Here is a 57,671-nt window from a genome sequence, read left to right on the forward strand (position 1 = left end):
CCAACTACTTCAGAGCCGCTGGATACGAACCGGAGTAAGCTGAAACCGCTCTAACCTTCAGAGCTCCTTCGGCCGAGGTAGCCACGTCCGCGACGGAATACGTGTACGTCAAAGAGCAGCATTGACGTCGCGCGTTACGAAAGCGTTGTTTTAGAGCCGTCAAGTAAGTAGCTTGACGGCTGCTATTCGCTGCGCGCTATCGCCCTGGCCGGCCTAGCCGGGGCACGATGTGAAAGACGACAGAGAAGCTTGGCAGCACGTAATCGGGGTCACCCGGCCGGCGCTCCTACTCGCCTCACCTCACTTCCTCGACGAGATCGCTGACCGGTTCCGTGAGGTAGGCATCCAGGATGCAGTGTCTCGACGCGACTCGGCCTTGATCTTTGACTGGCTGATGAGCCTTATCGCGCTGCAGGGCATCTCGGACGCGGCGGCGTTCAGCTATGACGCCGAGCACGGCGGCATCAGTCTCGCTGAGATCGAGACGGCGCTTGCCGGTCGGCCCTCGTGCCCGAAGCTAGCCTGCCACTGGGCTTTTGCCGATTGCGGCTATCGAAAAGGCTCAGGTCTATGTGCCGAGCCTAGACATCGCGGCCGCTGCCCGCTGCCCCGCCATCCGCTTCGAAAGGGCGGGCTCAACGTCGCGGCTTACAGCCTGTACCTCTTCATCCGAGACGTGTGCGGCGGCGACGTCGTTGGCTGGATCGACGGACGGCTTGAAGCTGCTGATTCCGGTGCCGGCGAGGCGGGTCGTGCGGCTCGGATGAGGGCGGCGCTGATCGGCCCGCTGGTCAACGTCGCCGGCACCGGCCCGAAGCTCTGGAACATGATGCTCGCCGAGTTGCTGCTCGTTGGCGACCCGAACCGGGAACGCTGGGTGACGACCGGCGCGAGCATGATCGCGGTAGACTCGCTCGTGCATGCCTTCCTGCACCGAACCGGCATCCTGCGTCGGCTTGGTGCCGAGCACCCCTACGGTGAGGGCTGTTACCGGCCCGGCGGTTGCGCCGAGGTGATCGAGAACCTTGCCCGTCGGATCGACGCGCGCGAGTTCAATCCTACCTTTCCGGCCACCTTCGAGCGGTTCGTTCAGCACGCGATTTGGATGTTCTGCGCGGGCTGGGGCCGCGACATCTGCAACGGCAACCGCGTTGATGACGGACAGGGCTGCACTCAGCGGTTTTGCCCAGCTTCCACCACCTGTGATCGTGTCCCTCTTAGGGCGCCGAGCCCGAACGGGTCCTTCGAAATGTGACCCTCTTCCCGCGCAGGTTCGGCTCAGCCTCGAAGCCGGCGTCCTGCCAAGCCCTGCATTGTGCGTGCACGGTCGTCCGAACGTCTTCGTCGTTGGACCACCAGAACTCGTACCGCTTTGCCGACGCGGGGAGCTTAATCATGGCATCCAGGTCGCCGAACGTGAGTGTCACGGCGTTGCCCGTTTGCGTGCGAAGGTACTCTCGAAGCGGATCGTACTTGGTCACCGGAGATCTCTCGTGTGGACAGGTGCTCCTGCCCACCGTGCCACGGTGAGAGTCATTCGACGAACAGTGGTGCGGCCAAGCCCGGCATCGTCTCGTCGCGCCGGCTCTCAACGGCCTCTGACCGGCTCATGGTCAGTGCCGTCCGACATGGCTCTCCCAACCCGCCGGCTTGACAAACTAGACATTTAGTCCTATATATCAGTGTCAAGTTGCCGGTTCGGCGGCAACTCGGAGAGGCTTGTGACCGCGCCAGGGCTCAGCCAATTGCAGGCAAGCACGAAGGCCAAGCTGGGCGAACCAGCGCCTCTCCAGAACCCGAACACGACACGAAGGGGGCCGCTTGGCCCCCTTCGGCATTCTGGAGTCCCTTGATGCAAACCCAACCCGTCACGCTCGATCCCGTCACGTCCCCCGTTGTCGTCTTCGGCCGCGACGACAAGGGCAAACCGCACGCTTCACGCTTCGAGGCGGCCGAAGCGCCCTTGGCCGAGCGGGCAGCGGGCCTGATGGGCATGCAGGTGCTGCGCATCGCCTCTGAGGACGCGGTGGAGCTCGCCGCCGCACTGCCATCGGGCAGGATTTTCGCCAGCGGCAAGGGCTTCGTGCCGTTCGTTAGGGCGGACCTGTTTGCGAAGCTCGTTGCGGCCCCCGGCGCATTCGCGCCCCCTCGACTTGCTGCCGAAACCGACGCCCCGGCCCCAGGCAGGCCCAAGGGCGGCCTTCGCACCGTTTCGGGCGGCAACCATGCTGGCGAGCCGCCCGCAGCCGCTGATGGCCCTGGCTCGCCGCCGGCCGATTGGGCCGGCCTGAAGGTCGGCAGCCTTGCCCTGGCAGCCGAGGAGGGCAAGCCGGCCATATGGTACGCGGCGACAATCGTCGCCGACCGCGGTGACGATCTGTTCGAGCTTCGTTGGCTCGATGATGGCGACGGGGAGCTGCCCCTGATCGTGCGCCGTCGCGAGCACCTCGGGCTGTTCCCGCCGGCCCTTGCCGGGGCGCTCGCGTGATCGCCAGCGACCCACATGCGACCGGGCCAGCGCCCGGTTGCACCGCGCTGGTCTGCGACCTGAACGACCGGCTTCGGCGAACAGGGCGCGGTGGCCGAGTAATGATGACGGCGGGTGTCGCTGCACTCTCCAAAGCCGAGCGCGCCGAGGTTGTAGCCTCCATTCGCGCCTTCGACGCCTTCACACCGGAGAATGATCCGCATCGCGAGCATGACTTCGGTGCAGTCGAGGTCGGAGGGGTGCGCTGCTTCTGGAAGATCGACGCCTACGACCGCGATCTGCGGTTCGGCTCACCTGATCCGACCGACCCGGCCGCTACTGTCCGCGTGCTGACCATCATGCTGGCCGAGGAGTACTGAGGTGGCCGGCCGAGTGGTCACGACCGGCGACAGGCCGTCACCCGGCTCCTGGCTGGTGCGGGGCGAGGCCGGTGAGGGTGCAGCCCCTGCGACGGTGATGCTCGGCGTCGAGCCTGCGACCGAGAACCGGCCGGGCGGCTGGCCGTATCCCAAACGGCAGGATCGAACCGTCGACGTTGGCGGCTCCCTCCTGCACCTCGCAACCGGCATCCGGCGGCTCGCCGACGCGACAATCATGGCAGCCGCGCCCGACTTGGCGGAGGCGCTGTTCCGGCTGCTATCTTGCCCGCACTCCTCGTTGGCCACCTGGTTTGCTGATCATAAACGATGGCTCAAGGCCTTTTGATCCTGCGTCGTTGCCCTAAGGCTAATCGTGTGGGAGACCGCCGGGCCACTTAAGCGCCTGAAGAAGGGCGGCGCCTGAGTACGCCGTCGAGGCTCCGGTTAGCCGTGCCGACCGGAGTGGCACTGGGCGAGGTCGTGGCAGCCGCCGGTCGGTCCCAAACATCGCAGCGATCACTGGATGGCCGGAGCCCGGCGTCGCGCCTAGACGTTTAATCCAGGGGTTTGATGGTGCAGTCTTCTCACGCGAGTGGACGGATGCGCTCTGCGACAGGTTCACCACGCGGCCTCACTCGCACGTGACTTCAAAAGCCGTCCCGTTAGACCTGGATGCAGCCGCGAGGAGGGAGGCCAGCAGGCCGGCCGGGTGTTCGAGCTTCACCTCGCAGAGGGACACGGTCTGCGATCCGACGAGATAGGGCCGCATGGCCGCGGTCGATCGCTCGTATTGGGCCGACCCCTCCCAAGCCTGGATCTCGGCCTGGCTGGACCAGAGCGTGACCGTGATGATGCTTTCAGGATCGTTCGTGTCCTGGGTAACCCAGCGCGCCACCCGGCCAGGGACCTCCACCTTGCTCAGCTCTACGTACCGGTCCTGGACCGATTGCCAGGATCCCGGCTCTATCCGGCTCCAGTATAGACGAAGGAACATCACCGTCTCCGCGTTCGCCGATGCGAGCAATCCGACCGCCAACCTATCCCATCATCCCGCGCTCGAGGCGGGTCACCGCCTCTCGCATGCGGGAAAATCGGACGACCTGCTGGCCGACCGTCTCGAGCTGGAAGCGAGACGATAGGTCCGTGCAGGCGCCCTCGTCGTCGAAGATCTTGGTCGAGGTGTTGAGTGCCGCCCCCATGGGTGTCGGCCAGCCCCGAAGGGCGTGAGCGATCGACCTCAGGGCCGCAAGCGTCTGTCCCGTCGCCTGCCAGCCGGCCGCGCAGGCGATAAGCCCGACCGCGAGTCCGTCGAAATAGACCCTGTCCGCTGTGCGGAGTTCCTCGGCGTAGTCGAGCGCGTTCTTGACGAGCCCCGACAGCGAGCCGTGATAGGCCGGCGAGGCGATCACGATGCCGTCGCAGCGCCGGTAGAGATCGACGAGGCGGGCGGCCTCCGGCGTCTCCGGCATCTGGCCGGGATTGTACATCGGCAGCATGAGGTTCGGACCGCTGATCATCGCTGTATCCGCCCCCGCCGCGGACGCGGCCGCGAGGCAGACGGCGAGCGCCCGCTCCGTGGTCGAGCCCGCTCGAGGCGTGCCGCCGACGCCGAGGATCAGAGGCCTCTTGCCGTCGCTCATCCCCTGCTCCCGTCGAAACGCCCGTTCCCGAGCGGCCAAGCCAGCGTCGCGCTTCCGCCCGCCACGTCACGATCGCCGACCCGGGCGACGAGGTCGCAATCGACCTCCGTCGTGGTCGCGGTGGTGCGCCGGGCCGTGACCCCGATCGTCACCGCGATCGCGTCACCCGGTCGAACGAGCGAGGTGAAGCGCGCGGCGATCCGGACCACCCGCCCGGACGGTCCCATGCGGTCCGTAAGGGCCCGGCCCATGAACGCCATCGTCAGCATGCCGTGCGCGACCACTCCGCCGAGCTTCGCCTCGACGGCATAAAAGTGGTTGTAGTGGATCGGGTTGTAGTCGCCCGAGGCGCCCGCGTAGCGGACGAGTTGAGCGGGCGTGACCGGACCGTAGACGGCATCGACGCGCTGGCCGGGCTCGGCCGACGCCAGTTCGGTATCTGGACTCATGCGAGGCTCTGCTCCGCAGGCCGGTAGACCGTCGTGCGGCCCGCCACGAAGACGATCTGGCCCTGATCGTCCCGGCCTTCCAGGTGCTGGTGGATCAACTGCATGACACCCTTGCGGCCCGCCTTGTCCTCGATGCCCGCGAGCCGCATCCGGCAGGTCAGCACCGTGCCGGCCGTGATGGGACGCCGGGTCTCGAACGACATCTCGCCGGCCACGATCCGGCGGCGGTCTAGGCCGGAGATCCAGACCGGGTCGCCGGGGAGCCGAAAGGAGGTCGGGAAGGTCGGGGGCGCGACGATGTCGGCATAGCCGTGCGATCGAGCCACGGCAGGGTCCCGGAACAGCGGATTGTCGTCGCCGATCGCCTCGGAGAAGCGCCGGATCGCGCCGCGCTCGACCTCTACCGTGAAGGGCGGCGTCTCCGTTCCGACGAGACTGCGGTCGACCTCGCTCACGAGAGTGCCTCGATGATCGTGGCCGTCCCGAGCCCGCCGCCGCAGCACATCGATTGCAGCCCGTAACGGCCGCCACGCCGCTCCAATTCGTCGATCAGGATCGTCATCAGGCGCGCGCCGGACGAGCCGAGTGGGTGACCGATCGCGATCGAGCCGCCATTCACGTTGACCCGGTCGAGATCCGGCTGGATCTCCTGCAGCCAGGAGCCGAGGATCGACGCGAAGGCCTCGTTGATCTCGAAGAGATCGATGTCCGATAGGGCGATCCCGGACCGCTGCAGGATGCCGCGCGTGGCCGGGATCGGACCCGTCAGCATGATCTCGGGATCTACCCCGACGACGAACTGGGCCGCGAGACGGGCCCGCGGCCGGAGGCCGAACTCGCGGGCGGCCCGGGCGCTCATGACCAGGATGGCGGCCGCCCCGTCCGACACCTGGCTCGCGTTTCCGGCCGTGATGCGGCCGTTCTCGCGGAACGGCGTCTTCAGCCCGGCGAGCTTCTCGGCCGACGCGTCCGGCCGGATGCCCTCGTCCCGCGTGACCGGCTGCCCGTCCGCGCCCTGGACCGGGACGATGTGCCGCTCGAAGCGTCCCGCCTCCGTCGCGGCGGAGGCGAGGGCGTGGCTGCGGACGGAGAGGTCGTCGAGATATGACCGCTCGAGCGTCCAGCGTTCGGCGATGCGCTCCGCCGCCTCCCCCATCGTTGGCAGCGAGAAGCGCTGGACAAGGGCTTCGGGATGGCGGCGGCCGAACTTGGTGTCGTCGTTGCCCCCCTGCGTCTTCGACATCATCTCGACCCCGCAGGCGATGACGATCTCGGCCGTGCCGCTGCGGATCATGTTGTCAGCGATATGGACCGCCTGCTGGGAGGAGCCGCAAGCCCGCTGCACGCTCATGCCGGGCACGGTCACCGGGAACCCCGCCATCAGGAGAGCGGTGCGGCCGACATTGCCGGCCTGCTCGCCGACCTGCGTCGAGCAGCCCGCGATCACGTCGTCGACGCGGTCGGCCGGCACGCTTGCACGGTCCAGGACCGTCGTCAGCGTCTCGGCCAGAAGGGCTGCCGCGTGCCACTCCCTGAGCGCGCCACCGCGGCGGCCGACGGCCGTCCGCACGGCCTCGACGATGACCGGCTCGCGATCGTCCAGGTGTCGCATCTGGGTCATCGGATCCTCCTCGGGTGCGTCACGCGGCGATCTCGCCCGCGAGCCCGGTGTGAACGGCTCCCTGCCGGAAGCCGGCGTGCCGAAGGGCCTTGAGGCAGAACGAGATGTTCGTCCTGACGCCTTCGATCTCGATAGCGGCGAGCGCGTCGGCGAGCCGGTCGAGCGCCTCGGCGCGGGTCGGCGCGTGGGCGATCACCTTCGCCAGCATGGGGTCGTAGAACGGCGTGACCTCACCGCCCTCGGCATAGCCGGTCTCGACCCGGATGCCCTGCACCGGCTCGCACAGCCTGAAACGTCGGAGCGGACCCGGAGACGGCATGAAGGTGTCCGGATCCTCGGCGTAGATGCGAGCCTCGACGGCGTGACCGTCGAGCCGGATTTCGGCCGGCAGGATGTCGGCCAGCACCTCGCCGGCGGCGGACCGGATCTGACCTTTCACGAGGTCGAGTCCCGTCACCATCTCGGTCACGGCATGCTCGACCTGCAGGCGCGTGTTCATTTCCAGGAACGCGAACCCGCCCTCCTCGGCCCGCAGCATCTCGACCGTGCCGATATTGTCGTAGCCGATCGCGGCCAGGACCCGCGTGACGGTCTCGGCCATGCCGTCGAGTTCCGTGCGGGTCAGGCCCGGTGCGGGAGCCTCCTCGACGACCTTCTGGTGCCGGCGCTGCAGCGAGCAATCCCGCTCGAAGAGGTGGCGGACCGCGCCGTGGCGGTCTCCCAAAACCTGGAACTCGATGTGGCGCGGCCTGTCGAGATAGCGCTCGAGGTAGAGGTGCCCGTTGCCGAAGCTGCGGGTCGCCATGGAGCGGGCGCGCGCGACGGCCTTGCCGAGGCCGGCCTCGTCACGGGCGACGATCATGCCGATCCCGCCCCCCCCGGCCGCCGGCTTCACGAGAACGGGAAATCCGATCGCGCGCGCCGCCGCCTCGACGTCCGTGGAGGGATCGAGGAGGCCGGACCCGGCGGCGACCGGGAGCCCGTGCCGGCCCATCAGCGCCCGGGCCTCGGTCTTCTCGCCCATCGCCTCGATCCAGCGTGGCGAGGGGCCGATGAAGACGAGGCCCGCCGCCTCGACGCCACGGGCGAAGGCGGCGTTCTCCGACAGGAAGCCGTAGCCAGGATGGATCGCCCCGGCACCCGTCGCTGCGGCGACGGCCAGGATGCGGGCCTGGTCGAGATAGCTCTCGCGGGCCGGCGGAGGGCCGACGCAATGGGCTTCGCTCGCCGCTGCGAGATACGGCGCACCGGAATCGGCTTCTGAATAGATGGCGACCGACGCGATCCCGAGTTCGTTCAGCGCCCGGATGACGCGCGCGGCCGCGGCGCCGCGATTGGCGACCAGCACCTTGTCGAAGCCGCCCCGGTTCATGCGGACGCCCCGGCTCGAAGCCCCGTCAACTTTCCGGCGACATTGGCACCGCGGGCGGCCTCCATCGCGGCCTCCGGGTCCAGCGATCCCGCCGTCCGGAGCAAGGCCTTCAAGGCCGCGACGAGGTGAGGCGGCACGGCCGCGACCTCGCTCGCGAAGCCCATCGCCTCACGGGCGACGAACTCCGCCGGGACAGCCTTGACGAGCTCCCATTCCGCAGCGCGCGCGACCGCGATCTCCCGACCGGTCGCCAGGATCTCGAATGCCCTCGCGTGACCGACACGGGCCAGGATGGAGGGCGCGACGAGCGCCGGAACCATGCCGTGTCGCACCTCGGGGAAGGCGAGCCGGGCATCCTCCGCGCAGAACACCGCATCGCAGGCCAGGGCGAGGCCGAGCCCGGCGCCGAGCGCGAACCCTTGGACTTCCGCGACGACGGGCCTGGAGCATCTCCAGGGCGCGAGCAGCAGGCGGGACATCAGCTCGGCATGCGCCGCGATCGCGGCCTCGTCCCGCAGGTTCTTGGCTTCCTTCAGGTCGGCCCCGGCCGAGAACCCCTTTCCGGTTCCGGCCAGGATGACGGCGTGCACGCCCGCGTCCCGCTCGATCTCGGCGAATAGGTCGAGCATCCGCTCGATCGTCGCGTGACCCAGCGCGTTGCGCTGCTCCGGACGGTTCAGGACGAGCCGACGGACCGCACCATGCGTCTCGACCAGGACGGATGGCTCAGTCACGCCATGCCTCCAGGGACGCGGCCTCGCGGCCGGCGATCCTGCCGCCGACCATGCATTCCGCAAGATTGCCGCCGCTGAGATAGAGGTGGCCGAAAACCGAACCGAGTTCACCGGCCGCGTAGAGACGCGGGATGACGTCTCCGAAAGGGTCCTGGATCTCCTGACGGACGTTCCGGACCGGCCCGCCCTGGGTGTTGATCACCATCGGCCAGACCTGCCCGACATAGAAAGGCGGCTCGCGAAGCGCCGTCATCGTCTCGGGCCGCCGCCCGTAGGCGTCGTCGTGGCCGAGGTCGCAGGCCGCGTTCCAAGAGTCGATTTGGCTCGTTAGGGTGTCGGGCTCGACGCCGATCCCGCGCGCGAGCGCCTCCCAGCTCTCGTAGCGCCGGAAGAAGCCGAGCTCGACCTCCCTCGCATTGTCCTGGCTCCACTCGTACCAGCCGTCGCGGCCGTTCGTGGCGCAGCGCCCGAGCGGGTACATCCGCCGCCCCGCCTCGTCGAAGACGATATGGGCCGGGATGCGGGGAAAGCTCTGGGTCTTCGAATCATAGAGGTCGAGCGGCCTGACCCCGAAATCGCCGGGATAAGGAGGGTATTCGTCCATGAAGCGGCGGCCGGTCTTGTCGAGCAGGATCCAGGCGAGACGCGGCAATTGCTTGCCGCCCGCCGGCTTGCCGTGCTGGTCGACGACGCCGAGATCCGAGGTGCTGTCCGGATCGCCCGGATGCCACATCGGAATCGCCTTGAGGTAGAGGCCGTAGGGGAAGGCCGGGTCCGGGTGCCGGAACCCGTAGGGGCCGTGGTAGTGCCACATATGCCAGAGCGCGGCTCCGGCCTCCTGCGCCATCGCGATCCCGTCGCCCGTATTGCCGAGGAAGGATGCCGGCAGCACCGGATCGGCCTGGAAGAAGTTCCGCTTCATCTCGGCATTCGCCTCGAAGCCGCCGCAGGCCAGGATCACGGCCCGGCGCGCCGCGACCCGGATCTGTCGCCCGTCGCCCGTCTCGACGGTGATGCCCCGCACTCGCGTACCGTCCCGAACGAGCCGCCGCGCCGCATGGCCGAGATGGACCGGGATGCCGCGCGCCCGGACATTGTCTTCCAGGACCTTGAACAGCCGGCATCCCGGCCTGATCCCGCGCACGGCATGGAAGGACGGCGCACCCTCGATTGCGGGCACCTCGATGACCTCGCAATAGCCGAGCACCCCGGAGCCCGGCAACGGGTAGTTGCCTGGCGCCGGTGTCACCTTGACCACGGCGTCGCTGGCCGCCGCGAGTTCCCGCACCCAATCGGCGACGTCCGTCATCCCGTCCGCCAGCACGCGCAGGACGTCGTCCGGGGTCCGCCCTCCGCAGGTCTCCCTGAGGTAGGCGAAGGCCGCGTCGCTATCGAAGGCGATCCGGATGCCGCCGGCGGAGACGATCGAGAGCCCGCCGGGATCCGGCATCTTCTCAAAGATCGCGACCCGTGCGCCGGCATCATGCGCCGCGATCGCGGCTGCGGCGCCCGCGGCTCCGAAGCCGACGACCGCGACATCGACCTCCTGGTCGTACACCGCGCGCTCGGTCACGGCATGATCCTGCGCTTGAAGCCGGGCACCGCGCGGGCGCAGTCGAGCGCGTGAGCGATCACGCGCCGCGTCTCGGACGGATGGATCACGTCGTCGATCAGCGCCATCTCGGCCGCGAGATAGGCCGAGGACTGCGCCTCCACCCTCTTCAGGATCTCGGCGCGCTTCGCGGCCGGGTCGTCGGCCTTCGCGATCTCCCGGCCGTGAACCAGCTCGACACCGGCCGCCGTCCCCATGACGTCGAAACGCGCAGTCGGCCAGGCGACGATCCGGTCCGGACGGGTCGCCTTGCCGCCGAGGGCGATATAGGCAAGGCCGATAGCCTTCCGGAGCACAATCGTGACCTTCGGGACGCTGGCCCCGATGATGGCGTTCAGGAGCTGCGAGGCCAGCACTACCATGCGCTGGTCCTCGATCTCGGGTCCGACCAGGAACCCGGGGCAATCCACGAGCGAGACGATCGGGATGTGGAACGCGTCGCAGATGTCGATAAAGCGGCGGGCCTTGATGGCGGCCTTCTGGTCGAGCGCGCCGGCGAGCTGCATCGGCTGGCTGGCGATGAAACCGACCGGCCGTCCCTCGATCCGGGCCCAGGCCGTGACGAGGTTCGGCCCGTAGAGTTCCCTGTAGAAGGTCAGCTTTCCGTCATCGACGATGAGCCGGAGAAGCTTTCCCATATCGTAGGCGCGCCGGTGATTGTCCGGCACCAGCGCCGTGATCTCGCGCCGGCCCTCCTCGCTGTCGATCCGTGCGGGCTTCGGCTGGGCCAGGGGCGGCAGCTCGTGGCTGCTGGACGGGAAGTAGGACAGGAATTCGCGGATGGCCGCGATGCTGTCGGCATCGGTCTCCCCGAGATGGTCCACGAGACCCCGCTCGACCGCGACCCGCTCGGCCCCGCCGATCTCCTCGGCCGTCGCCTCGAGGCCGATCCCGACCCGCACCACTGCCGGCCCGGACATGCCCATGAAGCCGGTCCGGGTGATCGTGACGAAATCGGATTGGACGGCCGTGAAGGACGGGCCTCCGAAACACGCTCCCATGAGGGCAGCGGCCTGCGGGACGACGCCGGACAGGTCGTAATGCTCGCGAAATCGGACACCCATCCCGGCCGCGATAGCGCCGTTGCTCTCCTGGAAGCGCCCCGCTCCCGCTTCCTGAAGCGCGATGAACGGCTTGCGATGGGCCAGCGCAAGTTCGCGGATGCGGGCGATCTTGGCCTCAGCCACGCGGCCGCGCGTCCCGGCCAGCACCGTCGCGTCCTCGGACACGACATAGACAATGCGCCCCTCGACACGGCCGGAGCCCGCCACCAAGCCATCGGCCGGCGTCCGGTCGCGCAAGCCCGGATGCTGGCTCCGGGCCTGGATGCCGATCTCCTCGAAGCTGCCCGGATCCAGCAAGGTATCCACGCGCTCCCGGGCCGTCATCTTTCCGGCCGCGTGCAACGCCCCGACGGCAGCTGCGCCGCCCATGAGCCGGGCCGCGGCGCGCCGCTCCTCGAGTTCTTCCTCCGTTGCAGGGTTCATACGTTCCTCTTGACGGGAAGCAATATAGCCGGATTGTACCCATAGCAAGTGGAACAATTCGGGACATTGCGCCTGGACAGCCGCGTGACATCGGTCGATATGGGGCGACACGCGGCTTCACGGCCGAGGAGAGATGACCGGATGGCGACCGCGATCAAGGCCGAAGTAGCCGGGACCGTCTTCGAGCTCCTGGCTCAGCCAGGCGGCCCGGTGGCTGTCGGCGACACGCTGCTCGTCATCGAATCCATGAAGATGGAGATCCCGGTCGACAGCACGGTGACCGGAACTGTTTCGGCCGTGAGGGTCTCGACCGGCGATGTGGTGGCGCAGGGGCAGGTTCTGGTCGAGATCGAGTCCTGATCCTCGCCGGGCCGACGAGAGGCCGAACCGGCCACGAGATCTGAAACGCCGATCCGCCGGGACGGGACGGCTCCAGGAGGCGAGTGATGGATTTCCAGCTGACCGAGCGCCAGACGGAGCTCGTCGAATCTGCAGGCGAGCATTACCAGCGCACCCTGAAACCGCTGGCGGAGGATCACAGCCAGGACGGCGTGATGCGTCTCCGCCGCAAGATGGCCGAAGCCGGACTGCTCGGCCTCAACATGCCCGAGGAGCATGGGGGGGCGGGGCTGCCGCTTCTCGATACGCTTCTCGTGATCCAGAAGCTTCAATCCCTATCGTCGATCGTGGGCGGACTGGCCCATCGGAGTTCCACCGGCGCGATCGGGGCGATCCTCGAACTCGGCACGTCCGAGCAGAAGAGCTTCTTCATCGGCGGCGTCTGCCGTGGCGAGTTCGGGGTGAGCATCGGTATCACCGAGCCGGAGGCGGGGTCGGCCGCCACCGCCATGAAGACGTTCGCCCGGCGTGATGGGAACGGCGAGGTGGTCTTGCAGGGCAAGAAGCAGTTCGTCAGCTTCGTCGACCACAACCACTACACGCTCACCTATTGCCGCTTCGGCAGCACAGGAAGGCCGGCCGATATCGGGGCCGTGATCGTGCCGCATACGGCGCCGGGATTCTCCCACAGCCGCGGCGGCACCAACATGGCGGACGAGCGGCTGTTCGAGCTCTTCTTCGACGAGTGCCGTGTTCCGGCTGAGAACGTGCTGCTCGACGGCAATGCTTTCGGGCGATTGATCAGCGTCTACAACGCCGAAAGACTCGGCAGCATTGCCAGGATGCTCGGATCAGCTCAGGCCTCTTTCGAGCTGGCGGTGGCGTACGCGCAGGAACGCAAGCAATTCGGCCGGGAGCTCGCCGATTTCCAGGGACTGCAATGGATGCTGGCCGACATGAAGGTGAAGCTGGAGGCGGCGCAGCTCCTGACATACCGGGCGGCGTCCAACGCCGGCCACGGATTGCCGAGCCGCAGCGAGGTGTCGATCGCCAAGGTGTTCACGGCCCAGGCCGCGCGCGAGATCTGCGACGACGCGATCCAGATCCATGGGGCTAACGGCTACATGAAGGAATTCCCGCTCAGCCAGCGCTACGCCGAGGTGCGGGGCGGCTCGATCTATGGCGGCACGATCCAGATCCACAAGAACATGATCGCCGGCGACCTACTCGGCCGCTCGAACAACCAGTGGAAGCGGAGCGACAACCGCAGCTGAGCCCTGCTTATGCGAATGATTGCAGCCGGAGACCTCGCGGATCGGCTGGCTTCACGGCCGCGCCGGTTCGCGCTTCTTGACGTCCGCGAGGCTGGAGAGGCTGAGGATGGCCACATCGCAGGCGCGACGAGCCTGCCACGCCGCCGGATCGAGTTCAGGATCGACGAACTTATATCAGGCAAGGCGACACCGCTCGTCCTGTATGACGGGCAGGATGGCCGGGCCGCGTTCGCGGCGATCACGCTCGGCCGGCTCGGCTATTCGGACGTGACGATCCTGGAGGGCGGCATCCCGGCCTGGTTGCGTGCGGGATACCGGCTCGAGACGGGCGTCAACGTCCCGAGCAAGCGGTTCGGAGAGCTGGTTCTCGAGGAGGATCATGTCGAGTCGGTCTCGCCTGACGACCTCGCGGACTTGCGCCGATCGGGCGTGCCGTTTGTCCAGTGGGACGTGAGGACGCCTGCCGAGTACGGACGGTCGACGTTGCCCGGCAGCATGTCCGTGCCGGGACTTGAGATCGTCCGGCACGCTGCGGAGGCTGCGTCACGAGCGGTGCCCGTCATCGTGCATTGCGCTGGGCGCACCCGCAGCATCATCGCGGCCAGAACCCTCAGGCTGCTCGGTGTCACGCGGGCAGCGGCGCTGGAAAATGGCACGATGGGCTGGCGGCTGTCGGGCCGGAGCCTGGCGCCCGGCAGGGACTGCGTCCTTGCAGGCGCAGGGTCGAACGAGCGCGCGTTCGCGCTGGCTCGCGAGGCTGGCGTCGGGAGGCGCGAGCCGATCGACGTGGAGGCGGCTCTGGAGGAACGCGGCAGGCGGAACACCGTCGTGGTCGACGTACGCAGCGTCGAACGTTTCGTCGAAGCGCACGTCCCGGGCTCCGTCTCACGGCCGGGCGGGCAATTGCTTCAATGCACGGACGAGGTGATCGCGGTGGAGGACGCCGCCGTGATCCTCGTCGATGATGACGATGGGCAAGCTGCCGTCGCGGGTTATTGGCTACGCAGGATGGGCTACCCGGACGTGACCCTCGCGGCGGGCGGAGTGCCGGGCTGGGAAAGGGCGGGGTTGCCCCTTGCCGGAGGCTCGGATGGCACCCGACCGGGCTTCGCGGACGATCTTCGGTCGGAGCTGTCCTCCGTCAGCCCGAAGGTCCTCGCGACATTCCGCGCTCTTCTCCTCGATGTAGGAACGAGCCGCGACTACAGGGCCGGGCACATTCCCGGGGCAGCATGGCTACCTCGCGGCTGGCTCGAGCTGAAGGCGAAGGACGTCCTGCCACCGGGCTCTGCCATCGTCGTGACCGACATGGACGAGGACCAGGCGATCCTCGGCGCGGCTGCGCTCCGAGACCTCGGCTACGATGCGGTCTGGCTCGAGGGTGGCAACACCGGCTGGACGCTCGGCACAGGCCGGACCTTCGAGAAGGCGGCGCTCCTCCCGGTCGACCTGCCGCCCGACGTCGTCGATCCCCCCTACGCGAAAGGCGAGTCCGGCATGCGGGACTACCTCGCGTGGGAGATCGCCCTGACGCGGCAGGACTGAAGGCGCCCGCGGCAGGCGCTCAGATGATCGTCGCGGCCAGCATCGGACGCGCCAGCATCAGGCTCTTCAGCGTGGTCAGGCCACGATGGAGAAGGTTCTCGCCTGCTCCCGGGCTGAGAGAGACCCGCACGGCAGACGGGGCGCGGGTATCGTTCGTCGCGAAATTGTCCGAGGCCACCACGGCGACCCCGTTCCGCCGTGCCAGCGCCTCGAATTCCAACGCCCGCCATTCGGGCGGGAGCGTGAGCCAGAGATGGACCGATGCGGGATGCGTGCGCACCCGCTCGGCTCCCAGGATATCGGTCGCGAAATCTACCCGCCTTGCGATCTCAGTTCGCATCCTGCCCATAACATCGTCGAGTGCCGGAGAGGTCATGAGGGCGGACGCCATCTCGCCGATGAAGGGCGAACAGCCGAGCGTCATGGCATGCAGCGTGTTGGACATGGCCTCGTTGAGGGCGGGCGGGCAGACGATGAAGCCGGCCCGGAAGACGGGGCTCAGGGCCTTGGCGAGGCCGGTGATGTAGATCACCCGCTCGGCGGCGAGCGAGGCCAGGGGCGGCGGCCTCTCCACCAGGATCGCGGATGAGGCATCATCCTCGATGATCGTCAGGTTCAGCTCGCGGGCGAGGTCGGCGATCGCCTGCCGCCGAACAGGGCTCATCGTCGCGATCGTGGGATTGTGGAGCGTGGTCTGAAGGGAGACGGCGCGTGAGCCGGTGGCCGCTACGGCGGCCCTGAGCGCCTCCGGCCGCATGCCCTCCTGGTCCATCTCGACACCCGCTAGTCGAAGCCCCTGTAGGCCGGCCAGTGCCTTCAGGCCCGGATAGGTGAGCGCGTCGGTCAGCAGCACGTCTCCGGGGCCGGCGACCGTCGCGAGAGCGACCTGGATCGCCTGCTGGGCGCCCGCGCAGATGAGGACGTCCTCCGGGCGCGGCGAGTAACCCGACCGCGCGATCCAGGCCGACGCGACGACGCGATGAGCCGGGAGCCCGGCCGCAGGCGGATACTTCTGGAGCGGCAGGAAAGCGACGCGTTGCGACAGTGCGACCAGCGCGGATGATACGAGCTCGGCGAGGCCGGCAGACGGCGCGCGGTAGCAGGAGAGGTCGACCGTTCGTTCCGGCACGGGCGGCCTGAATTCTAGGCGCTGCCCCACGCTCCGGCCTGCCCGCACGAAGGTGCCGCGTCCGACCTCGCCAGAGATCAGATTTTTCTCCCGCGCGAGTGCATAGGCACGGGTGACGGTGCCGACGGTGACGCCGAGATGATCGGCGAGGTCACGCTGCGGAGGCAGTTGCGCCCCGGGTGACAGCTCGCCCGCGTCGATCGCCTGGGCGATCGCGCCCGCGATCGCCAGATAGCGCGGGCCTTCGAGATCTCGGATGTCGGGGGTCCACATGAATCGTTTCCGATGCGGCTCGCAGGGAGGAGATTGTCGCACAATCCAAATGTAGCTTAGATCATAAGGACATTGACGAGGATTGTCTCCATCGCCTAACTTTGACCCTCGCAAGGCGAGCTTGGCGCGGCCTGTTGGGCCCGAACGAGGGTCGAAATGGCGGCACCCGGAAACTCCTTCGTCGATGCGACATACGCGTCCGCGCTGGAGCAAATCGCCGGCCAGCATGGCAATCGTGAAGCCTTGGTGTTTCGGCAGGAGCGATACAGCTTCGCCGAGGTCAAGCGCCGGGTGTGCGAAGCGTCGCGGCGGTTCGTGGCGCTCGGGCTCACGCGGGGCGACAGGGTCGCGCTCTGGCTGCCGAACCAGCCAGAGTTCCTCTGGTGCTGGCTCGGAGCCTCGCAGCTCGGCCTCGTGACCGTGGTCCTCAACACCCGGCTGAAGCTTCCCGAGGTTCGCTACCAGCTCGCGCAATCCGAGAGCACCGTGATCGTCGTCCCGGGCCGGGGTGCCTTCCGGGACTTTCTGGCGGAGGTGGCGGAGCTCTGCCCGGAGATCACGGGCCAGCCCTTCGACGGACCTGCCACGGCCGAGCTTCCACATCTGCGCCGTGTCGTTGTCCTCGGCAGCGGCCCGGACGTACCGGGGATCGTGACCTGGCCGGACTTCGATACGGCCTCACCCGATTCCGGACCGCTGCCCTTTGCGGCAGATCCGGACGAGCCGGCGCTGATTTCCTATAGCTCCGGCACCACGGCCCTGCCGAAGGGTGCGCTGATCACCCATTGCGTGTGGCGCAAGGCGTACGACATCGGCGATCGCGCCGATCTCACGGCGGATGACCGCCTCTATCTCTGCATCCCGCTTTTCGGTTCGATGGCCATGATGAACGGCGTGCTGCCGTTCTGGACTCGGGGAGCGGCGATCGTGCTCGAGGAACGCTTCGATCCGTCGACCTTCATGGAGCGCGTCGAAACGGAGCGCTGCACGGCCGCGCATCTCTTGCCGCCGATGATCGAGGCGCTCGTCGCCTCACCGGAGCGTGCTCGCTTCGATTTATCGAGCCTGCGGATCGGCTGGGTTCTCAGCAGCGACCGGCGCATCCTCGATATGGTCGCGCATGACCTTGCGATTCCGGGCGTGATGACCGGCTATGGGATGACGGAGACGACTACGGTCCTCACCCGGAACCGCTGGGACGATCCGCTGGAGGTCCGCATCACGACGCAGGGTTACGCGTTGCCCGACGTGGAGCTGCGCATCATCGACCCGGCGACTGAGCAGGAGCTTCCGACGGGCGAGACGGGCGAGATCTGGGCGCGCGGCTACTGCATCATGCCCGGCTACTTCAAGAAGCCGGAGGAGAGCGCGCGCGCCCTCACGGCCGACGGATGGTTCAAGACCGGCGATTCCGGCTCTCTGGACGAGACCGGGCGCCTCTCGTTCCGGGGCCGCATCGGCGACGGCTACAAGAGCCGGGGGTTCAACGTCTCCCCGGCCGAGATCGAGGCGGTGCTGATCGAGCACCCCGACATCGACGCGGCGGCTGTCGTCGGCGTGCCGCATCCGCGCCTCGGACAGGTCGGCATCGCCTTCGTCGTGCCGGCTTCGGGCCGGAGCCCAGCTCCGGCGGCGCTTCGCGCCTATCTCAAACCGCTTCTGTCCTCGTTTAAAATTCCGGAGCTGATCCAGGTCGTTCCCGAGCTGCCTCTCACGGCAGGGACCGGGAAGGTGCAGAAATTCCGCCTCCGGGAAGAAGGCGAGCGGCTGCTCGCCCGTGAGGCCCAGGACGAGGCGCGACCGGTGAGCGTCGCCAGCTGAAGGGACCTGCGCGTCGTCGCAGAGTGAAAGCCGGCCAGTCAGAGCCGAACCAGGAGGGAAAAATGATCACACGTCGTGACGTCGGTGCCATGATCGGAGCGACCGCGCTGCTCGGCCGCACGAGCATCGCGGAAGCGCAATCCGGGCCCAAGCCCGCCATCGACAAGGATACGCTCGTCATCGCGCTGGAGAAGGAGATCCAGAGCCTCGACGCGCTCGTGACAGCGAGTGGCGATTCGCAGCGCTACGCCCTCCAGCTCTTCGATTCCCTCTACGGCTTCGACCTCAAGGGGACGATGATCCCCCGCATGGCGACCGACGTGACGGTGTCGGAAGACGGACTGACCTATACGTATAAGCTCCGGCCCAACATCCGCTTCCACAACGGTGACCCGCTCACGTCCGAGGACGTCAAATATACGACCGAGCGCGTCATCGATCCGGCCTCGAAGAGCACGAGGCGGCCGTTCTTCGCTCCCATCGTGGCCGCGGTCGAAACCCCGGATCCGCTGACCGTCGTCTTCAAGCTGAAGCAGCCGGATGGAGCCTTCCTCAACAAGATCGCGGGATTCCTCTTCATCGTCCCCAAGGCCTACACCTCAGGCTTGCCCAATTCCGATGCCTTCGCGCTCGCACCGGTTGGATCGGGTCCCTACAAGCTCAAGCGCCACGATGTCGGGCAGAGCCTCGAACTGGAGCGTTTTGAGGATTTCTACGGCGAGAAGCCCGGAGTGAAGCGGCTCATCATGAAGATGATCCCGGAGGGCTCCACCCGGGTCAACGCGCTCTTGACCAACGAGGTGGACCTCGTCGTCCAAGCCCCCCTCAACGAGAAGGATCGGCTGTCCAAGACGGCCGGCCTGAAGACGCTGACGAATCCCGTCTCCGCTCCCATGCATGTTCGTCTTTACTCAAACGACCCGTCGCTGCCGATCTCGAAGAAGGAGGTCCGCCAGGCGCTCAACCACGCGCTCGACTCGAACGCCATCATCAGGTCCGTCTATCACGGCGTCGGCAAGCGGATGGGCACCTTCATCTCGGCCTACTACCCCTATGGGTCCGACCCCGGCATCCAGCCCTTCGCGTTCGACCAGAAAAAGGCGCGAGAGTTGCTGACGAAGGCCGGTTATCCGAACGGCTTCACGACGAAGCTTTACAGTGCCAACGACCATTCCAAGGAGCTTGCGGAAGCCATCGCCGCGTATTGGGGCCAGGTTGGGGTCAAGACAGAGATCCTTCGCATCGATTACGCGGCCTGGAGCCGGCTGAACAACACGCACAAGTCCGGACCGATGACCATCACGCAGTTCACCAACGCCATCTACGACCCGATTCATCCCGTTGCCGGCTCGTTCTCCAAGAACGGCACTTGGTCCGACTACTTCAATCCGGAGGTCGAGGAGCTCATCACGAAGCTCGACTCGACCGTCGGGGCCGAGAAGCGGGGCGAGCTGTTCCGCAGGATCGGCAAGCTGCTGCACGACGACGCGGCCGCCGTCTACATCACCGAACTATACCACCTGTTCAGCCACAAGGCTGGCCTGCGGTGGGGCGTGCAGCAGGGATCCGGGTTCCTGAACCTCAGGGACGTTGCCTGGACCTGAGGCAGACGGAGATTGTCGCTAGCATTGCTCCAGTACAATCGATACAATCGGGGTAATGGGTTCGCGCCTTCAGCCAGAATCCAAGGGCAATGAGATGTCAGGGCGGAAATCGGGGCGCGTTGCGCTCGTCACCGGCGGAGCCGGCGGTATAGGCTTCGCGACGGCCGAGCGGCTCGCCCGGGACGGCGCAGCGATCGCGATCTGCGATCTAGACGCATCTCTGGCAGTGGCGGCGGCTGCCCGGATCACCGACGCGCACGGCGTCAAGGCGCGGGGCTACCGGGCCAATGTCGGGGACAGCGAGGACGTCGGTGCCCTCGTGCCCGCGATCGTGGCCGACCTCGGCTCCCTCGACATCCTGGTGAACAATGCCGGGGTCACGCGCGACAATCTCATCCACAAGATGACAGTCGAGAACTGGGACGACATCATGTTCGTCCATCTCCGGGGCGCGTTCCTGTGCTGCCAGGCGGCACAGGCCGCAATGGTCAAGCGGGGCTGGGGACGCATCGTCAACCTGTCCTCGACCTCCTCGCTGGGCAACCGCGGCCAGGCGAACTATTCGACCGCGAAGGCGGGACTCCAGGGCCTAACCCGCTCCCTCGCGCTCGAGCTCGGCCGCTTCGGCATCACGGTCAATTGCGTGGCCCCGGGCTTCATCGACACGGAGATGACGCAGAAGACGGCCATTCGCTTGGGCAAGGACCCGGATTCCTACAAGGCCGAGCGCGCCAAGGGTATCGCGGTCGGGCGTGTCGGCGTCCCGGGCGACGTCGCCAACGTCATTGCCTTCCTTTCCGACGACGAGGCCGCGTTCGTGTCCGGTCAAGTCATCTATGTCAGCGGCGGCCCCGAGACGCGGCGCGGCGGTTGAACACAGGCTTCTCGAAAGGATTTCGGATGGCACTCTCACGCCGCCTTCGCCTGAGCTGCCTGGCATTGCTCGGGTTTCAGCTCGCGGGTGGTCCGGCCGGCGCCATCAACGGCAAACCGGCGGTCGATCGCGACACCGTCGTGATGGCGATCGGCAAGGAGATCTTCAATCTCGACGGCCAGGTCACGGCGAGCGGGGATTCGCAGCGCTTCGGCTGGCAGCTCTACGACACGCTCTACGCGCTCGATCGGAAGGGCGACATCGTCCCGAGCCTCGCGACGGGCCATACCCGCTCTGAAGACGGGCTCATCTACACGTTCACGCTCCGGACGGACGTCAAGTTCCACAACGGGGATGCGATGACGGCCGCGGACGTCGCGTTCTCGATGGACCGCATCCTCGATCCGGCCGTGAAGAGCACGCGGCGGCCGGCCTTCGCCCCTATCATGGCGAAGTCGGAAGCCAAGGATGCTTCGACCGTCGTATTCACCCTGAAGGAGCCCGACGGCGCGTTCCTGAACAAGGTCGCAGGCTACTTTTTCATCGTGCCGAAAGCGTATGCCGAGAAGCTCGGCAGCCCCGAAGCCTTCGCCCGAGCGCCTGTCGGGACTGGGCCCTACCGGTTCGTCGAACAGAAGATCGGGCAGTCCGTCAGCTTCGAGCGGTTCGACGGGTATTTCGGCCCGAAGCCCGGCATCAAGCGCCTCGTCATGCGGCTGATCGAGGAGCCGTCGAGCCGGGTCAACGCGCTCCTGACGGGCGAGGTCGATCTGAGCGACGGCATCCCGACCTCCGAGATCGAGCGCCTCAAGAAGACGACCGGAATCACTGTCCAGTCGGTTCCGATAGGAAGCCCGCTCGCGGTCCGACTCTACGCGAACGATCCGTCGCTGCCTATTTCCAAGGCCAAGGTGCGTCTTGCCCTGAACTACGCCATGGACGTGAATTCGCTCATCAAGAACGTCCTTCACGGCGCCGGCGCACCCCTGACGAGCTACATCTCCTCCTACTACTCCTATGGCGTCGACAAGACCCTGAAACCCTACGGGTTCAATCCCGCAAAGGCGAAGCAGCTTCTGCGCGAAGCCGGCTACCCCAACGGCTTCGAGATTCAGATCTACTCCTCCAGCGACTGGCCGAAGGAGATCGCCGAGACGCTGGCCGCCTACTGGTCCCAGGTCGGCGTCAAGGCGAAGATCCAGCGGATCGATTACGCGGCGTGGAGCCGGCTCAACAACACGCACAAGAGCGGGCCGATGACACTCATGCAGATGTCGAACGCGATCTTCGATCCGATCCACCCCGTCACGGGCGCGGCCAGCAAGGCCGGAACCTGGTCCGATTACTCGCATCCCGAGGTCGAGGAGCTGATCCTGGCGGCCAACAAGTCGGCCGAGCGATCGGAACGCGACCGGATCTTCAAGAAGATCGGCGCGATCCTGCACGATGACGCGCAGTCCGTCCTGATCAGCGAGATCTTCTACGTCTTCGCAGGCGACAGCAGCCTCGCCTGGGAGCCTCAGCCCGGCATCGCCTGGTACGACCTGCGCACGATCCGCTGGAAATGAGCGACCGCCGCACGTTTTCCGCACCGTTGCTCTGAGCCGGCCGTGCTCCGCTATCTGACCTTCAGGATCGCCCAGTCGGCCGTGACGGTGCTGCTCGTCACGATGATCATCTTCGTGATCATCAGGCTGATCGGCGACCCGACGCATCTGATGCTGCCGCCGGAGGCGACCGAGGCGGATCGCGAATTGCTGCGCGAGCAAATGGGCCTCTCCGATCCCGTCATCGTCCAGTACGGCCGCTACCTCCTGGGCCTGCTCAAGGGCGACATGGGCATGTCCTATCGCTTCAGCATGCCGGCCCTAGACGTCGTGCTAGGCAGGATCGGCCCTACGCTGCTCCTCACCTGCACGTCGCTCATGATCGGCATCCTGGTCGGTGTCCCGCTCGGCATCGCGTCCGCCGTCCGACCCGACAGCTGGATCGATTTCCTGGCCAAGGGCATCGCGCTATTCGGCCAGGCCGCACCACCCTTCTTCTTCGGCCTGATCTTCGTCCTAATCTTCTCAGTCCAGCTCCGCTGGCTGCCGACCAGCGGCTATGGTGGGCCGCAATACCTCATCCTGCCCGCCGTCGCGCTCGGCTGGTATTCGGCCGCCGGCCTGATGCGGTTGACGCGATCGAACATGATGGAGGTCTTGACCTCGGAATATGTCCGGATGGCCCGCATCAAGGGCGTCCCGGAGCGGGTCGTGATTTACAAGCACGCCCTCAAGAACGCCTCTCTCCCGGTCCTGACCTTTGCCTCCCTGCAGTTCGGGATCCTGATGGGCGGAGCCGTGTCGATCGAGTCCGTCTTCGCCTGGCCTGGCATGGGCAAGCTGATCCTCGATTCGATCTCGAACCTCGACTACGCCGTGGTCCAGGCGGCCGTGACGCTGTCGGCCCTGATGTTCACCGCCATCAATCTCGCGGTCGACATCCTCTACGCCTATATCGACCCGCGGATCCGGTATGCCTGAGCCCCTCGCCATCGAGCGGCCGACGCTCCGGCCCACGGGTGCGAAGGACCGGTCCGTCCCGGTCGCCTCAGCCGTGCGTTCGGCTCGCTGGCTCGGGCAGCTGCAGGTCTGGGTCGCGGTTGTCCTTCTCGCGATCGTGTTTGGCAGCGCGACCTTCGCCGCATGGGTCGCACCCTACGACCCGAACGACATCGCGCTCGAGAAGGCGCTCCAGGCGCCCACGGCCGCGAACTGGTTCGGCACCGACCAGCTCGGCCGAGACGTGCTGTCACGTGTCATCTGGGGCGGGCAAGTCTCGCTCTTCATCGCGGGCTGCGCGGTAGCGCTCGCGGGCACCTTCGGGACGCTGGTCGGGCTTGTGGCCGGTTATCTAGGCGGATGGGTCGACCGCCTCGTGATGTGGATCGCAGACGTCCAGTTCTCGCTCCCGGCCGTGATCCTCGCCCTCGTGCTCGTGGGAGCAGTCGGTCCGAGCTTCACCAACATCATCATCGTGCTGAGCCTCGCCAACTGGGCCCGGTTCGCCCGGGTCATCCGGTCCGAGGCCTTGTCGTTGCGCAACCGCGACTTCGTCATGCTGGCGAAGCTCGGCGGTGCCTCCAGCCTCAGGATCGTCGCCCATCACATTCTGCCCAATGTCCTCGGCACCTTCATCGTGCTCGGGACGCTGGACGTCGGCCTCATCATCATCCTGGAGGCGACGTTGTCATTCCTGGGCCTCGGCGTTCAGCCCCCCGACCCGTCCTGGGGCACCATGATCGCCGACGGGCGCGGCTATCTGGAGCGGGCCTGGTGGATCTCGATCTTCCCGGGCCTCGCGCTCATGACGACCGTGCTTTCCGGAAACCTGCTCGGCGACACGCTCCGGGACCGTCTCAACCCCAGCCTCCGGCGGAGGTGGTAGGATGAACGAGCTCCTCAGGGTCGAAAACCTGACCACCTGGCTGTCCACGGGCGCCGGCATCGTCACGGCCGTCGACGACGTGAGCTTCACGGTCGCGGCAGGCAGGACCCTGGCTCTGGTCGGGGAGTCCGGGTCCGGCAAGAGCATGACCTGCAGCTCGATCCTCCGCCTTCTGCCGGGGAACGGTCATGTCGGCGGCGGCCGGGTGCTGTTCGAGGGCGAAGACCTGCTGACCAAGACGCCTGCCGAGATGCAGGCCATCCGGGGGCGCAAGATCGGCATGATCGTGCAGGACCCGATGACGTCTCTGAACCCGCTCTTCGACATTGAGGATCAGGTCGGCGAGATGTTCAAGTATCACCTCGGTGACCGGACGGCCGCGGTGCGACGGCCGAAGGTGGTCGAGGCGCTCGGGCGCGTCCGCATTCCGGCAGCGGATAAGCGGCTCGGCTCATATCCGCACGAATTCTCCGGCGGCATGCGGCAGCGCGTTGCCATTGCACTGAACATCGCCTGTACTCCGAAGCTCCTGATCGCCGACGAGCCGACGACGGCCCTCGACGTTACGGTCCAGCAGCAGATCCTCGGGTTGCTTCGCGACATCCAGCGCGAGACCGGGATGGCGATCATCCTGGTCACGCATGATTTGCACACGGTCGCCCGGTTCTGCGACGAAGTCGCGATCATGTATGCCGGCCGGATCGTAGAGCAGGGCCCCGTCGCCGAGATCTTCGCCCGCCCGGCCCACCCTTATACCGAGGGCCTGTTGAGGGCGCTGCCGAGCCTCGGCACCGGCGCCGAGAGGCTGCCGCTGATTTCGGGGCAGCCCCCCTCCCCTTCCAGCCTCCCGCCAGGCTGCCGCTTCGAGCCCCGCTGCCCTCGTGCGACGGAGCACTGCCGGCAGGACTACCCCGCCTGGTTCGGCACAGACGACCTGAGGCGCCGCAGTGCCTGCTGGTACGCCGACGAGGTAGTCGGATGAGCGCCTTCCTGTCCGTCCGCGACCTGCGCAAGACGTATCCCGTCGCGCGTGGCTTGTTCGGGCGGCCGGAACCCTTGCACGCCGTGGCCGGGATCTCCTTCGACATCCCGGCAGGAACGACGTTCGGCCTTGTGGGTGAATCCGGGTCAGGGAAGACGACCACCGCCAAGATGATCATGGCGGCCGAGGATCCGACCTCGGGACAAATCGTCGTGGACGGCCAGGATATCACCACCCACAAGCCAACCGAACGCTTCGCCTTCCGGCGCCTGCTCCAGCCCGTGCTTCAGGACCCCTACAGCGCGCTGAGCCCGCGCATGAGGATCGGCCGGATCATCGACGAGCCGCTCCGCATTCACCGCACCCATCGCGACAAGGCGTCTCGGGAGTCCCGTGTCGCCGAGTTGCTGGATGCGGTCGGCCTGCCCCGCAATGCCGCCGATCGGTTCCCGAACGAGATGTCGGGCGGGCAGCGGCAGCGCGTCGCCATCGCTCGCGCGCTCTCGCTTGAGCCCCGGCTGATGGTCCTCGACGAGCCCGTCTCCGCACTCGACGTCTCGATCCAGGCGCAGATCCTGAACCTGCTCCGGGATCTTCAGGACCGGCTCGGGCTGACATATCTGCTGATCTCGCACGATCTCGCCGTGATCGGCTTCATGAGCACCCAAATCGGCGTGCTCTATCTGGGACGCTTCGTCGAGGTGGGCCCAAAGGCAGCTCTGCTGACCGATGCCCGCCATCCCTACAGCTTAGCGCTGATCGCCGCCGCGACGCCCCATTCAAGAGTTCCGCCGGTCTCGGGAGAGATCCCGTCACCGCTCGCCCCTCCCCCGGGCTGCCAGTTCCACACCCGCTGCCCGCTTGCCCGCGACCGATGCCGCAGCGAGCCGCCGTCTTTGCGGACGATCGCGCCCGGACACCTCGTCGCCTGCCACTACGCCGAAACCACACGCCGAGAGACCGAAGATGCTTGAGAGAAACCACCTGATGGACCGCCCCATCGATCCCGAACGGCCCCTTCACACCGACGAGATGAAGGCGTTGCGCCAGCTCGCCGTAACCAAGTTCCGCGAGCGCGGCCGCGCCTATGACGTGGATTGCGACATGCCGCTGGAGAACATCCAGGAGCTGCACGAGGGCGGCTGGCTCCGGAACACGCTATCGCGTGAGCGCGGGGGACGCGGCAGCAATCTCGATACGGACGATCCCGCGACCTATCTGCAGGCCCAGCGTGTGATCGCGCAGGGATGCGCCGGCACGGCGCATTGCGTCCAGGTAACGAATCACACCGCCTGGTGCCTGGAGGTCCTCGGCACCGAAGACCAGAAGACGCGCTATCTCGACCCCATGCTGGAGCGGCCGTTTCTCGGCGCTTTCGTCGGGAGCGAGGCCAAGCGTAAGCACATGTACATGATGAACACGACTGCCAAGAAGGTGGATGGCGGCTTCGTGGTCAACGGCGAAAAGAACTACGCCACGAACGGCGCCGCGATGGGTTTCGCGATCATCTTCGTGGCCCTGGAGGGCTCCGAGGATTACAACCAGAATCACCAGATGATCATCATCGAGCCCGGCATGGAGGGCGTCACGATGGATCACACCTGGTATCGTCCGAACGGAATGCGGGCGGCCCCATCGCCGATCATCACGCTCGACAACGTCTTCGTGACCGACAAGCAGTTCCTCGGCGAACCCGGCGCCTATCCCCGCCTGCGCTGGCAGGGCAAGTTCCATCTCGGCTTCGCGGCGACCTATCTCGGGGCGACCGAGGGCATGTACGACTGGTATCTCGACTATGCCCGCCAGCGTGGCCGCGGCCGCGACGGGATTGTGCAGATGCGCACGGGCGAGATGAAGATCCAGCTCGAAGCCGCGCGCGCCCTTTTCCACCATGCCATCACCTGCTGGAAGACGAAGCCCGTCGTGGAAGCCGAGCTCGCGTCCATGGCAGCGAAATCGACCATCGCCCACGTCGCGTTCGAGCTCTCTCACAAGATCATCCATGCCGCCGGCTCGACGGCCCTCTTCGACGAGTATCCCCTGAGCCGCGCGCTGCGCGATCTGGAGACGCATGTGCTTCACGCGGGCCACGACAGGACCGCGCAGATCATCGGGCAGGCGGAGATGGGCGAGAGCTTCGATTCGACGCTCCAGCGCTGACGGGAGGCGGGTTACGTGCGTCGCTTTGCCGGAGGCGCACCCGTAAAACGGTCGACGCTAGCGCCGAATTGATCGCTAGGGCGAAGCCGACACGGTCGGCCCATAAGAAAAGTTCACATTCAGATGTGGTGAATGCTTCCGAGCGAGTGGCATCATTAAACATCACGAGGTCAAATGGTGCCGCCTTCTCGTATTCGAAGAACTGACTCCGGCTCCAGAACTGCACCGGCCTGCTGTAAGATGGTGACGGAGCCTCACTGGTGCCGCATATGGTTCGGAGCGGCTTCGCCGTCCTTGCAAGGCTAGACATCAGAGAATGTCCGCTCTCGGCAGATACCGTTGAAAAGTCGGTTCGGCTCTGCTGATCTCGACAACCGATCCTGATGTGTGAGGGCCCGGCGCCTATTACGCCGGGGCCGGGGTCGGCATCGAGTCCGGCTCGGCAGGCTTCCTGAGGTTCTGGGCTGCGGCGGCGAGGTCGAACTCGTCTCGTGCTCCGTTCGGAAAGTCGAAAGCCGACCCTGAGACTGGCTTGGATGCGAAAGCGCACCTCCATATCGCTGGGCCGACCTGCCGTTCGCAGACGCTCGTCTTGACGCCCACCATTATCGCTCGGAGCTAACCTTCTCATTGAACGCGGGCTAAACTCGTATAACCCGGTACACCTGCATGCGTGAGCACCCAACTGCCCTGGCGATCTCCGCAGGACCACTACCGGCAAAATGAAGCGCCCTGATGCGGTCGTGATCGAGCCGTGGCTTCCCGCCCTTGTAGGCGCCCACCTCCTTCGCCCGCTCGATGCCCTCGCGTTGCCGCTCCTTGATGAAGCGCCGCTCCATCTGAGCGACCATGCCGAGCACGGTAAGCACGACGTGGCCCATTTCGCCTCGGGTCGATACGTGCGGGTCGAGCACCGTGACGAACGCGCCGCGTTGCTCGGCTTCATGAATGAGATTGAGCACGTCGCGGGTGTCGCGGCCGAGCCGGTCGAGGCGGGTGACCACGAGTTCGTCGCCCGGCCTCAAGAATTCCAGGACGGTCGCCAACTCGGCCCGACCCTCGCGGCTCCCTCCGCTGACCTTTTCTGCGCGAATTACGCCGCAACCCTCTGTCTTCAACCGGGCAAGCTGCCCTTCGAGATCCTGATCGAGCGAACTGACGCGGGCGTAACCGATGCGGGCCATTGGGGGTGTCACATTGAGGTTTACGCCCGACGCTACCCTGTCACAAATAGGGGGCGTCAACCCAGATGTTACGAGTCCGAGGCAGGCCAATGTGACGCCACGACAGGGTATGCGCTGACGTTACGATCACCTGGCAAGGGGCAACTTGCGCCACGAGCAGACTGAAGATTCTGGTCCGAAAGCGGAGGCAAGCGGCGGTGCCGCGTTCGGGCCGATTTCAAACTTGGGATCATGATGTGGCCAGTAGCTCCAAATTCCAACCTAAGTCGCCCTTTTGTTTGAGACAGGCGCGGGTGAACGCAGAGAAAGGCGCAGACGCATTAATATAATCGCCGACCCGATTGATCAGGTCGTCGTATTCAGCCTCTTGAGAGACCGTTAAGATGTCAGCAGCCCGCCTCTGTTCAAGGTCCTCAATCTTCCTCGCCCAGTGATTAATGGCTACAAACAGCTCATGGCGGTCAACAATCAGATTACCCTCGTTTAAGTGAAAAAGATCGATTGACTCATTGGCTCGGCTAAACTTTAGTTCGTCGTCTGCAGCCTTAAACCGTTCGACCACTAAGCCATCCTCGACTGCGTAGTCCAGCAAGAGAACGTCCGAAGCGACACAGGGATCAATCAGCTTCGGGCGCTCGCCCACGGTGGACGCACTAACGGCGTCTGGAACCCGAGCTGTTTCGTCGATCAACGGAAAATGGCATCCCTTGCCTTGAACATTACCCTCGCGGACGTCTGTGCGACGCTTGTTGATTAGTGAATAGGCCAGCCTGAAATTCTTCCAGTCGAACGCCAGCCACCAGTACCCCTTGTGCGGTGGGTCAGCACCGGTCACCCTGCTCTTGGGCCGCCAATGATCAACCTCGAGTTCGCTGACTGCAATACGCTTCTCCGAATACCAGCATTTGTCGTGAGACAGAGCCGACATACATGCTTTCAGCTGACTCCAGATTGCATAATTCTCGCCGATGAATTTCGGTCGTGCTGCGCCCTCTAACTTGCTTAGGATGTCTAGAGCAGCCGCAGCGTCCTCCCTCCACTGGTCAGAAACGAACTTCAAGAGGTCGGATTGTTTGATATACCTCATGGGGCCAGGCGTTTCTGCGCCCTTTTTAGAGCCTCTGTGGCCCGCTTCCGCCTTGCCTCAAGCGCATCCGGAGTGAGGACCGCCTGGCCCAGTTCGGGTTGTTCCTGTTCAATGTCGGCCATTGCGCGGACGAAGTCGCTGTAAAGTGGATCATTGACGGTATGGGTGAAATCCAACTTGCTGATCTCGGCATTCAGCTCCCGAAGCCGCGCCTCCTGTCCCGCGGTTCGACCCTCAACTCCGCTGAGTCGTCGCTTCTCATCCAAAAGGGTGAGCGAGGCACGATCTACAGAGGACCGAAGGCCAAAGAACTCACTTGTCAAGATAGCAGAAAACCCCATCCCTTTTGGGTTCGACGAGGGATGTTCCGCCTCGATCCTGCCTGCCTCGTCACGCCGTTGGAGGATGATGACCTCATTCGCGTTCAATCCTGCGAAGACCAAGGGACTGTGGGTTGTCATGATGATTTGACTGCGGGTCAGCCCGCCGCCGTATCTGGTCAAGATGTCTAGATAATCGAGACACCAGGCGGGGTTGAGGTGAGTATCAGGCTCGTCCAACAGAAAGAGGGACTCATCCTGATTTGTGAATTTCAGAAGGCCCAGTACCGTGAGAAGTTGTTGCTCGCCCTCGCTGAGGTCGACGAAGCTCAAAGAATTTTCACTGCCACGCACCCTGAAGCGTATGCGCACCTCGTGGAGCAGGTCACTCAGGACCATGCTCTCAAGGCGCTTGAAGAGCTCCTTTGGATCGATGCCGGCTGCAAGCCGGGTTAGGTCATCTGCGCTCCGTACATAGCAGTAGCGTCTCTCAAGTGTGCTGTGCCGCTTTATTCCAACCGGCACTCTTTCTTTCGTCTTCATGGGCGCCAGTGAGACGGAATGCAGCTCGCCAAGCAAACGCTTCACCGTCCCAGCCGCCCACCAATAACGCTCGTCGCCCCGTTCACGCACTTCGGAAGGCGGGTCGGTCTTGTACCAATGCGGCTGTTGGAGCACGAACAGCACCGACTCTAGTTCTTCGATCCCAAACTGATCAGAAAGAAAGGCCCGTATTTCCGGGTCGTGCTTTGCGTAAAAGGCTAGCAGTACGAACTGACTGTGCCAGTCTTCAGCCAAGAAGAGAGAGCGGATCGTATCTTCCTCGCCTGCAATTAGCTCGTCCCGGTATCTCTCGGCATGTTCAACGAATAGACTCCTCAATCTTGGCGAGGTCCCGGAATAATACCCAAATACATGCTTTGGTAGTACACGGTTCACACCGTGAAATCGGTAGAACCCCGCCTCGGAATAATCGTCGAACACAGGCTCTTGTCCGGGCACTATGGGTGCTATTTTGTAAGTCATGCTAAAGGTGCCCGCCGCTTCCGGTTCAGCTGCGGGCGTTGCTTCGACGTCAACACGATATTCGTTACAGGAAAACACAATGCGGTAGGCAAAATTTGGCTTCGCTCGAAGGTCCAGCTGCCTAAAAATAGATGTCAGGGCTTCCAAGATATTGGTTTTTCCAACGCCGTTTCGGCCAACCAAAACCGTCCGTGCACTGCCCTCATCGAAGTCGATGAGAAAGTCACGCAGATTTCGAAAGTTGGAGAGATAAAGCCGATCGACTCTCATTTCAGCCGACCACCAGCCGAGGCCAGTCCTTATCAGAGCGGTGCTCCTTGATTTTTCCAGAGGCTACAGCGTCTGCGAGGTCTTTAAAAAATAGCTCCACATCCTGTAGCCCGTACCCGGCCACTTCTAAAAGTCGTAGTGGCTCCAAGCCATCAGCGTACGTCCGAAGAACCTCTGTGAGATTCCGCCGTGATTCGGGACCTCCTGACTTCAACTTGCGAACTGCCACCTGTTTCGCCTTCCTTCTTGAGCCCTTTCGCTTTAGCTGTGGGGCCGAAATCCGAGTTCGGCGCGCAGCCGCGACGGCCTCGTCCTCTGGATTAGAAAGAGTTACGTCACCTGCTAGGACTTTAGCGCGCAGATGCGACCAGAGGCTGCTAAGGGCGACATCCGCGGCCCGGAACCTGGACCGCATTGACGCCACTCTCTCCAAACGCTGACGAAGTTGTCGGGTAAGCCATACTCTCTCGGCCGGAGGCGCCAAAGGGACAGGTGCGCGGACTAGCCTCGACAAGTTCAAAATGTCACGCGCCGCTCCCCGGGCGCTGGAGGTCAACCAGTCCTGAAGCGCAGGAGACTGGAGCGCAAGAGTGATCCAATCACCCAAATCGGTGTCCAGAGGCGTCACCTTGGCCAAGGCGCGGTTAATGTTGGCCCCCGCCAGATCATCCGGAACGCGCGCGACACGCCCGATGCTGCCGGCCAGGGAAATCAGCACCTCGCCACCCTTGAGCCGGGATCTAGGGTGGCGCCCATCAATTTCGTGTGTGACCCTGCGCATGCCCTTGCGGTCAATTCCGTTCGAGGCGAGATCCTGAATGCGTACCATCGGCACGCCGATCTCTACCTCATCACCCGGTTCGACGATTCCGTAACAGATGGGATCTGTGGCTGACGCGAGCTGTTCCAGGCTGGCCCACGCCCAAGTGGATGGTATTTGTGCTGATGGGTCTCTGATATTCAGCGCTGCTGGCTCTGGATATGAGCGCTTTGCCTTATTCCCATCGGCACTGTCGGTGATGAACCGGTTATCCCACTGCATGCGTCTTGCCGCGACGACAGCCGTTAGGGGCGATCCTCCGGAAGCGGCATCGATGTCGGAAAGATTGCCCACGACTAAAGATCCGTCGAAAGCGGACGAGAGCAGTTGTCGCTCAAACTGATCTACGAGTGCGAGGCCGTCGGTTATCCGCCTCCGCAAGGAGCTTACCTGGTGACGAAGAACGCTGAGACCCCGCACAATGACACGCTGTAATTCGAGCGGTGGCAGAGCGATCTGCAGATCGAGGAGTTGCTCGGCCCGCACTCGAGGCATTCGCGCCCCAGACATGAGTTTTGATACGCTGGCCCGATGATCAGGCCCAAGAAAAACCTCCTGAACGAACTCGGTATCTACATTCTGTTGCACACGCAATACCAGCAACTCCGTCGCGGCTACACCTTCCGATTCAGCGATTATCACTTTCTGCAGGTAAGGACGGAGCCGCCCATACAATAGGTCGCCGGCTTGGAACGAAGTTTTTGTACTCGCAATGTCGCGACCGAGCGTCGGGCCCGGATCGAACAGTCGTCCAGTCCCAGCCTCAATATCTTCTAGGCTCACATAGTTGAAGTCCTGCTCGGGCGACGTACGGGGTTGGACAGCTGCACCCGCGATGCTCATCACCGCCCGGAGCGGTATCCAAGCCCACCCTTCGGGCAGCGGCCGGTCTGTCATTCTCGCGGCTCCAAGTCGACCGCCGGAAGGTCTTCCACAAGCTGTTCGAAATCCTCGAGCATGCCTTCGAGTAGGAGGCGCAAGCGGACGGTGACTTCGTCCAGGTCCGTTGGTAAATCCTCGCCGCCATGCCGTTCTTCGCGGAGCCAGCTAATGGCTAAGTCAAGGTCGCGTCCCTCAATGTAATCACGGGTGAACCGGCGGAAGCGGCCACGCACGCCCTGGTCTTTACGCGGGCCGCGGCCTCTCGGATCGGGACCGTACGCCGCTTCAAAATCCTTAAAGTCTTTGCGTTGGAGAGGCGATCGCTTCCCGTACACCGGCATATTAGACCGCATGTCGTATATCCATACGTCGTTTGCACTACGTTTGTCTCGGTTAAAGAACAACACATTAGTTGTGACGCTGGCATAGAAGATGCCGTCCGGCAAGCGGAGGATCGTATGGAGATCGCACAGATCTAACAGGTCGCGCCGCACCTGTTTACCCGCATGGCCCTCGTAAAGCACACTGTCCGGAACCACGACAGCTGCGCGGCCGCCCGGCTTTAGTCCCAAATAGATGTGCTGGAGAAACGCGAGCTGCTTGCTTGTAGTCGGATGCCGAAGATCCCTGCGCCCTAGCAGGCCGCCCCCACGCTTCGTGCCGAACGGTGGGTTCGTGAGGACGATATCAGCCGGTGGGATCCTTGCGGCGTCCTCCGCCGACAAACTGTCTCCGTGGATGAACTCGCCTTTCAACCCATGCAGGATCGCATTCATTAGCAGTAGGCGGTGTGTGTCCTGAACCAGCTCTACGCCGAAGAATGTCGGACCGGCTCGGTTCGTCCCCGACTTTGAAACGTAGTCGTTAGCGACCACTAAAAATCCGCCTGTGCCGGCGGCCGGGTCGTGAACGACATCACTCGCCTGCGGCTTGACGACGCTGATTATCGCCTCAATCAGCGGGCGTGGGGTGAAGTACTGCCCCGCACCACTTTTCTTCTCGCCGGCGTTATGTTCGAGAAGGCCTTCGTAAATATCGCCTAATCCCTCCCGCCGGACATTATACCAATCAATCTCGTCTATTTTCGTGACCAGGGTTGAAAGACTCTCCGGGTGGCGCAGCAGCGAGGTTGGGTTGGCAAAGATGGTGCGGATGATCGAATCTCCGGTCGTCCCTAGGATCACCAATTGTCGGCGGTAGAAATCAAACTGGACGGCAGAAGCCTGACTGACAAGGTCTTTCCAGCGATAACCCTCAGGTAGATCCTGTTCGGATCCAATCTCCTGAGCCATCTTGAGGAAGAGCAGATAGGTGAGTTCGTTGACGTACTGATGATAGGTGATGCCGTCGTCCCTAAGGACGTTGCACAGCCCCCAGAGTCGCTGGACGATATCTCGGTTATTCACGCGTGTCTTTTGCCCAATCGCAGCACTCCGACTGCCGGACAAACCTAACCTAACAACGTGGCCTTGAACACGTTTGAATGAAAAAGAGGACAAAATTCGGCAGGCCGCGTTCGCTGCTCGCGAAGCGGAGAGTCCCGGGCCATGTTCGGGGTCAAATTCGCGGTTCGAAGTGATGGGAAAATGGCCCGCCCACGGGCGAACATTCCCAATGGCTGCAGCGGATCAGAGTCGCTGGTTCGACGACCGGCAAAGCTGGCCTGCCCAGGTGCGGACCTTCCGAGCGCCGGCAATGGGTTAGAACCGCAATTTCCCGAGTGCGCCTCAGCCTCTCGGAGCGGCCTAACCGCTGAGCTTATCGGACCGCGGCTGATCCGCTCGAAACCAACGGTGGAAACGATGGTCGCGACCGAGCCGATACGGCTACAACAAGCTCGACGCTCCGCTTGCAACCCTCTCGATTGCGATCGCGGTCGGCGCACTACTACGGCGACGGCGGTTCGGGGTACGCTTCCTCAGCCCCGAAGCGCTGCTGGGCGCACTTGGGAACGACTAAGCCCGCCGGCAGGGCGCCCGGATCGCGCTTGGATACTGCTCGCTCATCCCGGCCGCGAGCGCCTGAACCCGTAGCGGATTCCCTCGCCCAACATCTCGAGCATACCCGAGGCTTCGTCGCTCATCGGGTTCGGCAACACGTCAATCCGGGTCGCGGCCGAGTTGCCCGGGTCCGCGACGTATACGACGACGTACTTGTCTCTCGACCGGGGCCGTGCTGCCTTTCGCGCTTCCCGAACCTCGGTCTCTCCCATCTCAAATCGGCAGCTGTCGCCTTGGCTCGCCTTAACCTCTATAAGCCAGGTGCGCCGGTCGAGCTCGAGCTTGAAATCATAACCGTAGCCGTCGGATCCCGGCTTGGCGTGCTGGTGGGTCGCGTTGCCCGACACCCAGGCCTTGTCGATGTCCTGCGCGGGATAGCGCTCCTTCAGCCAGTGGTAGACGACCAGCTCGCCGAGGCGCCCGATCATCTCCTTTTTGAGGGGAGGAGTCCGGTCCAACCCGCTCCCCGGATCGCGCTGCAGTCGCTCGCCGGCTTTTCGCGGTGGCCGCTTCGCAGGCGGCGCCAGACCGGCAGGTGCGGTGAGCCGCGCACCTTTTGCCTGCCTCGACAGGTTGGCCGCAATCTCCGCCGAGATCGCCGACCAGTCTGCCTTCGCCGGGTCGATATCACGCCCATTCAAGCGGACTGAACGTGCGGCGGCCGCGCGCTCCTCCGCCTCCCGCTTTGCGGCTGCTTCCGCCGCGTTTATTGCTTGGGCGTCTAGTTCGAGAACGGCGAGGTCGAGCGACGCCGGCATGTTCGCGGGCCAGAGCTTCAAGACTTTGGCCCAAAGGATCAGTGCCGCCTCGTCCAAGGGCGCCGCGTCGAAGGTGCCGGCCGCGTCCAGCGCCGCGCGGAGCTTTTGCTCCGCGGCACGCGCATCGCGCCAATGCTCGGGGAGAGTCTCGGCCGGCCCCATCCACCAGGCACGGACCAGCGGCGCCGCCGCGGCAGCGAAACGGCCCAGGGCCGTCCCGTTCTTCGCGCGGACGTCGGCGAGCGGCTCGAGACCACGGGGATTGGCGCCGAGGCTTGGCGCGCCGAGCGAGGCCAGCCAACCTTGGAGGTGCGCGGCAAGGATCGGCTCGGGGATAAAATGGTAGATGAACAGCCAGGCCGGGTCGGGGGGCAGAGCACGGAGGCTATCGCGCCATTGCTGGTACCGCGGCTCCGGCTCGAAACGCGCGAGGCAATCGACCACGATGTTCCGAAGCGCCTCAATGACGGCGACTTCGTGCTCGACGACGTAATTGGCGAGTTGTGACGCGTGCAACTCCGGGTGCACGACGGCCTCGCTCCCGGTCGCGGCAAGGCTCTCGTTGAAGGCTCCGAACTCAAGTTCGAGCAGCTCGCGAAACTGCGCCGTCGAGAGAGCGCGACGCGCCGCCGCGAAAACGTCGTCGGGGGAAAACCCGAGCCCCATTACCAATCGAGCGATATCGGACACAAGGCCTGTGACGTCTTCGCCGCGCCCAAGCTCGCACTCGTGTAGCGATGCTACGGCGGCTGCGCCGCCGGCGTAGTGGAGCACGGCCCGCACCCAAGGTAAGCGCGCGTCAACCTGAGCACCGACGAGCGAACCGACGGCCGCCTCCGCGGTTCGCTCAAGCCGGAGCGCCCGGCACAGCATACCGATACTCTCGCCGTCAACGACCGCTTCCCCAACCTCCTCGCCAGCATCGCGCAGCGTCCAGGCAAGAAGACGCATCAGAGTCACAACCGATGGCAGCTCGATCGCTTCGCATATCGCGGGCAGGCATTCGTCAAGCGAGGACCAGTCGATTGCCCCGGAATGGAGCAATACGACCAGCGGCCCGCCACCAGTCGTGCGGAACAGATAGGCCGAGCGGTCCGCAGGAGCGGCGACCGAAACCCCGTCGATTTCGAATACCACCGTCTGGCCAACGTGAAACGACACGCGGGCGAGGCGGTCGAGAACGCCAGTGCGGTCGGCAGGGAGTTGCCACGCGTCCGTTCCGCGCAGCCCCTCCATTGCGGTCGCGAGCATGGCGCGCAGCCACGGGCAGGCAGCGACGATGGTTTCAACCCGGTCGAGTTCATCGAGCGGCTGGTCGTCGAGGCGCACCCGGTACCGCAGCTGAGATAGGCGCCTGACGCTCTTGCCGAACAACGCGTCCATCGCACGGCCAAGTCTCGTCCGATCGGCTCCCTTGATGTCGATCAGGACCGCATCGAGCTTCGATACGAGGCTTGGGGCAAGTTCGTCGTCGGTGTCACGGACGAAAGCGGGCGCTGTGCCGTTCGCGCCGGGTGTGACCGCCGTGAGTTCGCCGTTGCGACGCGCCAGGACCCTCAGCCCTGGCGGAGCAGCTCCAGGCCATGCGGGCTCCGCTGCGTGGCGGTCGGCGACCGCGCGCCAGGTCGCGCCGTAGAGATTGGCGAGCTGCGGCTCATAGTAGCGACCGACCACGCCTGCCGCGAACTGCTCGGTAAGGAAGCCGAGTTGCTCGACCAAGGTGTCTCGGGACCCCAGGACCCGCAGCTTACCCCAGTCTGTTAACTGCCTGAGCGCTTCCGGCTGGCGGCGCTCAATCGTGCGATGCGGCTGCATCGCCATCTGGCGCAGGTAGGGCGGGTAACGATCACTCCCGGAGGACACCCACACATGGGCCGGCCGGTAATGCCTCCGCACCGGACCGGCAGGGGTCGGATCGTCGGCCGGCAGCCATTCCGCGGAGCGTACGAAAGCGCCCGCGGGCGTCGACCAGATGTGGGTCTCGTTGAAGTATTCGTGTGTAAGGGTTATCCGCAGCATCTCCTCTGGTACAGTCGTCAGCCATTCTACGACGAGCGCTGCATATAACTCGCGGCAATCGTCACTGAACAGTTCGTGGTCGCCTTGCCCGGGTAACCACCATAGCGGGCCGCGGAATTTGTAAAAAGTGGTGTAGGTGAGGCGAAGGCTGTCGCTGAGGTTCTCCTTTAGGTCACGGCGCCACTCTTCCACCGCCGCTTCGCTGACCCCGAGCGCCGAGGCAAAGCCGAGGCTCGTAACCTCCCAGGCGCGGGCACGCGGCATGGCGGGCAACGCCATCGGCTGCAGCCCACGTCGCACACCCAGCGCTACGAGGAACTCCGCCCATTGCGGGATCCTTGCGCGCGCGAAAGCGCGGTGGTCGATGGGTGCCAAGCGCCGTCTTCTGAGCTCAGCGAGGTCCGGGAGATCGGGTGGTGCGGCGTTGAGGAAGGCGTTAAGCCGCTTGCCAAGCAGATAGTCTGGCCAGCTTTCCGAGAAGATTGCCTCCGTCGCCGGTACGAGTGATTGTTCCGCGTTCGGGACGAGTAGGCGATATGTCTGGTCAACCTTGATTGATCTTCCCGCGTCAGTTGCGCGGCGCCAAATCGTGAACGCCCAGCGTAGGCCGGCGACGGCCTGCTCGACTGTCGCGCCCGCGTTCACGACCTGTGAGATGCGGGTGAGCACCGCCTCGCCGTCGTAGGCCGCGACCGAGACCTTTTCGAGGAACTCGCGCGCTGTGCGAAGGGGGCCGTTCCAAGGAAGCGCACTTGCCGCGAACGCGAAGTAGCCGGCGAGCTGCCTGGGAACCACCAATTGCTCGAGGTGCTCGGTTTCACCTTCGCCAAGCACTCGGAGCGCAGGCGGGAAGAACAGCGACGGCTCCACGCCTTCCCCTCGGCTCCGTCGCCGGCGTCGTCCGCCCACGACCTCTTTAGCGGCGTTGTCGGCCAAGCCTCCTCGTACGCTACCATCGTCGCATAAGATTATGCGCTTAGTCCGCAGGGCTTGGGGGGCGTCGGCCAAGAAGGATGCGAGGTCCCGATAGAAGGAAGTCCACCTCGCAATGTCGGGGCGGGTACCCGCGCGAATGGTGCCGGCCACCGCCGCAGCGATGTCGGCGCGCTCCACCGCCGTCAGCCTGTCGCGGAAACTCGTTGAAGCGTGCAGCTTCAGGAATGCCGCGAGGCTTCGTGCCCGTTCAGCCCCCAAGCCTGGCCAGATGATCGCCGCGCCGGCTGCACGCTCGTGCGTCGCGATCGCCTTGAGGTCGAAAGTCGAGGTCTCTTCGCATGCAGCGCGCGCCCGCGCAGCCATTCTCCAGGCGACGCCTTCTTCTTTCCCAGTGATCGCGGAGCACGGGATCACGGCTATGGCAGCGAAGGCCGTGCCCGCCGCTCGCTCGAGAGCGGCTACGGTTAGGCGGCCCAGGTCCAGCGCGCCGGCATCGTCCGATCGTGTCGCGACCAAGCTCTGGGGCGTGCGCCAGCTTAGAAGGTCTGCCGAGGCACGGGCTCGCTCCGCGCGGGACAGCGGAGCATCTGATTTCCAGGCCTCATCGTCGGTGAGCCAGCGCACCGCTCGTGCTGCGACCTCGGCAGAGCGGGACAGCAGAAGACGGTTCAAGGCAACGGACGCATCCAGCGCCTTCCGGTTTGATGTCGGGAAGAAGGTACCGTGCAGGTGTCCTGAGAAGGGGGCGGCCGCCCCCTCTCCCATGGGCAAGTGCGTGTAGAGCCGGGGAGACGCTACGTCGGAGTCAAGGCGAAGCGCGAGTGCTACCTCACCGTTTCCCCGCCAGCCGCTCCAGCTGCCGTGGAGCTGCTTCTCCTCCACACCCTCAGCGATGGCGCCCTGCATGGCAGGCTCATCGATTTGGTCGCGCAGGATCAACCAGCGCGAGGAAGCGAGTTCGCAAACAGCTGCATGGACGCGAGCGCCAGAGACTCGCTTCTCCTCACGGGAGAGTCGAGCGACGGGCCTGATTTCTCCATCCGGCCCTACGACGCTGGCATTGAGGGTGGCGATGCGGTCGAGAAAAAGCAGCAGCGGCGCGCTATCGTCGGCTAGGGCCGCGATCTCCTCGTGAACCGCCTGCAGCGAAGCCTTGTCTCGAAGCGGCAGTCGAACAGCAGAGGCAAAATGCCGTTCAGCGAAGGACCGAATCGTCGGGTTTTGCTTGTTCAGCCACCGAGGCAAAAAAAAGATAGGAAGATCGTTGGAAGCAAGTTCGAGCGTGCGTGCGTCGGCGATGAGTCCCGCCATCTCCGCTCGCGTCGCGAAAGTAAAGCAAAAGCCCTGGAAACTCGATCCATAGGTCGCTGGAGCCGCTTGCGAGTAGATCTCGGGAGCGTCGCAGACATGACTGACGCTCCGGAAGCCGAGCCCCTTATTTCCGATCGCCTCGCCCGGAGGCTTGCTCGACATGCCGATGCGCGACAGCGCGATCACGTCCTCGAACCTGAAGCTGTTGCCGCCGTTCGCTACGTACAGCGTTCCATGCTCGCCCTCGGTTTCGGCGAGCAGGATCTCGATGGCGCCGTCTCGACGCTCGCGGGGATGGGCGTCGTTGCCGTTCTGCACGAGTTCGATCAGAAAGCGGCCGTGATAATCGGCCGCCACATGCTCGGCGAGGCTCTTGTTCTGGGCGTAGACATCGTCGAGATACTCGCCCGTAGTCGGGTCAATGGTTCCGGCGAACGCCTTGAGCTTGCCGGCTGCCAACATCGCAACCGCGGCGGCAGGCGAGGTGACATCAACCGTGGATCCGCGCTCGGCCTCGTTGATCTTTCGCAGCAACTGTGCCCCCTGTTCGGCAGTGCCCACAAGGTGCTGGTAGCAATAGCAGCTGGCCTTGTCCTGCGCTCGCTAATCGAGCGGAAACGCTCCGGCCGAACAGGGCCAAGGCGTTGCGAGCGGATCCGCCTCTGTCAGCAGCACCGTAGCAGCGTCACGCGAACAGTCCGCTCGCAGATCAGGAAGAAGACGGGAGGGCTGCTGCTATGTGGAGTAAGGCTTTACGTCGACAAACGGCAGAGCGGTGTTAATCTAGGAGGCAGCTGTGCCTTATGACAGACCTGATTACTCCCGGACGGATTTCACCAAAGCGGCGTTCGTCGCGCACGCGGCCGCCTCATTGTCAGACCTGACCGCTCGCAGCCGATCGAGGTCGAACGACTGCAGCTTTCCGACTGCCGCAGCCATCGCTTTCAAAGTCACGTCGCCATAGCCCTCGGCCACCGTGCGACCGGCATGGCCCATGATCGCATTGTAGACGCGGGGATTGATCTCGGCCTGCACGCATTTGGTCGTGAACAGATGCCGCCAGCCGTGGTTCGGCTGGACATTCGGATCAGGAACGATCGGTCGGACGAACTCGACCATGCGGTTCTTCAACGCTTGAAGTGGACCGAGCACGTCGCCCCCCTTTCCCGGCTTAAGGAAGAGGTGACCTTCAGCGCTCGCCTCGACAAAGGCTGGGAAACCAAGCTCGACAAGCTGATGGTGAAGGACAATGTCCCGCTCCTCGTCGGTTTTCACCGTGCCGGCCTCGGGCGTGATTTTGACCACCCAGAGATCGCCCTCGCGCCGAAGGTCCTGCCGCCGCAGCTGGCCCACCTCGCCAACGCGAGCGCCGCTGAACGCGCATAGCCAAGGCAGCCAGCGCTTCCCGGCCGCAGTGCCGGCCCCTTCGCGCTTCCCTGCAACGTAATGCAAGGCTGCCGAGAGGATCGCGTGGGCCTCCGCTTCAACAAAGCCCTTAGGCCGCACGCGACGTGTCTTGCCGACCTTGATCGTCATCCCGGCCGCCGGGTTCGACGCCAGTTTTCGGTTGCTAACCGCCCAGCCGAATAGCGTCTTCAGAGCCGCCAAGTCGCTGTCCTTCACGGTCTTCGGTGCAGGAGGCTTGCCGGTGCGCTTGTCGGGTGTCTTCAGCCGGTGATCCTTGAAAGCAACGATGTCCTTCGGCGTCACACTCATGGCGTCGTCGCGCTTCAGGAACTCGACAAGGTATCGGACCGCCTTCTCGTAACTCTGATATGTGCTGGGCTTACGCCCGGCTGCCTTCGCCTCGCGCCACCAATCCTCGAAGAGGCCAGTCAAAAGGATTGCGTTGCCCGGTGCTTGCGAGGTTACGGCTGGAAAGCGTTGCTCTGCTGGGTCGGGAGAGTAGTCTCCTTGGGCCGCCCGCTTCAGTCGCAAGCCGGCATGGAGCGAAGCTTCACCAATTTGGAACAGGAGCTTCCGGCGACTGATTGGAGTGATTTCGAGCCCATGACGGGCAAGAACCCACATCGCTAAGTCCCCAAATCGAAGCTCAAGGCTGTTTGCGTTATCGCCTGGACTCAGCCTTTCGACCGCATCCAAGAGCTCGGGACCACGATCGACGCCGAAATGGCCATGTGCGGAATGGTAATCGAGCATGAACTCGCGCCAGGAGGCAGACGGTGGATTGGCTACTCGTCCTTCGATCGCGGCCCACGTGAAGGCTTTCCAGGCTTCCCAGTGCTCGGGCTGGCCCGGCTCAGCTTTGAAGCTGTCGAAGAGCAGGTGATAGACTTCCCCTGCGAGCCCTACGATTTGCATGTGCGTAAGGTCGACTGGGCCTGCACGAACGCCCGCAAACAGGACGTCGAGCTGTGCGTTAACGGCTGCAGCTCGGATCTTTCCAGCGGCTTGTCCCGCGACTCGTAGTGAGAAGCTAACTGCCGACCGAATCTTGACGTCAACGACTTCCTCTGCGGTGGCGCCCACCCTTGGAAGTACGATTGGGTAAACGCGCCCTCGTGCCTTCTCGAGCACCTCCTTCGGCACGCGCCGCTGGTACTGCTGCATGTCGGAATCGCGGCGTTTCGACGCGGTCGTCATATGAAGGCCCATCGAGCGTGTATCCCGGTGATGTATACCGGTCCGTCCCGAATCTGCCTACGATATCAATGCGCCAAACACTTAGCGGCGTTTGGTGCCCAGGAGAGGACTCGAACCTCCACGGCTTGCACCACTGGTACCTGAAACCAGCGCGTCTACCAATTCCGCCACCTGGGCCCCGTCGCCGAAGCGACGCGCCGATGTAGGGGGATGGGCCGGGGCCGTCAATGGCCGCCATTTACCCTGTGCCGAACAAGCACAGGACGGAGCTTTACAATCCCGCCGCCGGCGAGGGACAAAGCTCGGGGATGCGTACACACCTTGGGCGCCTTCGGCGCTCCGGCCGTGAGTTTGCCATGCGTTCAGCCCGTCTTCTCCTCGCCATCTTCGCCCTTGCTCTGGGGGCCTCACCGGCATCGGCCGGTATCCTGGCGCGCGTCGACAATGCTCGCCAGACCATGAGCGTCTTCGTCGACGACCGCCTCGCCTTCACCTGGCCGGTCTCGACCGCGCGGGCAGGATACAGGACGCCCGCCGGCCATTACCGGGTGCAGCGGATGCACCGGATGTGGCATTCGCGAACCTACGGAATGGCGCCGATGCCGTATTCGCTGTTCTTCTACGGCGGCTATGCCATCCACGGCACGTCTGCCGTGAGACAGCTCGGGCGGCCGGCGAGCCATGGCTGCGTCCGCCTCGCGCCTGGCCACGCCCGAACCCTGTTCAGCCTGGTCGAGAGACGAGGCGGCGCCCGGATACGCATCGTGAACTGAGGGTCGGCGGCTTCAGACCGCCTCGCCCGGACGCTTCACGAGCCGGCAGCCGGAGATGCGCCACGTCCCATCGGGCTGGCGTTCGAGGGAATAGACTGCGTCCCAGTCCACGCCCTCCCCATCCTGCACCCGAACGGCCTGCTCGATTCCCTCGCCGCTTTCGCGGACCGGGCCGAATTCGAAACTCCGCGGCCGGTAGACCGGGGCGTAACCCCGGCGCACCATGTCGAGGAAGAGTTCCTGCGTTGGAAACATCCCCTGGATGGAGGGGGCCGCGAGCCCGAATGCGGCGGCAGCGTCGTCCCGCCGGAAAGCGTCGATCTGCTTCTCGATCACGGAGCGCGCCGCCGAACGATCGGCATCCTCAAGGGCGGCGAGCGAGCCCGCACCGAGCGTCACCGCAAGGGCAAGGGCGCAGGCGAGTATGCGGAAATGCGCCACGACGCCCGCCATGCTCCTTCTGCAATCTCGGTCCGTCTGGTTCATCCGCCCGCTGCCCGTCAGGACTGGAGGCCCGCCGTTCTCATCCCCTCGATCGCACGGGACAAGAAAGTCAGGCCCTCGGACGTGAAGGTGATCTCACCGGCGCCGGGTTCGACGAGCCCGGCAGATTGAAGTTCGGCGACGCCGGCCTCATCGGCCCTGTGCCCCTGGCCGTCATCGCGTATGACGCTCTTCACGGGCTGGCCGCTCCCGAGTTGGTGGTAGGCTGCGAATGCGAACACGGCGAGAGCCTTGTCGCTGAGATTCGTCGTCCCGTCTGCCACGCTGTCCGCTCCAGGGTTTCACTTGAGGGTTGAGTCTTAACGGCCATCCGGCAGCACCTGTCTCGGCGCGTCAGAGGTCGTCTCTTCGACCGTCGCAGCATCCACGGGCGGCTCCGCGGCCGGTGCGGACGGGTCCTTTTGCCTAGAGCCGGTTTTGGTCGCCTCAGCGATCTCGTGGGTCGATTGCATGTCAGACATCGCCGTCTCCAGTCTTGAGTCCGAACGCTGCCTCGTGCGCCCTGTTCCTGGTCTCAAGCAGCACCAACGCGTGGAAGGCACGAAATGCGGGATGGTTCGCGCGCGTCCGCGGGGGCGCGGGTGAAATCCGGGCCCGAAGCGCCTAGATAGAGAAGGCGCGAATCGAGCGCGTCCGCCCTGCGCGGTCCGGCGCCGATATCCGAAGCAAGGAAGTCACCCCCATCATGGCAGAGACGACGCCGCAGCCCGATGCCTATGGCGCCGACTCGATCAAGGTCCTCAAGGGACTGGATGCCGTCCGCAAACGGCCCGGCATGTATATCGGGGACACGGATGACGGGTCGGGTCTCCATCACATGGTCTACGAGGTGGTGGACAATGCGATCGACGAGGCGCTGGCCGGCCACGCGACCGAAGTCGGGGTGACGCTGAACCCGGACGGCTCCTGCACGGTCCACGACAACGGCCGCGGCATCCCGACCGGCATCCACACCGAGGAAGGCGTGTCGGCCGCCCAGGTCATCATGACTCAACTCCATGCCGGCGGTAAGTTCAACAACACCGACGAGAGCGGCAACGCCTACAAGGTCTCGGGCGGCCTGCACGGCGTGGGCGTCTCGGTCGTGAACGCGCTTTCCGAATGGCTGCGGCTGCGCATCTGGCGCGCCGATCAGGAGCACGCGATGGAATTTCGCCACGGCGAGCCCGTCGAGGACCTGAAGGTCGTGGCAGAAGCCAAGGGCAAGCGGGGCACCGAGGTCACCTTCCTGCCCTCGACCGCGACCTTCACCATGGTCGAGTTCGATTTCGCGACGCTGGAGAAGCGGCTGCGCGAACTCGCCTTCCTGAATTCGGGTGTGCGCATCGTCCTGACCGACACCCGGCACGGCGACATCAAGCGCGAGGAGCTCATCTACGAGGGCGGCGTCGAGGCCTTCGTGCGCTATCTCGACCGCTCGAAGACGGCGCTCCTCGACAAGCCGATCGTCGTCCGGGCGGAGCGGGACGGCATCTCGGCCGAGGTCGCGCTCTGGTGGAACGATTCGTTCTACGAGAGCGTCCTCTGCTTCACGAACAACATCCCCCAGCGCGACGGCGGCGCCCACCTGACCGGCTTTCGCGGCGCCCTCACCCGCCAGATCACGGGCTATGCCGAGAGCTCGGGCCTCGCCAAGCGCGAGAAGGTCTCGCTCACCGGCGACGATTGCCGCGAGGGTCTCACCGCCATCGTCTCCGTGAAGGTGCCGGATCCGAAATTCTCGTCGCAGACCAAGGACCGGCTCGTCTCGTCCGAGGTGCGCCCGGTCGTCGAGAGCATCCTGAACGAGGGCCTGTCGACCTGGCTCGAGGAGCATCCGTCGGAGGCCCAGAAGGTCGTCGGCAAGGTTGTGCAATCGGCCAAGGCCCGCGAAGCGGCCCGCAAGGCGCGCGAGATCGTCAGGAAGGACCCGCTCGGGATCGCGTCGCTCCCGGGCAAGCTCGCGGATTGCGCCGAGCGCGATCCGGCGAAGTCCGAGCTGCTCCTGGTCGAGGGCGATTCCGCCGGCGGCTCCGCCAAGCAGGGCCGCGACCGCTCCTTCCAGGCCGTGCTGCCGCTCCGCGGCAAGATCCTGAATGTCGAGCGCGTCCAGTTCGAGCGCATGCTGTCCTCGGACCAGATCGGGACGCTGATCACTGCGCTCGGGGCCGGGATCGGGAGGGGCGACGGGCCGAATGCCTTCAACCCCGACAAGCTCCGCTATCACCGCATCATCATCATGACCGATGCCGACGTGGACGGATCGCATATCCGTACGCTGCTGCTCACCTTCTTCTTCCGCCAGATGCCGGAGCTGATCGAGCGCGGCCACCTCTACATCGCCCAGCCGCCACTCTACAAAGTCGCCCGCGGCAAGTCCGCGACCTACCTCAAGGACGAGCGCGCGCTGGAAGACTTCCTGGTCGATGCCGGGGTCGACGGGGCGGTGCTGCGGCTCGCCTCGGGGGCTCAATTCGCCGGTCCGCAGCTTCGCGGGCTGATCGACGAATCCCGGCACGTCCGGCAGGTTATCGGGGCTCTCCACAGCCGCTATGACCGCACCATTGTCGAACAGGCGGCCATCGTGGGCGCCCTCAGCCCCGAAGTCGCGGAAGATCCGGAACGGGCGGACACCGTAGCGGCCGCCCTCGCCACCCGCCTCGACGAACTCGCCGAAGACTTCGAGAGTGGCTGGACGGGCGAGGCGCAGGATGGAGGCTACGTGCTCGTCAGGACGCTGCGCGGCGTGACCCAGGCTGCCCATCTCGATGGCGTCCTGATCGCCTCGCAGGAGGCGAAGCTCCTGCACGAGCGCTCGGAGGCGATGGCCGAGATCTACGGTCGGCCGGCGACGCTGACCCGCAAGGGAGACGAGGTGCCCATCCACGGTCCGTTGTCGCTCTTCGACGCGGTCACCAGCGTCGGCCGCAAGGGCATCGCGCTGCAACGCTACAAGGGTCTCGGCGAGATGACGGCCCAGCAGCTCTGGGAGACGACGCTCGACCGCAGCGTTCGCTCGCTCCTGCAGGTGAAGGTCAAGGATTCTGTCGATGCGGGCGACCTGTTCGTCAAGCTGATGGGCGACGTCGTCGAACCGCGACGCGAGTTCATTCAGGAGAACGCGCTCTCGGTCGCTAATCTCGACGTGTGACCGCGGCTGCCCGGCCGTAAGTCCGGTGGGCCCAGCCATCACAAAATAGGTTGCACACGGGATCATAGCATGTGCTATATCGCGCTGCTGGCCTGGAGTGCCGGCGTGCGAGCGACGTCGATGTCCGCCATCCTGGAACGCCTGCCAACCGCCGCCCCGGCACCGAGCGCGTGGCGTCGAGAGCGCGGCACGGCCTCGCTCGAGGACGTGCATCGCTCGATCCCCGTAACCGGGCCGCCCTGGCGCAAGGCCTTCGCCTTCTTCGGCCCAGGCTACCTGGTCGCCGTCGGCTATATGGACCCCGGCAATTGGGCGACCTCGCTCGCGGGCGGGTCCAAGTTCGGATACTCCCTCCTCTTCATCGCGCTCCTGTCGAACGTGATGGCGATCATCCTGCAGGCGCTCTGCGCCAGGCTCGCGATCGCGACGGGACGCGACCTCGCCCAGGCGTGCCGGGACGCCTATCCGCGCACCGTGGGCTGGGCGCTCTGGCTCCTCGCCGAACTCGCCATCATCGCGACCGATCTGGCCGAGGTGATCGGGACGGCGATCGGGCTGAACCTCCTGTTCGGCATCCCGCTCGAGCTCGGCGTGATCATCACGGCGCTCGACGTGTTTCTCGTCCTCTACCTGCAGAACAAGGGATTCCGCTGGATCGAGGCCATGGTCATCGTCCTAATCGGCGTGATCGGGGTCTGCTTCCTGATCCAGATCGCGATGGCGGACCCGGATTGGGGGGGCGTCATCCGGGGCTTCGCACCGACGACGCAGCTCGTCACCAATCCGGACATGCTCTACCTCGCGCTCGGAATCATCGGCGCGACGGTGATGCCGCATAACCTGTACCTGCATTCGAGCATCGTGCAGACGCGGGCCTACGGTGAGACGGTTCCGGAAAAGCGCGAGGCGCTTCGCTACGCCACGCTCGATTCGACCATCGCGCTGATGTTCGCGCTCACCATCAACGCGTCCATCCTGATCCTCGCCGCTGCGACGTTCCACGCATCGGGCAACACCGCCGTCGAAGAGCTCGACAAGGCGCATACGCTCCTCACGCCGCTCCTCGGCTCCACGCTCGCGCCCACCCTCTTCGCGATCGCTCTTCTCTGCTGCGGCCTGAATTCGACGATCACGGCGACCATGGCCGGCCAGATCGTCATGGAAGGCTTCCTGAACCTCAAGGTCCCTCCCTGGGTCAGGCGGCTGATCACGCGCGGGATCGCCATCATCCCGGCCGCCGTGGTCACCGTGATCTACGGCGAGAGCGGCACCGCGAAGCTGCTCATCCTCAGCCAGGTCGTGCTCGGCCTGCAACTTCCCTTCGCCGTGATGCCGCTCGTCCTCTTGACGGCGAGCGGCGCCAAGATGGGACCCCTCAGGGCGCCGCGCTGGATCACCGCCGTCTCTCTCGTGATCGCGGCCGTGATCATCGCGTTGAACGCAAAGGTCATCGCCGATTTCGTGATGCGGTAGCGCCCTCCCCCCGGGAACGAGACCCGCGCCAGCTAAGGCTGCTCGATCGCGGAGGCCCAGCGACGCTGCGTCGGGGGCAGCCGGTCGATGCGGAGCGGCAGGTCGGTCGGATCGACATACGACGTCGCAACCCGGGCCGCGAGGAGACGCGGCGGATCGGGAAACCAGACATCCGACGACGGAACCTGCATGGCTTGGGCCGTGAAATCCGGCGCAATCCCGGCCGACAGATACGATTGCGTCTCCTCCTCACTTCCGACCTGGACCTCGCGGCCGGACGAGTCCGGAACCCAAGGGGCGTGGAAACCGATCCGGCCACCTGTCGCGATCAGGCGCTCCTGACCCCGCACGAACACCAGCGTGCAGGCCGAGACGCAATAATCCGGAACGTAGGTCGAGAGGCCGTGCGCAGCGACGATGTCGCCGATCTGCTCGGCCTCGTCGACGAGGCCTCCCTCGCTCGTGAGACTGACGAGCTTCACCTCGGGATGGGTGCGCAGCATGCGGCGCAAACGGCGTGCCGTGCCCTCGGTGATCCCGCCCTCCAGGCGGATCTCGGCGGCGGCCGGGCCGAGTTGCAGGCTCGCCGGGTTCGCCTCCTCGGTCGGTGCGTCTGCCCCATTCCTAGGAAAGGCCGCCACGGTCACTCCGGCCGCTGTGACCAGGCAGAGCAGGACCGCGCCAAAACTCCTGGCGGTCATGGAGCGCCGGCCGCGTCGAGATCGTGAGAGATCGGTCCACCGCATGGGCGACATCCCTGCAACCGTGCTGACGACACCTGCCGAAAGCACCGTCCCTGACGAGGAACATGCCCTCGGGTGGCGACCCTGTCAACGATCCGTTCGATATGCAGGACGGCCCGGGTGTCGCACACCTGACCGCATACCGGGTCGACGTCTGAGACATGGGAGAGATCGTGGTGCGGCACTCCGTCACCGTTCTTACTACCGAACAATAGCATGTTGTCCCAGGCGAGGACGGGCGCCCGGCTTGGGTTTACGGCGGCAAGACGCTATGGCCGAAGCATGGAGTGGACCAACGCCCTCGCGCCCTCCCCTTCGGTCCAGCCCCGGTCGCCTTCCGCCACGATGGCGGCGGCGCGGGCGGCCCTGAAGGAGGTCTTCGGCTACGACGAGTTCCGGCCTGGCCAGGAGGAGATCGTGGCCGCGATCCTCGCCGGCGAGGACGTCTTCGCCGTGATGCCGACGGGGAGCGGGAAGTCGATGTGCTTCCAGCTCCCGGCCGTCGTCGATGGTGGGCTGACGGTCGTCGTGTCGCCGCTGATCGCGCTGATGCGCGATCAGGTCCAGCAGATGGTCGCGCTCGGGGTCGCGGCCGCGAGCCTCAACTCGGCCGAGGACGACCTGTCCCGCCGCGACGTGATGGAGCGGCTGGACGCCGGGGCCATTCGACTCCTCTTCGTCTCGCCGGAGCGGCTCGGGGCAGGCGGGCTCGGAGCGCGGCTCCGGCGCGCCGGCATCCGCCGCCTCGCGATCGACGAGGCCCATTGCGTCTCGCAATGGGGCCACGACTTCCGGCCCGAATACCGCCAACTCTCGCGCGTTCGGGAGAGCCTCGGCGAGATCCAGGTCCTGGCCTTCACGGCGACCGCCGACGCCGCGACCCGGGCCGACATCGCGCGCGAACTCTTCCCCGACCCGCCCCGGACCGTCGTCCACAGCTTCGACCGGCCCAATCTGGCTTTGCGCTTCGAGGCGAAGGACCGCCCCTCGCAGCGGATCGAGGCCTTCGTGCGGGAGCGGCAGGGCTCGAGCGGTATCGTCTATGCCGCCTCCCGGAACGGCACGGAGCGGCTCGCGGCCAGCCTCTCCGCCCGTGGCCACAATGCGCTCGCCTACCATGCCGGGCTCGATGCCACCCTGCGCAGTCGCCGCCAGGATGCGTTTCTGCAGGAGGACGGGGTCGTGATGGTCGCGACCGTCGCCTTCGGCATGGGCATCAACAAGCCGGACTTGCGCTTCGTCGTCCATGCCGACATGCCGGCCGGGATCGAGAGCTACTACCAGGAGATCGGCCGTGCCGGTCGCGACGGACTGCCGGCCGACACCCTCACCCTCTACGGCCTCGACGACATGGTGCTGCGGCGCCGACAGATCGACGAGAAGGATGTCGGCGACGAGCGCCGCCGGGTCGAACATCGCCGCCTCGCCGCCATGTTCGACCTCTGCGAGGTCGCCGCGTGCCGGCGCCAGTCGCTGCTCGCCTATTTCGGGGAGGAATCCGGCCCCTGCGGCCATTGCGACCTCTGCCAGGCGGAAGAGCCGCTCCAGGACGCAACGATCGACGCCCAGAAAATCCTGTCCGCCGTAGCCCGGACCGGCCAGCGCTTCGGAGCGGCCCATCTCGCCTCGCTCCTCGTCGGCGAGGCGACCGACGTGATCGTGCGAAACGGGCATGACCAGCTCAAGACCTTCGGCATCGGCCAGAACCGCGACCGCCGCGCCTGGCAGGGCACGATCCGCCAGCTCTTCGCGGCCGGCGCGCTCGGCGAGACGAGCGAGGAGCATGGCGGCTTCCGGCTGACGGAGAAAGGCGAGGCGATCCTGTTCGGCCGGCAGCGGATCGCGCTCAGGGGCCTCGCTCAGCGAAGCACGGCCTCGCGACGGCCGAGGGGAGAGGCCCGCGCGAACCGGCTCGACGGGCTCGACGAGACGCAATCGCAGCTTTTCGAACAGCTGCGCAAAGTGCGATCGAGCTTCGCCAAGCAGGAAGGGGTCGCGGCCTTCATCGTCTTCCCCGACCGCACCCTGATCGACATGGCCAAGCGCCGGCCGCAGACGCTCGCCGACATGCGGGCCGTGGAGGGCGTCGGCGACCGCAAGCTGGTGCGCTACGGCGCGGCCTTCCTGGCCGCCATCCAGGAGGGCGGCGCTTAGCTGGCGTTGGACAGCGCGACGGTCCTGCGCTCGGCCAGGCGGGCGAGAAGCGAGGAGCCGATCGGCAGGATGCCGTCGTCGAAGACATAGGCCGGGTTGTGCACCATAGCGCCCGGCGTCATGCCGAGCCAGAAATAGGCGCCCGGTACCTGGTGCAGCATGTCGGCAAAGTCTTCGCTGCCCATCATCGGTTCGGAGGCGACCCGGGTCAGGTCCGGGCCGACGATCTCGCGCGCGACTTCGAGCGCAGCCTCGGTCTGGGCTTCGCCGTTGACGAGCACGCTGAACACGTCGCGGATCTCGACCTCGGACGTCGCCGCAAAGGCGGCCGCCACCCCGGCCGCGATCTCCCGGATCCGAAGCCGGACGAGTTCGCGCACCTCCTCGTCGAAGCACCGGACGGTGCCGGCGAGATGGGCCGTCTCCGGCACGACGTTGTAGGCCGACCCGGCATGGATCTGCGTGATCGACACGACCGCAGCCTTCAGCGGGTCGACGTTCCGGCTCACGATCGTCTGCATCGCCTGGGCCATCGCGACCGCGATCATGGTCGGGTCGTTGCCGTGCTGCGGCATGGCGCCGTGCGAGCCCCGCCCGGTGATCCGGATGTCGAAGAAATCGGCCGCCGCCATGGCCGGGCCGGGCCGGACGGCGACCTCGCCGCGCGGCCCCTTCGGCGAATTGTGGAGCCCGTAGATCTCGTGGCACGGGAAGCGCTCGAACAGGTTGTCCGCGATCATGGCGCGCGCCCCGCCGAGCCCCTCCTCCGCCGGCTGGAAGATGCAGACCACGCGGCCCGGGAAGGCCCGCGTCTCGGCGAGGTAGCGCGCGGCGCCGAGCAGCATGGTGGTGTGCCCGTCATGGCCGCAGGCATGCATCTTGCCGGCGAAGGTCGAGCTGTAATCGACGCCGCTCGTCTCCTGCATCGGCAACGCGTCCATGTCGGCCCGCAGCCCCACCGTCGGGCCGGGCCGGCCGTCGCCATCGATGATCCCGATCACGCCCGTCTTGCCCACCCCCCGATGCACCTCGACACCCCAGCTCTCGAGCTTCTGGGCCACGATGCCGGAGGTCCGCACCTCCTCGAAACCGATCTCGGGATGCGCATGGAAGTCGCGCCGGATCGCCGTCAGGTCGTCAGCATAGGCGAGGATGCGGTCGATCGGTTTCATGGTTGGCCTTTCGACCGGCTTCGCAAAGTGGGGCCAACAGGGTGGCGATGGCGCGTCGGGTTCTAGCGGTCTGCAACCACCGCGTCATCTGGGTGGTCTCGCACGGCAGCGCCAGACGATGCGGGCCGCGCTTCCCATTCGAAGTCACATGCGGCCGATCTCGTCCTCGAGCGCCGGCATTCGGGGCTGCCAGCCCAGCATGCCCTTGGCCTTGGCGGCGCTGACGCGACTATTCGAGGCGAAGGAGGCGTAGGCGGAGATGCCCCATTCCCGGACGGCATCCTCCATGGGCCAGTTCTCGGCTCGGCCGCCATGGCCCAGGAGGCGCCCGATCGCGACGGCCACGTCGCGCATGCTGGACTCGCCGTTCTCGGCATAGAACAGCGATCCGGGTGGAGCCTTCTCGAGAGCCAGGCAGTAAAGGTCGGCAACGTCCGAGATGTGGACGTTCGACCAGACGTTGAGCCCCCGGCCAATATGGAGCGGAACGCCTTTCGCTTTCGCCAAAGCCAGCATGCGGGGGACCTGGATCGAGTCCTTGTGGAGGCCGAGCCCGGGTCCGTAGATCAGCGTCGGCCGGATCACGACGCTCCGGACGCCGCGCTGGCCATAGCTCAGCACCAGGCGGTCGATCGCGACACGACCCTGGCGTTCGGGCAGCGGCTGAGACGGCGTGTCCTCGTGGAAGACGAGGTCGCTCGGCTCGCCCGCCGCGCGGTCCGCGATCACGCTCGACCCGCTCGTCTGGATGAAGGCCTTGCCTGTTCCCTCCAGCACCGGAAGGATCGCCTCGACCGCATAGGGATCGTCGGCATTCGCCGCGTTGATCACGGCGTCGACGCGGCCCGCGATGTCGGCCAGCAGCGAGAAGCTCGTCAGCGAGCCGATCACCGGCTCGATCCCGATCTCCCGAAGCTTGGCTGCCCCTTCATTGGTGCGTGTCAGCCCGAGGATGTCGTGCCCGGCGCCCATCAGGCGGCTCGCGACCGAGCCGCCGATATAGCCCGTTGCTCCAATCACGAAACACTTCACGGCGCGAACCCCCCTGGCGAACTATTCCACCGTTCGAGCACGGCGTTTCTGGTTGATCGGGGCATAGCCGACGCTCCGGGCGGCCACAATACAAGGCCTGGGGAGGTTTTCACGGCCTCCTCGGCAACGGGCACCGTCCTCGACAAGTGTCGACCGCGTTTCCCGACTTGGCTGAGGGCGAGCGGCAGTTCAGGATGCGGGCGTTCGCAAAGGATCCAGTGACGCCAAGGGCGATCGCCGGACGAGGGAGGGACGACGGAATGATTCAGCGTTTTGGCGCCTGGCTGACCATGCTCCTGTGGGCAGCCTTCCTGTGCATCCCGGCCGGACCGGCGAGTGCCGCCTTTCCCGACAGGCCGATCACGCTCATCGTGCCCTGGGCCGCAGGCGGCGGCACGGACGCGATTGCGAGAACCATCGCGGCCGCGCTGGAGCGGGACATGGGCGTCCCGGTCAATGTCGTGAACAGAACGGGAGGCAGCGGCGTCGTCGGGCACACGGCGATCGCGTCGGCGCCGCCCGACGGATACACGATCGGGCTCATCACGCTCGAGATCAACATGATGCACTGGGTCGGCCTGACCAAGCTGACCTACGAAGGATTCACGCCGCTCGCCCTGATGAATGCCGACCCGGCGGCGATCCACGTCAGGATCGACTCCCCTCACAAGACGCTCAAGGAGCTCGTCACGGCCATCAAGGCCAATCCCGGCAAGCTGAAGGCCTCGGGAACCGGCCAGGGAGGGAGCTGGCACCTGGCGCTTGCCGGCATGCTGAAGTCCCAGGGCATCGAACCTGCCGCGGTTCCCTGGGTCCCGAGCACCGGGGCCGCCACCGCCTTGACCGATCTTGCGGCGGCGGGGCTCGACTTCGTCTCCTGCTCGCTGCCGGAGGCCGATGCGCTCACCCGGGCCGGGAAGATCCGCAGCATCGGGCTGATGGCCGACAAGCGGGCCAAGAACTACCCCGATGTCCCGACCCTGAGCGAGGCGATCGGCTCGGATTGGAAGAAGGGCGTGTGGCGCGGGATGGCCGGCCCGAAGGGCCTGCCGAGGGAGGCCGCCGCACGCTACGAGGCCGCTCTGAAAGCGATCTATGAAGGCAAGGCGTTCCAGGATTTCATGTCGTCCCGCGGCTTCGAACCTGTCTGGGCCGACGCTGCCCGCTTCTCGACCTTCATGACCAAGGACAATGCCGAAATCGGCGACATCCTGAAGGAGATGGGGCTCGCCAAGTAGGACAGCGCCTCCCTGCGCTTACGCGGGGCAGACGCATCGTTTGAACCGTCCCGTCCGCGTCACGCGATCGGGACGGTCTCGGCATGATCGACGACGGGAGGTCGCGCCAGGACCGGCGCGACCAGCCTGCGCCATTCGGCACAATCCCCCGATTGCCGGAACGCAACCGTGTGGTCCTCCAGTGTCGCCCATCCGATCAGCAGCACGTAGCGGCGAGGTATCTCGACCGATCTCCGGAGCTCGAAGCTGCGAAACCCGTTCGCGCGCGCGAAGAGCGGGCGAGCCGCCGCCACGATCGCCTCGAATTCCGCTTCCGCGTGCTCGTTCACGTCGATCGTCGCCAGTTCCAGGATCATGGGTTCCTCCCTCTCGTGCCTGGGTCGCTGTCGAATCCGCAGCGCCACCGCACCGCGGCTCTGTTGCGCAGCGTCACAGGTCCCTATCAGATTTGCCACGACCTGAAGCCGATGCCCGGCGGGTCTGGAAGAGACTGCGATACCGGGCTCGCAGAGAGCCGTCCGACGCGTCCAATCGGGGTGCAACAGGCTTGGTGGTATGGCAAATGCTGCTCCAGCGGGATCGAACGAGAGCGCCGGTCATGATGACCCCGAACCCCACGCAGCGTCGGTATCCAGCATGGGCCTGATGGACGATCGTCGGCACCAGCTTTTCCCCGTCCTGAACCCCGCCCAGATCGCGACGGCGCGTCGCTTCGCGAGCGGTGAGGCGAAACGGTTCGGGGCGGGCGAAGTCCTGTTCGACATCGGCGAGCGCCACGCCGCGACCTGGCTCATTCTGGAAGGCTCGATCGAAGTCGTGCGGCGGGACGGCCGGGGACACGACGCGCTGATCACGGTCCAGGGTGTCGGGCAGTTCAGCGGCGAGGTCGGCCAGTTGTCGGGGCGCGCGTCCCTCGCCGCGGGACGGGCGGGCCCGGACGGGGCCTGGGCCCTCCCCTACGACCCCGCGCATCTGCGCGCGCTCGTGATCGGCTCGGCAGATCTCGGCGAGATCGTCATGCGGGCCTTCATCCTGCGGCGGGTCGGCCTGATCGAAGGCGGGGGCGCCGGCTCGGTGCTGATCGGGCCGGTCGAGCACCGGGACCTCGTGCGGCTGCAGGGCTTCCTCACCCGGAACGGCTATCCGGTCACGGTCCTCGATTCCGACGACGACGCCGAAGGCCGCGAACTCGTGGAACGTTTCGGCGTGCGGACGGACGAGCTTCCGCTGATGTTGTGCGCGGACGGCACGGTGCTGAAACGCCCGAGCGAAGCCGAGGCCGCCGTCTGTCTCGGCATCACGCCCGAACTCGATCCGGACAAGGTCTACGACGTCGCCGTCGTCGGCGCGGGACCCGCCGGACTGGCCACCGCCGTCTATGCGGCATCGGAAGGCCTGTCGGTGCTCGTCCTCGACCAGCGCGCCATCGGCGGCCAAGCCGGGGCGTCGGCCCGAATCGAGAATTATCTCGGCTTCCCGACCGGCATCTCCGGGCAGGCGCTCGCCGGCCGGGCCTTCAACCAGGCTCAGAAATTCGGCGCGGAGATCGCGCTTCCGCTGGAGGCAAGGCGCCTGATCTGCGGCGAGCCGGATTCTCCCGAAGCAGGCCTCAGGCTCGAACTCACGACGGGCGCTCTCGTCCGCTCGCGAACGGTCGTGATCGCATCCGGGGCGCGCTACCGGCGGCCGGAGATCGCCAACTTGGCCGCCTTCGAAGGCGCGGGCGTGTCCTACTGGGCCTCACCCGTGGAGGCGAAGCTCTGCGAGGGCGAGGACGTGGCGCTCGTGGGTGCCGGCAATTCCGCCGGCCAGGCTGTGGTCTATCTTGCCCCGAAGGTGAAGCGGCTGCATCTCGTCGTGCGCGGGCCAGGCCTCGAGGCGTCGATGTCCCGATACCTCATCGACCGGATCGAGGCGCTTCCGAATGTGGAGCTGCACGTCGGAACGGAAGTCGCCGCCCTGGATGGCGACGGGACGCAGGGTCTGACGGGCGCCACCTTCCGTCGCCGCGGATCGGCGGACGAACGCCATTGCGCGCTTCGCCACCTCTTCCTCTTCGTCGGCGCCGATCCGAACACGGGCTGGCTCGACGGCTGCGTCGCGCTCGATGGCAAGGGCTTCGTCACGACGGGAGCGGGATGTGGGCGGGCCGGCGCTCCTCTCGAAACGAGCCGCCCGGGCGTCTTCGCGATCGGCGACGCGCGAGCGGGATCGACGAAGCGCGTCGCGGCTGCGGTCGGCGAAGGGGCCGCGGTCGTCGCCCAGATTCACGGCGTGCTCGCTCCGTAGCCGGGCTATTCCGCCAGCGCCCGCATCTCGCGGATCAGGTCCGCCTTGCCCTCGAAGCCGATGCCGGGCAGGTCTGGCATGGTGATGTAGCTGTCCTCGACCCGCACGCCGTCCGGAAAGCCGCCATAGGGCTGGAAGAGATCCGGATAGCTCTCGTTGCCGCCGAGCCCGAGCCCGGCCGCGATGTTCAGCGACATCTGGTGGCCGCCATGCGGAATGCAGCGCGCGGGCGACCAGCCGGCGACGCGCAACACGTCGAGCGTGCGGAAATATTCGCACAGGCCGTAGGACAGCGCGCAATCGAACTGGAGCCAATCCCGGTCCGACCGCATGCCGCCGTAGCGAAGCAGGTTCTTGGCATCCTGGTGCGAGAACAGGTTCTCGCCCGTGGCCATCGGGCCCGGATAGAACTCGGCCAAAGCCGCCTGGAGCGCGTAATCCAGCGGGTCGCCGGCCTCCTCGTACCAGAAGAGGGGGTAGTCCCGCAGCATGCGGGCGTAGCGGATGGCCGTCTCGAGGTCGAAACGTCCGTTCGCGTCGACGGCGAGCTGGGCGTCGCCCTCGATCTCGTCCAGCGCCGCCTCGATGCGCCGGCGGTCCTCCTCGACCGAGGCGCCGCCGATCTTCATCTTCACGACCGAGTAGCCGCGGTCGAGATAGCCGCGCATCTCGGCCCGGAGGGCCTCGTCGTCCTTGCCAGGATAGTAATAGCCGCCGGCCGCATAGACGAAAACGCGGGGATCGGCCTCGC

46 protein-coding genes and 1 tRNA gene (1 of these 47 running past the window's edge) are annotated in these 57,671 nt (G+C 65.6%); 22 read left to right on the top strand and 25 right to left on the bottom strand.

Annotation, left to right across the window (positions count from 1 at the left end; translation table 11 throughout):
• Positions 1-376 precede the first annotated feature (376 nt).
• The 4 genes from ACFE87_RS12875 (at position 377) to ACFE87_RS12890 (ending at position 3,193) form a co-directional block, all read left to right on the top strand.
• Positions 377-1,255 (top strand): hypothetical protein, encoded by an 879-nt coding sequence (locus ACFE87_RS12875; protein ID WP_375460038.1) that lies wholly within the window; start codon positions 377-379, stop codon positions 1,253-1,255.
• Positions 1,256-1,852: 597 nt separating this feature from the next.
• Complete coding sequence (locus ACFE87_RS12880) at positions 1,853-2,488, top strand: hypothetical protein (protein ID WP_375460039.1); 636 nt, start codon at positions 1,853-1,855, stop codon at positions 2,486-2,488.
• Between the two features lie 101 nt (positions 2,489-2,589).
• Positions 2,590-2,847: a DUF3768 domain-containing protein gene (locus tag ACFE87_RS12885; protein WP_375460040.1), complete on the top strand. Its 258-nt coding sequence runs from the start codon at positions 2,590-2,592 to the stop codon at positions 2,845-2,847.
• 13 nt (positions 2,848-2,860) lie between these two features.
• Complete coding sequence (locus ACFE87_RS12890; RefSeq protein ID WP_375460041.1) at positions 2,861-3,193, top strand: hypothetical protein; 333 nt, start codon at positions 2,861-2,863, stop codon at positions 3,191-3,193.
• 285 nt (positions 3,194-3,478) lie between these two features.
• On the opposite strand, the gene ACFE87_RS12895 is transcribed toward ACFE87_RS12890, so the two are convergent.
• From ACFE87_RS12895 to ACFE87_RS12935, 9 genes are read right to left on the bottom strand one after another with little or no spacing between them, the layout of a single operon-like run.
• Complete coding sequence (locus ACFE87_RS12895; protein WP_375460042.1) at positions 3,479-3,841, bottom strand: antibiotic biosynthesis monooxygenase family protein; 363 nt, start codon at positions 3,839-3,841, stop codon at positions 3,479-3,481.
• Between the two features lie 43 nt (positions 3,842-3,884).
• Complete coding sequence (locus ACFE87_RS12900) at positions 3,885-4,487, bottom strand: NADPH-dependent FMN reductase (RefSeq protein WP_375460043.1); 603 nt, start codon at positions 4,485-4,487, stop codon at positions 3,885-3,887.
• On the bottom strand, positions 4,484-4,936 hold the full coding sequence (locus ACFE87_RS12905; RefSeq protein ID WP_375460044.1) for a MaoC/PaaZ C-terminal domain-containing protein: 453 nt from the start codon (positions 4,934-4,936) through the stop codon (positions 4,484-4,486). The genes ACFE87_RS12900 and ACFE87_RS12905 overlap by 4 nt, the downstream gene beginning before the upstream one ends.
• Complete coding sequence (locus ACFE87_RS12910) at positions 4,933-5,391, bottom strand: MaoC family dehydratase N-terminal domain-containing protein (RefSeq protein ID WP_375460045.1); 459 nt, start codon at positions 5,389-5,391, stop codon at positions 4,933-4,935. The genes ACFE87_RS12905 and ACFE87_RS12910 overlap by 4 nt, the downstream gene beginning before the upstream one ends.
• The gene (locus ACFE87_RS12915; RefSeq protein WP_375460046.1) at positions 5,388-6,557 is read right to left on the bottom strand and encodes a thiolase family protein; all 1,170 of its coding nucleotides are present in this window, start codon (positions 6,555-6,557) and stop codon (positions 5,388-5,390) included. Before ACFE87_RS12915 ends, ACFE87_RS12910 begins: the two co-directional genes overlap by 4 nt.
• A 19-nt stretch (positions 6,558-6,576) precedes the next feature.
• The gene (locus ACFE87_RS12920) at positions 6,577-7,929 is read right to left on the bottom strand and encodes an acetyl/propionyl/methylcrotonyl-CoA carboxylase subunit alpha (protein WP_375460047.1); all 1,353 of its coding nucleotides are present in this window, start codon (positions 7,927-7,929) and stop codon (positions 6,577-6,579) included.
• On the bottom strand, positions 7,926-8,663 hold the full coding sequence (locus ACFE87_RS12925) for an enoyl-CoA hydratase/isomerase family protein (protein WP_375460048.1): 738 nt from the start codon (positions 8,661-8,663) through the stop codon (positions 7,926-7,928). The genes ACFE87_RS12920 and ACFE87_RS12925 overlap by 4 nt, the downstream gene beginning before the upstream one ends.
• A complete protein-coding gene (locus ACFE87_RS12930; RefSeq protein ID WP_375460049.1) occupies positions 8,656-10,236 on the bottom strand; it encodes an FAD-dependent oxidoreductase in 1,581 nt (526 codons plus the stop codon). Before ACFE87_RS12930 ends, ACFE87_RS12925 begins: the two co-directional genes overlap by 8 nt.
• Positions 10,233-11,762 carry an acyl-CoA carboxylase subunit beta gene (locus tag ACFE87_RS12935; RefSeq protein ID WP_375460050.1) on the bottom strand — a complete coding sequence of 510 codons (1,530 nt, stop codon included), beginning with the start codon at positions 11,760-11,762 and terminating at the stop codon, positions 10,233-10,235. The genes ACFE87_RS12930 and ACFE87_RS12935 overlap by 4 nt, the downstream gene beginning before the upstream one ends.
• A gap of 141 nt (positions 11,763-11,903) precedes the next feature.
• Here ACFE87_RS12935 and ACFE87_RS12940 point away from each other — a divergent pair, with 141 nt between their 5' ends.
• The 3 genes from ACFE87_RS12940 (at position 11,904) to ACFE87_RS12950 (ending at position 14,920) form a co-directional block, all read left to right on the top strand.
• Complete coding sequence (locus ACFE87_RS12940) at positions 11,904-12,122, top strand: biotin/lipoyl-binding carrier protein (RefSeq protein ID WP_375460051.1); 219 nt, start codon at positions 11,904-11,906, stop codon at positions 12,120-12,122.
• Between the two features lie 86 nt (positions 12,123-12,208).
• On the top strand, positions 12,209-13,375 hold the full coding sequence (locus ACFE87_RS12945) for an acyl-CoA dehydrogenase family protein (RefSeq protein ID WP_375460052.1): 1,167 nt from the start codon (positions 12,209-12,211) through the stop codon (positions 13,373-13,375).
• 15 nt (positions 13,376-13,390) lie between these two features.
• Entirely contained in the window at positions 13,391-14,920 is a 1,530-nt protein-coding gene (locus ACFE87_RS12950; protein WP_375460053.1) for a rhodanese-like domain-containing protein, read from the top strand.
• Between the two features lie 19 nt (positions 14,921-14,939).
• On the opposite strand, the gene ACFE87_RS12955 is transcribed toward ACFE87_RS12950, so the two are convergent.
• Positions 14,940-16,322 carry a PLP-dependent aminotransferase family protein gene (locus tag ACFE87_RS12955; protein ID WP_375460054.1) on the bottom strand — a complete coding sequence of 461 codons (1,383 nt, stop codon included), beginning with the start codon at positions 16,320-16,322 and terminating at the stop codon, positions 14,940-14,942.
• A gap of 156 nt (positions 16,323-16,478) precedes the next feature.
• Between ACFE87_RS12955 and ACFE87_RS12960 the strand changes: the two genes are divergently transcribed.
• The 9 genes from ACFE87_RS12960 to ACFE87_RS13000 all read left to right on the top strand — a co-directional run bounded on the left by ACFE87_RS12960 (position 16,479) and on the right by ACFE87_RS13000 (position 27,195).
• Complete coding sequence (locus tag ACFE87_RS12960) at positions 16,479-18,143, top strand: class I adenylate-forming enzyme family protein (protein ID WP_375460055.1); 1,665 nt, start codon at positions 16,479-16,481, stop codon at positions 18,141-18,143.
• A 62-nt stretch (positions 18,144-18,205) separates the two neighbouring features.
• On the top strand, positions 18,206-19,747 hold the full coding sequence (locus tag ACFE87_RS12965) for an ABC transporter substrate-binding protein (protein ID WP_375460056.1): 1,542 nt from the start codon (positions 18,206-18,208) through the stop codon (positions 19,745-19,747).
• 94 nt (positions 19,748-19,841) lie between these two features.
• Positions 19,842-20,621, top strand: coding sequence for an SDR family oxidoreductase (locus ACFE87_RS12970; RefSeq protein ID WP_375460057.1), 780 nt, complete (start codon positions 19,842-19,844; stop codon positions 20,619-20,621).
• Between the two features lie 26 nt (positions 20,622-20,647).
• Positions 20,648-22,189: an ABC transporter substrate-binding protein gene (locus ACFE87_RS12975; protein ID WP_375460058.1), complete on the top strand. Its 1,542-nt coding sequence runs from the start codon at positions 20,648-20,650 to the stop codon at positions 22,187-22,189.
• Positions 22,190-22,231: 42 nt separating this feature from the next.
• A complete protein-coding gene (locus ACFE87_RS12980) occupies positions 22,232-23,149 on the top strand; it encodes an ABC transporter permease (protein WP_375460059.1) in 918 nt (305 codons plus the stop codon).
• Positions 23,142-24,053: an ABC transporter permease gene (locus tag ACFE87_RS12985; protein ID WP_375460060.1), complete on the top strand. Its 912-nt coding sequence runs from the start codon at positions 23,142-23,144 to the stop codon at positions 24,051-24,053. The genes ACFE87_RS12980 and ACFE87_RS12985 overlap by 8 nt, the downstream gene beginning before the upstream one ends.
• Position 24,054: 1 nt before the next feature.
• Positions 24,055-25,035: an ABC transporter ATP-binding protein gene (locus tag ACFE87_RS12990; protein ID WP_375460061.1), complete on the top strand. Its 981-nt coding sequence runs from the start codon at positions 24,055-24,057 to the stop codon at positions 25,033-25,035.
• Positions 25,032-26,009 carry an ABC transporter ATP-binding protein gene (locus ACFE87_RS12995; RefSeq protein ID WP_375460062.1) on the top strand — a complete coding sequence of 326 codons (978 nt, stop codon included), beginning with the start codon at positions 25,032-25,034 and terminating at the stop codon, positions 26,007-26,009. Before ACFE87_RS12990 ends, ACFE87_RS12995 begins: the two co-directional genes overlap by 4 nt.
• 13 nt (positions 26,010-26,022) lie before the next feature.
• The gene (locus tag ACFE87_RS13000; RefSeq protein WP_375460063.1) at positions 26,023-27,195 is read left to right on the top strand and encodes an acyl-CoA dehydrogenase family protein; all 1,173 of its coding nucleotides are present in this window, start codon (positions 26,023-26,025) and stop codon (positions 27,193-27,195) included.
• Positions 27,196-27,836: 641 nt separating this feature from the next.
• On the opposite strand, the gene ACFE87_RS13005 is transcribed toward ACFE87_RS13000, so the two are convergent.
• From ACFE87_RS13005 to ACFE87_RS13040, 8 genes are all read right to left on the bottom strand, one after another.
• Entirely contained in the window at positions 27,837-28,379 is a 543-nt protein-coding gene (locus ACFE87_RS13005; protein WP_375460064.1) for a recombinase family protein, read from the bottom strand.
• Between the two features lie 229 nt (positions 28,380-28,608).
• A complete protein-coding gene (locus ACFE87_RS13010; RefSeq protein WP_375460065.1) occupies positions 28,609-29,466 on the bottom strand; it encodes a hypothetical protein in 858 nt (285 codons plus the stop codon).
• Positions 29,463-31,082, bottom strand: coding sequence for an AAA family ATPase (locus ACFE87_RS13015; protein WP_375460066.1), 1,620 nt, complete (start codon positions 31,080-31,082; stop codon positions 29,463-29,465). The genes ACFE87_RS13010 and ACFE87_RS13015 overlap by 4 nt, the downstream gene beginning before the upstream one ends.
• Position 31,083: 1 nt before the next feature.
• Positions 31,084-32,748: a hypothetical protein gene (locus ACFE87_RS13020; RefSeq protein ID WP_375460067.1), complete on the bottom strand. Its 1,665-nt coding sequence runs from the start codon at positions 32,746-32,748 to the stop codon at positions 31,084-31,086.
• A gap of 47 nt (positions 32,749-32,795) precedes the next feature.
• Positions 32,796-34,190, bottom strand: a complete 1,395-nt coding sequence (locus ACFE87_RS13025; RefSeq protein WP_375460068.1) for an N-6 DNA methylase — start codon at positions 34,188-34,190, stop codon at positions 32,796-32,798.
• A gap of 596 nt (positions 34,191-34,786) precedes the next feature.
• On the bottom strand, positions 34,787-40,342 hold the full coding sequence (locus ACFE87_RS13030; protein ID WP_375460069.1) for a sacsin N-terminal ATP-binding-like domain-containing protein: 5,556 nt from the start codon (positions 40,340-40,342) through the stop codon (positions 34,787-34,789).
• 282 nt (positions 40,343-40,624) lie between these two features.
• Positions 40,625-42,424: a tyrosine-type recombinase/integrase gene (locus ACFE87_RS13035; RefSeq protein WP_375460070.1), complete on the bottom strand. Its 1,800-nt coding sequence runs from the start codon at positions 42,422-42,424 to the stop codon at positions 40,625-40,627.
• Positions 42,425-42,504: 80 nt separating this feature from the next.
• A tRNA-Leu gene (locus tag ACFE87_RS13040) sits at positions 42,505-42,589 on the bottom strand.
• Positions 42,590-42,768: 179 nt separating this feature from the next.
• Between ACFE87_RS13040 and ACFE87_RS13045 the strand changes: the two genes are divergently transcribed.
• Positions 42,769-43,185: a L,D-transpeptidase gene (locus tag ACFE87_RS13045; RefSeq protein WP_375460071.1), complete on the top strand. Its 417-nt coding sequence runs from the start codon at positions 42,769-42,771 to the stop codon at positions 43,183-43,185.
• A gap of 12 nt (positions 43,186-43,197) precedes the next feature.
• Here the strand turns inward: ACFE87_RS13045 and ACFE87_RS13050 are convergent, their stop codons facing one another.
• Entirely contained in the window at positions 43,198-43,638 is a 441-nt protein-coding gene (locus tag ACFE87_RS13050) for a DUF4864 domain-containing protein (RefSeq protein ID WP_375460072.1), read from the bottom strand.
• A gap of 47 nt (positions 43,639-43,685) precedes the next feature.
• Positions 43,686-43,952, bottom strand: a complete 267-nt coding sequence (locus ACFE87_RS13055; protein ID WP_375460073.1) for a hypothetical protein — start codon at positions 43,950-43,952, stop codon at positions 43,686-43,688.
• Positions 43,953-44,374: 422 nt separating this feature from the next.
• On the opposite strand from ACFE87_RS13055, the gene gyrB reads away from it, so the two are divergent.
• Positions 44,375-46,819: a DNA topoisomerase (ATP-hydrolyzing) subunit B gene (gyrB, locus tag ACFE87_RS13060; protein ID WP_375460074.1), complete on the top strand. Its 2,445-nt coding sequence runs from the start codon at positions 44,375-44,377 to the stop codon at positions 46,817-46,819.
• Positions 46,820-46,939: 120 nt separating this feature from the next.
• Positions 46,940-48,292 (top strand): Nramp family divalent metal transporter, encoded by a 1,353-nt coding sequence (locus tag ACFE87_RS13065; RefSeq protein WP_375460098.1) that lies wholly within the window; start codon positions 46,940-46,942, stop codon positions 48,290-48,292.
• Between the two features lie 32 nt (positions 48,293-48,324).
• Here the strand turns inward: ACFE87_RS13065 and ACFE87_RS13070 are convergent, their stop codons facing one another.
• A complete protein-coding gene (locus ACFE87_RS13070) occupies positions 48,325-49,038 on the bottom strand; it encodes a hypothetical protein (protein ID WP_375460075.1) in 714 nt (237 codons plus the stop codon).
• Positions 49,039-49,380: 342 nt separating this feature from the next.
• Between ACFE87_RS13070 and recQ the strand changes: the two genes are divergently transcribed.
• Positions 49,381-51,189 carry a DNA helicase RecQ gene (gene recQ / locus ACFE87_RS13075; RefSeq protein WP_375460099.1) on the top strand — a complete coding sequence of 603 codons (1,809 nt, stop codon included), beginning with the start codon at positions 49,381-49,383 and terminating at the stop codon, positions 51,187-51,189.
• Here recQ and ACFE87_RS13080 read toward each other — a convergent pair.
• Together ACFE87_RS13080 and ACFE87_RS13085 are read right to left on the bottom strand one after the other, a co-directional pair.
• Entirely contained in the window at positions 51,186-52,361 is a 1,176-nt protein-coding gene (locus tag ACFE87_RS13080) for a M20 aminoacylase family protein (protein WP_375460076.1), read from the bottom strand. The genes recQ and ACFE87_RS13080 overlap by 4 nt on opposite strands.
• A gap of 144 nt (positions 52,362-52,505) precedes the next feature.
• Positions 52,506-53,393 (bottom strand): NAD-dependent epimerase/dehydratase family protein, encoded by an 888-nt coding sequence (locus ACFE87_RS13085; protein ID WP_375460077.1) that lies wholly within the window; start codon positions 53,391-53,393, stop codon positions 52,506-52,508.
• 260 nt (positions 53,394-53,653) lie between these two features.
• Between ACFE87_RS13085 and ACFE87_RS13090 the strand changes: the two genes are divergently transcribed.
• Positions 53,654-54,631 carry a tripartite tricarboxylate transporter substrate binding protein gene (locus tag ACFE87_RS13090; RefSeq protein ID WP_375460078.1) on the top strand — a complete coding sequence of 326 codons (978 nt, stop codon included), beginning with the start codon at positions 53,654-53,656 and terminating at the stop codon, positions 54,629-54,631.
• Between the two features lie 59 nt (positions 54,632-54,690).
• Here the strand turns inward: ACFE87_RS13090 and ACFE87_RS13095 are convergent, their stop codons facing one another.
• Complete coding sequence (locus ACFE87_RS13095; RefSeq protein WP_375460079.1) at positions 54,691-54,987, bottom strand: antibiotic biosynthesis monooxygenase family protein; 297 nt, start codon at positions 54,985-54,987, stop codon at positions 54,691-54,693.
• A gap of 280 nt (positions 54,988-55,267) precedes the next feature.
• On the opposite strand from ACFE87_RS13095, the gene ACFE87_RS13100 reads away from it, so the two are divergent.
• The gene (locus ACFE87_RS13100; RefSeq protein ID WP_375460080.1) at positions 55,268-56,920 is read left to right on the top strand and encodes an FAD-dependent oxidoreductase; all 1,653 of its coding nucleotides are present in this window, start codon (positions 55,268-55,270) and stop codon (positions 56,918-56,920) included.
• Between the two features lie 5 nt (positions 56,921-56,925).
• Here the strand turns inward: ACFE87_RS13100 and ACFE87_RS13105 are convergent, their stop codons facing one another.
• Positions 56,926-57,671: the 3' portion of a mandelate racemase/muconate lactonizing enzyme family protein gene (locus ACFE87_RS13105; RefSeq protein ID WP_375460081.1), read on the bottom strand. 424 nt of this gene lie beyond the right edge of the window; only the last 746 of its 1,170 coding nucleotides appear in the window; its start codon lies off the right edge, out of view; the stop codon is at positions 56,926-56,928.

The organism is uncultured Enterovirga sp., from assembly GCF_964242715.1.
In the GTDB taxonomy this organism is placed as follows: Bacteria; Pseudomonadota; Alphaproteobacteria; order Rhizobiales; family Beijerinckiaceae; genus Enterovirga.

Coding starts and splice junctions, on each gene's coding strand:
- ACFE87_RS12900 (WP_375460043.1), bottom strand. CDS start 4,487: ATGAGCGACGGCAAGAGGCCTCTGATCCTCGGCGTCGGCGGCACGCCT.
- ACFE87_RS12880 (WP_375460039.1), top strand. CDS start 1,853: ATGCAAACCCAACCCGTCACGCTCGATCCCGTCACGTCCCCCGTTGTC.
- ACFE87_RS13070 (WP_375460075.1), bottom strand. CDS start 49,038: ATGCGGTGGACCGATCTCTCACGATCTCGACGCGGCCGGCGCTCCATG.
- gyrB (WP_375460074.1), top strand. CDS start 44,375: ATGGCAGAGACGACGCCGCAGCCCGATGCCTATGGCGCCGACTCGATC.
- recQ (WP_375460099.1), top strand. CDS start 49,381: ATGGCGGCGGCGCGGGCGGCCCTGAAGGAGGTCTTCGGCTACGACGAG.
- ACFE87_RS12915 (WP_375460046.1), bottom strand. CDS start 6,557: ATGACCCAGATGCGACACCTGGACGATCGCGAGCCGGTCATCGTCGAG.
- ACFE87_RS12955 (WP_375460054.1), bottom strand. CDS start 16,322: ATGTGGACCCCCGACATCCGAGATCTCGAAGGCCCGCGCTATCTGGCG.
- ACFE87_RS12895 (WP_375460042.1), bottom strand. CDS start 3,841: ATGTTCCTTCGTCTATACTGGAGCCGGATAGAGCCGGGATCCTGGCAA.
- ACFE87_RS12990 (WP_375460061.1), top strand. CDS start 24,055: ATGAACGAGCTCCTCAGGGTCGAAAACCTGACCACCTGGCTGTCCACG.
- ACFE87_RS13080 (WP_375460076.1), bottom strand. CDS start 52,361: ATGAAACCGATCGACCGCATCCTCGCCTATGCTGACGACCTGACGGCG.
- ACFE87_RS12940 (WP_375460051.1), top strand. CDS start 11,904: ATGGCGACCGCGATCAAGGCCGAAGTAGCCGGGACCGTCTTCGAGCTC.
- ACFE87_RS13015 (WP_375460066.1), bottom strand. CDS start 31,082: ATGAGAGTCGATCGGCTTTATCTCTCCAACTTTCGAAATCTGCGTGAC.
- ACFE87_RS12970 (WP_375460057.1), top strand. CDS start 19,842: ATGTCAGGGCGGAAATCGGGGCGCGTTGCGCTCGTCACCGGCGGAGCC.
- ACFE87_RS12945 (WP_375460052.1), top strand. CDS start 12,209: ATGGATTTCCAGCTGACCGAGCGCCAGACGGAGCTCGTCGAATCTGCA.
- ACFE87_RS12920 (WP_375460047.1), bottom strand. CDS start 7,929: ATGAACCGGGGCGGCTTCGACAAGGTGCTGGTCGCCAATCGCGGCGCC.
- ACFE87_RS12965 (WP_375460056.1), top strand. CDS start 18,206: ATGATCACACGTCGTGACGTCGGTGCCATGATCGGAGCGACCGCGCTG.
- ACFE87_RS13050 (WP_375460072.1), bottom strand. CDS start 43,638: ATGGCGGGCGTCGTGGCGCATTTCCGCATACTCGCCTGCGCCCTTGCC.
- ACFE87_RS13005 (WP_375460064.1), bottom strand. CDS start 28,379: ATGGCCCGCATCGGTTACGCCCGCGTCAGTTCGCTCGATCAGGATCTC.
- ACFE87_RS12935 (WP_375460050.1), bottom strand. CDS start 11,762: ATGAACCCTGCAACGGAGGAAGAACTCGAGGAGCGGCGCGCCGCGGCC.
- ACFE87_RS12950 (WP_375460053.1), top strand. CDS start 13,391: ATGATTGCAGCCGGAGACCTCGCGGATCGGCTGGCTTCACGGCCGCGC.
- ACFE87_RS12885 (WP_375460040.1), top strand. CDS start 2,590: ATGATGACGGCGGGTGTCGCTGCACTCTCCAAAGCCGAGCGCGCCGAG.
- ACFE87_RS13000 (WP_375460063.1), top strand. CDS start 26,023: ATGGACCGCCCCATCGATCCCGAACGGCCCCTTCACACCGACGAGATG.
- ACFE87_RS13045 (WP_375460071.1), top strand. CDS start 42,769: ATGCGTTCAGCCCGTCTTCTCCTCGCCATCTTCGCCCTTGCTCTGGGG.
- ACFE87_RS13095 (WP_375460079.1), bottom strand. CDS start 54,987: ATGATCCTGGAACTGGCGACGATCGACGTGAACGAGCACGCGGAAGCG.
- ACFE87_RS13010 (WP_375460065.1), bottom strand. CDS start 29,466: ATGAGGTATATCAAACAATCCGACCTCTTGAAGTTCGTTTCTGACCAG.
- ACFE87_RS13065 (WP_375460098.1), top strand. CDS start 46,940: ATGTCCGCCATCCTGGAACGCCTGCCAACCGCCGCCCCGGCACCGAGC.
- ACFE87_RS13090 (WP_375460078.1), top strand. CDS start 53,654: ATGATTCAGCGTTTTGGCGCCTGGCTGACCATGCTCCTGTGGGCAGCC.
- ACFE87_RS12960 (WP_375460055.1), top strand. CDS start 16,479: ATGGCGGCACCCGGAAACTCCTTCGTCGATGCGACATACGCGTCCGCG.
- ACFE87_RS12995 (WP_375460062.1), top strand. CDS start 25,032: ATGAGCGCCTTCCTGTCCGTCCGCGACCTGCGCAAGACGTATCCCGTC.
- ACFE87_RS12905 (WP_375460044.1), bottom strand. CDS start 4,936: ATGAGTCCAGATACCGAACTGGCGTCGGCCGAGCCCGGCCAGCGCGTC.
- ACFE87_RS12985 (WP_375460060.1), top strand. CDS start 23,142: ATGCCTGAGCCCCTCGCCATCGAGCGGCCGACGCTCCGGCCCACGGGT.
- ACFE87_RS12975 (WP_375460058.1), top strand. CDS start 20,648: ATGGCACTCTCACGCCGCCTTCGCCTGAGCTGCCTGGCATTGCTCGGG.
- ACFE87_RS13100 (WP_375460080.1), top strand. CDS start 55,268: ATGGGCCTGATGGACGATCGTCGGCACCAGCTTTTCCCCGTCCTGAAC.
- ACFE87_RS13035 (WP_375460070.1), bottom strand. CDS start 42,424: ATGGGCCTTCATATGACGACCGCGTCGAAACGCCGCGATTCCGACATG.